We start from the raw sequence: 57,671 nt of genomic DNA on the forward strand, positions 1-57,671 counted from the left end.
AAGGAGGCGATGCAAGTAAGCAAAATGATGCCGAGCAGCAGCATGAAGCGCCAGCTGCGGATATGGTCGGAGATTTCTTTGCGTACTAATACGCCAAAGGGAGAAGCTCCCCTGCGGGCAGTTTCCTTGCCCTGCCCGGATATAGAAGAACCCTTTCCCCCGTCACTGCTCTTCCCAAACGCTGTCAGGCTGCGGGGCCAATCCCGCCAGCTTTGCAGCGTTCGCTGCAAGGCGTTTTTCAGGTCAGACCTGTTGTTTTTCAAACCGGCTGTTTCGTTGCTCACGTCCTTCACCTCCTTCAAAATAGCGATGATAGATTTCGTCGAGTCCATACTGCTTCCGCTCCAGGCTGAACAAGGATACACCGGCCTCGACGAGCGTCCGGGCGATCGTATCGCTGCAATCGGTATCCGATTTGACGGCGATTTTTGTGCGGCCGTTGAACTCGGCGCCAGCTTGCCCGGCTAAGCGGTCTGGTTCATTCCCGCAGGCCGCTGGTGCGGCATGCCTTACGCCGGGGATGGCGCGAATCCGTTCCAGCAGCCCGTCATTAAGCGGCCCGCACTCCACTGAAATTTGCAGCGGATCGTCGGCGAACAGCGTCCGGGACAAGCTAGCTACATCGCCTTCGGCAAGCAGGCGGCCGTGGACGAACAATCCGACCCGGTCGCAGATTTGCTGCACTTGATGCAGCTGATGAGAAGACAGCAGCACGGTCAAGCCTTGCTTCTCGCTTAAACTGCGAATCAAAGTGAGCAGTTCATCCATTCCTTTAGGATCGATTCCGAGCGTTGGTTCATCCAGGATGATGATTTCCGGCGCTTTGATGAGGACATCGGCCAATCCGAGACGCTGCCGCATGCCGCGGGAATAAGCCCCCGTTTTTTTGTGAGCTGCATGCTGCAGTCCTACGCTCTCCAGCAGTTGATAGGCGCGTTCCTTGGCCTCCGCTTCCGGCACTCGGTTTAGCCGCGCCGTCAGCACCAGATTTTCCAGTCCGGTGCGATCCTCATAGAAGCCGACGTCATCCGGCAAATATCCGACCTTGCGTTTGACGGGAATCGGCTCTCTCGTCGGATCGATTCCGAGCACGTTGATGGTGCCTCCGTCAGGCTCGCTTAGTCCGAGCAGCATAAGAATCGTCGTCGATTTGCCGGCCCCGTTTGGCCCGAGCAGGCCGAAGATTTCGCCGCGCTTGATTTGCAGGGACAACTGGTCCACGGCTTTCACGCCATTATAGCTTTTCGTCAACTCCTGAATGTCGATGACCGTCTCTGCCACGGCTATCTCCTCCCATATTTACGAATCAGATAATAAATGCCTCCAAGAATACCCGCGATAACCAGCACTCCGATCCAGCCCCAGAGCATGGAGCCTTTCACAGCGACACGGAATTGCGCCGAGGAGCTGGACTCAGGGGATGACGCCATCATATCGGTGGCGTAGTCTCCGGCAATCGCTTTTTTGCTGGCGGTAATTTTGGCTTCCACGCTCGTGGATTGCCCTGCGGCCAGCTTGTCGATCGTTTTTGGGTTAAAGCTGACCTCCCAATCCACCGGCGCATTCGAACTGAGGCTAATATCGGAGAGATCGGCAGTTCCCGTATTTTTGACCAGCAGGTCGATTGTCTTACTGCCGCCAGCAGTAACATCGGTGCTCAGCAATCCGCTTGACGTTGTCAGCTCCAGCCCGTAGGTGCCGGTAATGACCGCCTCCAGCTTCAGCTCGGAGGAGGTCGCCTGGTTGGAGGCGCTGACGGGAATGCTGTAACTTCCCTCCTTGACCTTCTCCGGCGGCTGAACTTTGACGGAAATCGACTGGCTGGCACCAGGCTCTACCTCTACGGAGGAGACTTGATTGTCCCCTGACGTAAACGTCACGTTCCAGCCCGGTTCCGCCTGGGCATGCAAAGCATAGTTTTGTTTGTCCGCAGTGCGGTTTTGCAGCTTGAGCGAATAAGTGAAGCTGGAATCAGAAGGACCTTGCAAATTGGCCTGATCCGTCTTCAGCTCCGTCTGGTAGATCCCTTTCTCCGTAATTTCCACCGTAAACGGCAAGCGTGCCGTGCCCGCTGTCAGCTCAAAGCGATAGGTTCCTTTGTCTATTTGCAGTGGCACTGTCACATTCAACGTAACGGAGCTGGATTCACCGGGCTTAACGGACACTTCCTTCACGCGCCAGCCGCCGCTGTTCAGCTCGGCCGTCCAGTTCTTGGGCAAATCTTTAAGCTCCAGGGGAACCGTAACGACATCGGATGTGTTATTGATGACTTCCACGTTGTAATTCAAGGCTTCGCCAGGCGGGACGGAAATCGTGGTGTACGCCGAATACAGCGTGACTCCTCCGGCAGCAGATGCTGGAATTCCGCCGAACAGGCTGGCTCCTAGCACGAGCAGGAGCAGCATGCTCATAAATTTCTTTTTCCTTCCCCATGATTGCATCGTTTGAACCCTCCTCTTGAAATTCGTTCATTAAGAGTACGAAAGGATGGGCCGTTTTGGATTTACCGAAAGCTTAAAAATAGTTAAATTTTTGCTTAAAATCAGCTAAAAAGTTAATAGCAAAGCAAAAAAAACTAGGATGTTTGCTACAATATGCGTAAAGAGACGGAGCCTAATCAGGCATTAACACATTCTTTCAAATAATGGCTGGATCAAGGAGGGACGGGGCTATGAAGGAAAGCCCTGCATTATGGCTGGCGGAGATTGCGGAAGGCTCGGCCGCTGCTTTTGGCCGTTTCTACGACGCATATGCGCCGATGGTGTACAGATTGGCCGAACATTGCATGCAGGATGCTAATGAGGCGGAGGACGTGTGCCATGACGTATTCATGGAGATTATGGAAAAGGCGGGCAGCTACGACCCCGCGCGGGGCAGCGTAGAGGCATGGCTGGCGGTGCGCACGCGCAGCCGGGCGATGGATCGCCTGCGCAAGCATCAGCGGCTGTCAGTTGCGGAGGAATGGGAGCTGGATCAAGAAACAGATATTCTTTGGAGCCGGGGAATGGAGTCCGCAGAGCTTGAAGCGCTGCGTAAATGGGAGAAAGAGCAGCTAAAGCAGGCGATGCTTGCTATTCCTCCGCTGCAGCGGATGGCGCTGCACGGAAGCTACGCCGAGGAGCTGTCACATCGCGAGATTGCCGAGCTTATGAAGAGGCCTGTAGGAACGGTCAAGTCGTTAATCCGCTATGGCATTCGCAATTTGCGCCGCAGGCTGGAGGAAGTGAACATGGGCAAGCTGGAAGGGGGAATCGAGTCGCATGGACGAGATGAACTTCAGAAGTAGAGGCAATTTCTCGGAAGGGCTTAAAGCAGGCACAGAGCCGTGCGGCTTAATCACGGAGGAGCAGCTTGTGGATTTTGCCATGGGGCAGATGGCCCCTGAAGATCAGGCGCGCGTTCAGCAGCATCGAAGCCAGTGTCCGGCGTGCGACGCGATGATTTGCGATTGGTCCGAATTACTGGGACAGGCCGCGATCGGGACGGGGCTCGTCGATACAGCGAGCATGAGCGCAAGCCACCCTCAGCAGGAAGCTCATCCAAAGGCACCATCCCTGCCGCAACCGCCACGGCGCCTGCGCCTTCGGCTGATGGTATCGTTTAAACTGCGTTCGCTGCGCAATAAGCTGGCGGCCAATCGGAGCCGTTATATGTACGGAGCCCTTGGCGGGATAACCGTAATTATGCTTGTATGCAGTCTCTTTGCTCTTCGCTCTCACGGCTGGCCGGGAGGAGAGCAAAGCCGTCTTGAACGTGATATTTCACATCAAATCCATCTGATCCAAAGCGCCGATACGGAGCAGTACACGATTACTCCACACCCGCCTTATTATGGGGAAGGCATAGTATGGCTGAAGCGTGAATCGGGTGAAATGCTGATCGTCGTAGACGGGCTGCGTTCTGTGGTGGAGAAAGATTATCAAATTTGGCTGCAGATGGATGACGAGGCGAGCAGTCCGGGGATTCTCCCGGTACGGCATCCCGAAGGGAAGAGTTATTACCATGGCTATGGATTCGGCGAAGCAGAACGGCTTGTCATTAGCCTAGAGCCGAAAGGCGGGAGCAGAGTACAAACTGGGCCCGAGGCGGTATGGGTAGAGATGAGGCAGTGAGAGGACGTGCCAGATCTGACCTAGCACCCCTAGCTCAAAATAAGAGTAAAAAAGCAGCAAGACAGTGGCAAAAGCTCTGTCCTTGCTGCTTTTTTACTTGATTTTTTGACGGGAACATGATTCTATATGAAAAAATGTCTAGTTAATAGATTAAAAGGGGAAGTCATAGTGATGCCTAACTTGAAGAAGCGTTACATGCCGTTTACGTATAAAATGATGATCCCTTATCTGCTCCTGGTGCTGCTGACCGACGTACTTATCGGTTATATTTCCTATACGATGCTGACGGAGTCGCGGACGGAGATGGCGGAGACGAATATCCGCACCGGCATGGAGCAGGCCAGAAACAACATACAGTACCAAATGGATGAAATCCAGCGTATGTCGGATACGCTGTTCGGCAGCGTGGCTTTTCAAAGAGCACTGCAGAAAAAAGGCGAGCCGCTGGACATCTATTTGACGATGATGGACGAGGTCATTCCCCAAATCGTATCGCCGCTGCAGCTGTTTGGCAACAACATCCGCTTTATGCTGTACACGCCCAACAGCGATATGATCATTATTAACGGCGATAATTTGGAAGAACCGATCAAGCAAAGCGACTATTATATCCTTCCTTTGCGGGACATCGAATCAACTGACTGGTATCAGCTGCACAAAAATTCGGAGAGCAACAATCTTTGGGTGCAGATCGATACGGATAAAAAATTGGATCATATTTCGCATATCCGCAAGCTCGTGTCATATAGCGATTACGGGGCGATCATCGGCTTTGTGCGAATTACGGTTCCTCTCGACGCCCTGTTCGGCAATTTAGCCACCTTTCCAGTGGAAGAAGGGATTACTGTCCGGTTAATCCATCAGTCGACGGGCGAACGAGTGTATCAGCGCGGCCCAGCGGGATTGGCCGAACAAGCTGAACCGGGGGAACAGACAGGTGGCCGTGATGCTTTTCTACGTTTTCACGAGCCTATCCCCGGGGCGGACTTTGCCATTGAAACGCTTGTTCCGAAGGCTTATTTGACGAAAGACGCTGGAAAGCTGCAGCAGGTAATTCTCGGGGTGTGCGCGATCAGTTTTATCGGGATGACCTTTATCGGGTTTATGGTAGCTAGGCTCAACGGCCGAAAAATGACCCGGATCGTCATGCTTGTCCGTTCTTTTCAGGAAGGGAATTTCCAGAAACGCATCCGCTTCTCCGGAAATGACGAGTTCGTGCGGATTGCCGAAGCTTTCAACATGATGGCGATGAACATCCAGGAACTGATCGACAGCGTGTATTTGCAAGGGATTCAGAAAAAGCAGGCCGAACTGGAAGCGCTGCAGGCGCAGATCAACCCCCACTTTCTCTACAACACTTTGTCGACGATCAACAGTTTGGCGAACCTTGGGGAAATCGGCAAAGTTACGGAGATGGTTCAGGGCCTCTCCCGCTTTTACCGGTTAACGCTAAATCAAGGAAATGTACATATCCATTTGGGAAGAGAGCTGGAGCAGGTCGAGACGTACCTGGAAATTCAGCGCGTAAAGTACGCCGACGCATTTACTGTGCATGTCGACGTCGAAGCTGAGATAGTGGACTATCAGGTCATTAAGTTGATTTTGCAGCCCTTCGTTGAGAACGTATTCAAGCATGCCTGGTTCGGGGAAACGATCGCGATTCGGATTACGGGCCGGCGCATGAACAATGACATCGAGCTGAAAATCATCGACAACGGCGTGGGCATGCGTCCTGAGCAGGTCAGCCGGCTTATGACGGAGCCCAGTCAAGCCGGGGGATATGGGGTAAGAAATGTGGATGAACGAATCAAGCTCAGGTATGGTGAAGCTTATGGCGTCCATATTGCCAGTATTTATGGCGGAGGCACAACGGTGCGGCTTCTCCTGCCGGTCGATCGCAAGAAGAATGGCGATAAGCCTGAATTGCCGGAGGCACCGTATTTATAATCAGAACATGGAGTGCAGTTAACGTGGAATATCGTTGTAAAAGATTGCTTCATAGAGAGGAGTCGCGGAAGATGAGCGTAAATGTATTGCTCGTAGACGATGAAGCCGTCGATCTGGAGTGGCTGCGGCGCAGAGTGCTGGCGAGCGGTCAGGACATCCGTGTAGCGGGCACGGCCAACAGCGGTTTTCTGGCTCTTAAAGTAATGGAGGAGCAGCGGATCGACCTGATCCTGTCGGACATCAGGATGCCGATTATGTCGGGAACGGAGTTTGCGCGTAAAGCCAAAGTGATCAATCCTGAGGTCAAGGTGGTGTTTATTAGCGGCCACGAGGATTTCAATTACGCCCGGGAAGCAATAGAAATCAATGCCTGCGATTATTTGCTGAAGCCGGTAGAAGACAAAGAGCTGTACGATCTGCTGAACAAGCTTTGCAAGGAAGTGGAGGAAGAGAAGGAACAGGCGCGCTTTTTCTCTGAGACGCTGTCTCTAGTTAGCGAGGAACTGCTGCTCCGGTGGCTGGAACACGACGATCCCGGTTTTCCCGAGCCGCATCTGCAGAGCATACTTCATCCGTTATTGTCGTCCGGCTGCGCCGCCGCGTCTATTGAGATCGATGATTTGGAGTGGAAGCTGCGGGATTTATCCGAGGATGTCCGCCGGGTGGAAACGCGGGCAATTGTCCAATCGATAAAGTCGCTGGCGATGGGTACAGAGCTTGGCAGCCTAATTATAGCTCGGCAGACCAGGCTGATTGTTTTGGCGGCAGTACCCGAGGAACTGTTTATAAAACGGCTGAACGAGCTTATTTATGAAGTCGCTCAGACGACCGCTTACACAATTACGGTTGGCGTAGGGAAATATGCGAACGATGCCCAGGCTTTGCATGAGTCTTTTCAGCAGGCGCAAGCTGCGCTAAGCGCGAAATGGCTGCTCGGCAAAAACCGTCTCCTGCGCGATACGATGGAACCGGCGAGGCAGGGAGCTCCCGGCACGCCGATTGACGGCACCATTTCCGTCATGCTGAATGCCATCATGGACTACGATCTGGTTGTCATCGATGACTGCTTGCTTGATTTGCTCTACAAGGACATGCCGCTGGCCAGCAAGAAGGATGTATATGAGCTCATTATCCGCATCACGTCGAGCCTGCATGCAGAGTTGCTGCAGCGCAGCGAAAATTTGTACGAGCTCTTAGAGTGGGAAACGCATCAGCCCGATGTGCTGTTTCAGTTCGAGACGGTGCATGACGTTGTATCCTGGCTGAGACGGAGGTTCTTCGAACTATCGGAGAAGCTGTATGTAAAGCGGCAGCGGCAGAAGCGCAAGCTGATCGATGAAATCATGGGCTACGTCGAGGAACATTTGGAGAAGAAAATCACTTTGAAGGAAGTAGCGGCGCAATTTGATTTCACGCCGAACTACCTTGGTCATTTGTTTAAGGAAGAGACGGGGATGCTGTTTAGCGAATATTTGAACGAATGCAAGATGAACCGCGTCTGCCAGCTTTTGCGCGATCCGACCCTCAAGGTGTACGAAGTGGCCGAATTTATGGGCTACAAAAACATTATTTATTTCAACCGGCAATTTAAAGCGAGCATGGGAATGACGCCTGGGGAATACAGAAAAAAGAACAAGATCTAGCTTGGGAAGAAAGCGAAAGCATGATCTTAAGAAGGAAGCTGATCTTTAAGAAGAAAGCTGTTCCGGAAAGAAAGCTGAATAGAGGAATGCAAGCTGCCCTCGGCAATTGGCCGGGGGTTTTTTTATGATGACAGAATTACCTAATTTCCGTTGAATCGGTGAATTAGTATTAGTTTTTGTTGTTTGCCTGAATCCTCACACGGGAAGTGCTTCTCTATAATGGAAGTTAAGGACACTAAAGAGAATAAAGAGATTTCGAGAGGGGAGTAGAAATGAAAAATCAGGGCTTTTTCAGCGATCTAAAGAAATATAGAGCATTGCTGCTGATGCTCACCCCCGCTGTATTGTTTTTCCTGCTGTTTGCCTATATACCTATGGCCGGCATCGTGCTTGCTTTCAAGCAGTTCAATTATCAAGGGGGCATATTTGGAAGCCCGTGGAACGGCTTGGAGAACTTTCGCTTTTTCCTGGAATCGGGAGACGCCTGGCGCGTAACCCGCAATACGGCACTATATAATATCGCGTTCATCATTATTAACAATCTGCTGCAGATCGTTACGGCGATCCTACTGTTCGAGGTAGCGGGCAAATGGTTCCGCAAGGTGACTCAGACGGTATTGTTCCTGCCGTACTTTATTTCCTGGGTTGTCGTCGGGGCGATCGCTTATAACCTGTTCAACTACGACGTCGGTACCCTGAACGTCATGTTGAAATCGATCGGTCTTGGTCCTATCGATATCTATAACACGGCTGCCTACTGGCCGCTGATCCTCATTGTGGTATCGGCGTGGAAAGCGCTGGGATACGGCTCAATCATGTATCTGGCAGCGATCACAAGCATCGACACGGAAATGTATGAAGCGGCGGAAATCGACGGCGCGAACATTTTTCAGCGAATCATTAAAATTACGATACCGAATCTTATGCCTACCGTCATCATTTTGTTCCTGCTAGCGATTGGCAATATCTTCCGCGGAGACTTCGGCATGTTCTATAACATGGTGGGCAATAACGGACTTCTCTTCTCGTCCACGGACGTCATTGATACTTATGTGTTCCGTTCGTTAACGGCCTCCAATGAGATCGGCATGTCTGCAGCGGCAGGGTTCTATCAATCCATCCTAGGATTCGCGACGATTCTGTTAGCCAACTATGCGGTGCGCAAATACGACAAGGATCGCGCCTTGTTCTAGAAAGGGAGGCTTGAGGTTATGAGTGCGACAACAGCAAATCCCGGCCGTTTCGGCCCGGAATTCCAGACTCGGCGAAGCAAGGGGAAATCTTCGGACCGTCTTCTGCTCGCGATTATCGGGTATACATTGCTAACGATTTTAGCGCTATTTTGCATCTTTCCATTCATACTGGTTATTTCATCCTCGCTGACCGAGGAGAGCCAAATTATTGAGCATGGCTTCCAAATCATCCCGACCCAATTTTCGCTGGAAGCCTACAGCATTTTATTCAAATATCCCGCGGATATGCTGAAAGCTTATGGGGTGACGATCAGTGTGACGTTGATCGGTACGGCGGCCGGACTATTTCTGACCTCGATGACGGCTTATGTGCTGTCCAGAAAGGACTTCAAGTGGCGCAACCAATTTTCCTTCTTCTTCTTCTTTACGACCTTGTTCAGCGGCGGGCTCGTTCCGTGGTACTTGATGATCGTCAACTATCTGCAGTTGAAGGACACATTGGTCGTGCTGATCGTGCCGATGCTGATGAACGTGTTCTATATCATCGTCATGAAGTCATTCATGAGCAGCATTCCGGAAGCGATCACGGAATCGGCAAAAATCGACGGGGCCAGCGATTTCTTGATTTTCCTGAAGCTGATCATTCCGCTTTCGAAGCCAGCGCTGGCGACGATCGGCCTATTCATCGCTCTGGCCTATTGGAACGACTGGTATCATGCCCTGCTCTTTATTTCGAAATCCGATCTGATGCCGCTTCAGTACTATCTCTACAGGCTGTTAGGCAATATGGACGGCATGCGGAAGGCGATGATGGAATCCGGGGCGGCAATCAATCTTGAAATCCCGACAGAGAGCTTGAAGATGGCAATGACCATCGTGGCGACCGGGCCAATTCTGATCGCTTACCCGTTCATTCAGCGCTTCTTCGTGCAAGGGCTGACGATCGGTGCCGTCAAAGGATGACCTCAGGGAAACCTGGTTATCAATAAATAGCTGTACTCTTGATTACATTAATTGATTGGGGGAAAACATGCCATGATACAGACTAAAAAAATTGTAACGCTTCTGCTGACTGTTTTTCTGATGCTGGCAACGCTGCTGAGCGCTTGCGGCGGAGGGAAAAATGCGGCCGAAAATGAAGACGCCGCGAACGCAGGACAAGGAAACAACGGAGCAAACAGCACGGAATCTACGGATACGATCGATATATCAAAGGAAGTTAAACTGAAAATGCTTCTGGTCGGCGGCAAGCCGGTGGACTACGAAGAGGTTTTTGGCGAGCTGAACAAGCTGTTGAAGGAGAAAATCAACGCTACGGTGGAAGCGGAATTCCTCGACTGGTCCGACTGGACGCAGAAATATCCGCTGAAGTTCGCGGCGAACGAGGACTTCGACATCGCCTATACGGCAAACTGGGCATTTTACAATGATCAGGCGATCCGCGGCGGCTTTCTGGAGCTGACGGAGGATATGCTTGCGAAATACACGCCGAAAACGTGGGAGGCGCTGCCAGCAGCGGCGTGGGAGCAGGCAAAAGTATCCGGCAAAGTATACATGGTACCGCAAAACAGTAATGAAGTGGTAGATAAAGTGGTACTGATCCGCGAGGATTTGCGCGAGAAATACAATCTTGAGCCGGTAAACAGCCCGGAGACGTATGCAGCCTATCTTAAAACGATTGCAGCCAACGAGAAAGGAATGAATGCGTTCGGAGCCAAACCGGGCGACGGCTGGAAATGGCATGAGCTTGACGAGGTGTTGCTGGAGCAGCAAAACAACTGGAAGGTCGTTGATCCGAACGTGCCGTTTGCGTTCAAAATGGACGATCCGTCCGGAAAAGTGTTTAACGTCTATGATACGCCTGAATTTACGGAATTGCTGAAATATTATAAAGATCTCGTGGATAATGGGGTATGGTCGAAAAACGTCATCAGCTATAAAAATGACGTATGGCAGGACATGAAAGCTGGCAAATTCGCATCCCGTGCACAGAACCTGGGCACGCTTGCATTCAACGTGGCAGAACAGCGCCGGGATAAACCGGAATATAATATGGCGGTTGTCGACTTGACGCCGGATAAAATGAAGTCCGCTGCGGTTTCCACTCAAAACGGAATGGCGATTCATGCCACCTCCAAAAATCCAGAGCGTGCGCTGATGTTGATCGATCTGCTGCAAAATGACAAAGAAATTCACGATCTAACGATGTATGGCATCGTTGGCAAGCATTATGAGTCGGTGGGCGAAGACCAATTTACGCCTGGTCCGAGCTCTACGAACTACACTGGCTTCTCGAACTGGGGATGGAACTCCCTGCTGAACCGTACAGATACGACGTATCCGGAGGAAGCCGACGAAATGCTCAATCAGTGGCAGGAGCATGTATACCATTACTCTCTCGAGACCTACGTTTTTGACGACAGTAAGGTGAAAAACGAAGTATCGAACCTAGGGAATGTTATGCTGCGCTATGCGATTCCATTGGAATACGGCTTGATTCAGGATATCGAAAAGGGCCAGGCAGATTTGATCAAGCAGCTGCAAGCGGCAGGCATTGATAAAGTAGGCGCCGAGATGCAAAGTCAAGTTGATGCATTCTTGGCAGCGCAGTAATAAAACAAAGGTTCGAGCTGTCCCTAACGCTCTGTTTGGGGCAGCTTTTTAAATGAAATTAGGATTGGTCTTTGTATTTTTTTGGTGTCAGGCCGTAAGTGCGTTTGAACATGCGGATAAAATAGCTCGTCTCCATGCCGAGCTTCTCCGCCACGCTCTCCACCGTTATGTCGGGATTCTCTTGAAGGAGCTGGGTCGCCCGGCGCATCCGCAGCTGCAAAATGTACTGCTGGGGCGTCATGCCGTAGCTGGTCACAAATAAACGGTGAAAGTGTTGGGGGGAATAGCCAGCGGCCCTGGCTACGTTCGTCAGAAGCAGCCTTTCGTTGTAGTGGTCGTGGATGAGCTTTACTGCAGCTTGTAGAGCAGGCTGTGGGCTGCTTGAAGCGGCAACGCCCTTCAAGGACTTCTTGTCGCTAGTCTGCCCTTCAAGCAAGGAGATGGCCATGCCATAAATACGCTTGGAGGCTTCCCAGTATGATTGCTCCCCGTTCAGGCTGATGAGATGCCATAGCGATTCCAGTTGACTCCAAAGCAGCTCGAAGTTGGGCACCTGCAGGGCGGTCAGCATCAATTCGTGCATCTGATTCAGCAGCGGATTGGCTGCATGGCCGTCGAAGGCAACGAAGCCTAGATCCCAATTGTCTGTAGATTCCAGTGGGGAATAGGCGTGCGGGAGATTAGCCGGCAGGAGCAGCGCCGTACCGGGAGTCAACAAAAGATCGTCATGGCCTGGGATGCGGAAAATCCCTTGACCGCTGCGGGACAGGAACAGCTGATGAGCTGGGTAGCCTTCGGGCCGCTCGAGATGTTTTTGTTCATGGCTTCCGACGCAGTAAACGTAGAGCGGGAGGATTTTCTCCAAATTGGTGAACTCCGCAAGCAGGAAAGGCATCATCGTGAATGCGACCTCCATAATCAGAAAATAGGCATAATGCTCATCAGGTTAATGCAGAGGAAATGACTCAATGTTAAGATTGGACGATTTTTAGATGTGTATGTTCTATGAGTATAAACGGTTTTTGGTCTATTATCAAAGGTATATAAGTGAATATGACGATTTTACAAGGAGAGATACAACAATGGCGAAGAAATTTCCCCCGATCAGTGACAGGCTTCCCGTATTGATGCACGGAGCGGACTATAACCCGGATCAATGGCTGCATGATCCTAAAGTGCTAGAGGAAGACATCCGCATGATGAAGCTGGCCAAATGCAACGCGATGTCGCTTGGCATCTTCTCCTGGGCTGCCCTTGAGCCTGAGGAAGGGGTATTTACGTTTGAATGGCTGGATCGGGTACTCGAATCGTTTGCGCAGAACGGTATTTATGCCTGGCTGTCCACGCCAAGCGGTGCGCGCCCGGCCTGGATGTCGGCGAAATATACCGAAGTGCTGCGGGTAGAGAAGAACCGCGTCCGGAATTTGCATGGCATGAGACATAATCACTGCTATACATCCCCGGTTTACCGGGAGAAGACAGCGATCATTAACGGCAAGCTGGCGGAGCGCTACGGAAACCATCCTGCCGTCATCGGTTGGCACATTTCGAACGAGCTGGGCGGGGACTGCCATTGCGACTATTGCCAGGATGCGTTCCGGACATGGCTGAAGGAGAAATACGGCACGCTGGAGAAGCTTAATTTTGCCTGGTGGACATCCTTCTGGGCCCATACGTATACCGATTGGAGTCAGATCGAGTCCCCTGCTCCTCACGGGGAAAATATGGTTCACGGACAGAACCTGGATTGGCGCCGTTTCGTGACCGATCAAATGACGGATTTCTGCGACCACGAAATCAAGTCCGTGAAGAAGGCGAATCCAGCCTTGCCGGCAACGACGAATATGCATATGACGGAAGGGCTGGACTACCGGAAACTGGCCAAAATTCTTGACGTCATTTCCTGGGATGTATATCCGACCTGGCATGATTATAAAAATGACATCGAGCTGGGTGCCTCGGTCTCGTTCTGGCATGATCTGTATCGTTCGCTGCAGCAGAAGCCATTCCTGCTGATGGAGAGTACGCCGAGCCTGACAAACTGGCAGCCGATCAGCAAGCTGAAGCAGCCGGGCATGCATAAGCTGTCCTCCCTGCAGGCGGTCGCTCACGGCTCGGATTCTGTGCAATATTTTCAGTGGCGCAAGAGCAGGGGCTCCAGCGAGAAATTCCACGGGGCGGTCGTGGATCACGTTGGGCATGAGCATACAAGAGTGTTCAAGGATGTCGCCGATTTGGGACGTACGCTCGCCGATATTTCGGAGATTGCCGGCACGCCGACTCCGGCGAAGACAGCGATTCTCTTCGATTGGGATAATCGCTGGGCTGTACAGGATGCGCAAGGACCGCGCAATTCAGGCATCCGTTACGAGGAGACGGTTATCGCGCATCACCGGGCGATTTGGGAGCAGGGCGTACCGACGGATATCATCGGCTCGGAGGATGAATTTAGCGGATATAAGCTGATCGTTGCTCCGATGCTGTACCTGTGCCGTGAGGAGACGGGCCGCAAGCTGGAGAAATTCGTCGAGAATGGCGGAACTCTGGTTACGACCTATTGGTCCGGTATCGTTGATGAGCATGATCTGTGCCATCTTGGCGGCTTCCCGGGGCCGCTGCGCAAGACACTTGGCATCTGGGCGGAGGAAATTGAAGGATTGTACGATCATGACCGGAATGGCGTAGCGATGGCCGAGGGCAATGAACTGGGCTTCACGGGCAGCTTCGAGTCCCATGAAATTTGCGAGCTGATTCATACAGAGGGCGCTGAGGTACTGGGAACCTATACGGACAGCTTCTATGCGGGCCGACCGGCACTGACGGTGAACCGCTTCGGACAAGGCCGCGCTTACCATATGGCGACGCGCCTGAAGGACGATTTCCTGGGCGAGTTCTACAAACAGATCGTTGATGTCGCAGGCGTTGAACGGGTTATTCACACAGAACTGCCTGCCGGCGTAACCGCTCAGGTTCGGACCGATGGAGAATCCGATTATGTGTTCGTGATGAACTTCAGCGGACAGGAGCAGCGCGTAAAACTGGATGATCGTCAATATGTGAGTATGGAAACGGGCGAAGCGTTGAGCGGAGAACTCACCCTGCCTGTTCATGAAGTAGTCGTACTGAAACGTCCGGCTTAAGCCGCAAGTCTGCCAATAATACTTGAAATTTGCATGTTAGCCTAACAACAAGCCGGAGCGAATGCCCGGCTTGTCTTCTTGTAAATTAATTTGCCCAAATTGCCCATTGAGAGGAGTTTGACGATGCAATATTCCATTCAAGCCAATATTATGCCTAAAAAAATAACCCCTTCAACCTTGAGGTTGGGTGGACGAAATCCGGCTGGAGACGAAATCGGCTTTACGAACTACTATATGGAGCTCAATGGAAGGCCATATTTTGCCATCTGCGGTGAATTTCACTACTCTCGCTACCCGGAAGCGAATTGGGAAGCAGAAATCAACAAGATGAAAGCATCGGGCATAAACATTCTCGCGACTTATATTTTCTGGAATCACCACGAGGAAATCGAAGGGCTGTACGACTGGCGGGGGAACCGCAACTTGCGGAAGTTCATCGAGCTGTGCCAGCGCAGCGGTCTTTACGTCATTTTGCGCATCGGGCCGTTCTGTCATGGGGAGGTACGCAACGGCGGATTGCCGGACTGGCTGTTTGGCCGAACGTTCGATGTGCGCTCGAATGATGAGGGTTATCTGCATTATGTCCGGCGCTTATACGCGGAGATCGGCCGTGAGGCGTCCGGGCTTATGTTTAAGGACGGCGGACCCGTTGTTGGCATTCAATTAGAGAACGAGCTTAACGCCGCCGCGGCGTTATGGGAGATGACGGCAAAGCAGGGAGACGAGTATTTAAGCGGAGGCAGCCGGGGCAGTGAAGGGGTGAAGCATATGCGGCACCTGAAGGAGCTGGCGATCGGGGCCGGGCTTGAAGCGCCGATTTATACGAGCACGGGCTGGGGCGGGGCCCCGGTGCTGGAGGATGAGGTGCTGCCGCTTTATGGAGGTTATGCCTATACGCCCTGGAGCATTAGCGCGCAAAATCCGCTGCAGCAGCCGACGCGCGAGTATATATACGACAGCTATCATGACGACGGGGTAGCCGGAGAATTTGCGCCGCCGTACCCGAAGGAGAAATATCCGTTTGCCTGCTGTGAAATGGGCGGGGGCATGCAGACCTGGTATTTGTCCCGCTTTCAGGTGGAGCCGGAGAGCGTATCGGCCATGAGCCTGATGAAAATTGCGGGGGGCTGCAACTTTATCGGGTATTACATGTTTCATGGCGGAACAAATCCTGTAGGACAGAACGGTTATTTGAACGAGAGCACGACTCCGCGGATTACTTATGATTTCCAGGCCCCGATTGGGGAATTCGGCCAAATCCGGGAATCGAACCATCGGCTTCGTCTGCTGCATTATTTCTTGAGAGCCTTCGGGGAGCGATTGGCTCCAACTTCGACAGTTCTGCCGGAAGGGGCGGCAGGGATTGCGCCGGACAATACGGAGACGCTTCGGTATGCCGTGCGTACCGATGGAAGCTCGGGATTCGTTTTTGTGAACAATTACCAGGACCATGTCGAAATGAAGGAGCATCGAGACGTTCAATTTGACATTCAGCTGCGGGAGGGAAGTATTCGCTTGCCGCAGATTAATACGTTGACGATTCACAAAAACGCTTCGTTCATACTGCCGTTCCAGTTCGACTTATCCGGCCTGCTTCTCCGTTATGCTACAGCACAGCCTGTAACGGTGATGAGTACCGGGAAGCTAAACACTTATTTCTTCGCCATGCCCGAAGGGGTAGATGGAGAATTCATGCTGGCGGCGGACGGGATAACGAGTGCCGAGACCGATGCGGGAACGGTTCGGCGGGAAGAAGACGGAAGCTATTGTATCGTCGTGCCTCATCATGTATCGGCTATGATTCGCATTTATCGTACGGACGGCAGCGAGACCCGCATTTATGCGATGTCATCCAAGGAGGCTTCTATGCTGTGGGAAGTGGAAACGGGTACGGGAGGAGTCGAAGATGAATCGGTCACAGCCGTGGCCTCGACAGCAGGTAGAGGCAGAAGACGCATACTGTTCTCGGATACCCCGCTTGCCGGAACCGCGTACGGATTAGAGTTTTTCAGTTATGGTGCGAATGAATTTTCATTCCGGGAATATACGGATGAAAGGAACAAGCAGGAATGGCTGGCCGATGGAGAGGGCTGCCGGATTGCGGCCGAACGGGATGGCTGGTTTGAAAACTGTCATATACAGATCCCGGCCAAACCCATTACAATGGAAGTGAAGCGCATTCATGATCATAAGCTACTGATTTCCCTGGACCAACGTATCCTGGTGGATGCCCAGGATGTTCTTCTTAAGATCGATTATACGGGAAATGTCGGCTATGCCTTTTCGGAGGGCAGGCTGTTCCACGACCATTTCTATAATGGCACCCCGTGGGAGATTGGCTTGTCACGATTCAATGAAGCTATTCGAGGCGGGGAAATCGTATTGGAAACGACGCCGCTGCGCAAAGGCGTCATCAATGTAGCACAAGGCGCGGCCATGGCGGTCGAGCAGTTGTTCGAGGGTGAGCAGACGGCGGAATTTCACCAGGTAACAGCCGAGCCGGTGTATCGCGTCGCGGTTAGGATCAGCATGGATGAGTTGTAGTGAGTCGGGTGAATGAGTTGTAGGCATTCAGCGAATGAGGTAGAGATTGAGGTAGAGAGTCGGATGAAAGAGTTGTAAGAGTTGTAAGAGACAGGAGGAATTCAATATGCACAATGTTGAGCAGACGATGAAAAAATTGCAGACCAGCAAGGGCAAAGCATTACTAACTAAAATGTACGGTGAAGGACAGTTGGCGGATCAGATTGCCCGTTACAGCGGTTTGGTACAATCCTATAAGAAGAATTTCGGAGACGGCGAGCTGGCCTTGTTCAGCGCGCCTGGCCGTTGCGAAATCGGCGGGAATCATACAGATCATAATCATGGAAAGGTGCTGGCGGGCAGCATTAATCTCGACACGATTGCCGCGGCCGTAAAGGTGGACGAGCCGGTTATTACGTTCATTTCGGAAGGTTATGATGGGAAGTTCGAAGTTGATTTGACGCAACAGGAACCAGTTGCGGACGAGGCCTCAACCTTGTCATTGGTTCGTGGTATGGTAGCAGGCTTCAAGGAGATGGGCTGTGAGGTCGGCGGCTTTAAAGCCTATATTTCAACAACGGTCATTCCCGCATCCGGGCTCAGTTCCTCGGCCTCGTTCGAAATGCTGATCGGCAGTATTCTGAATACGTTCTATAACGAATCTAAATTGGATGCCGTAGCTCTGTCCAAAATCGGCAAATACGCCGAGAACAAGTACTGGAACAAGCCTTCTGGATTGCTCGATCAAATGGCTTGCGCTTACGGCGGACTCATTACGATCGATTTCGCCGATCCAGAGCAGCCTGTCGTTCAGCCTGTAAACTATGATTTCCAACACAGCGGCTACTCTCTGGTTATCGTCAACACTGGCGGCAACCATGCCGATTTGACGGAGGATTACGCCGCGGTGCCAAATGAGATGCGGGCCGTAGCCAAGGCGCTTGGCGCCGAGGTCTGCCGTGATTTGACACCGGAGGACATTTACCGCAATCTAAACTCCCTCCGCGAACAATGCGGGGATCGGGCGGTGCTGCGGGCGCTGCACTTTTTTGCGGAGAATGACCGGGTAGATGCCCAGGTTGAAGCCTTGCAGGCCGGACAATTGGACAGATTTCTGGAGCTGATCACGGATTCCGGAAACTCCTCATGGAAATGGCTGCAGAACTGCTACCAGGAGACAGACGTCCGCCATCAAGGCATTACGGTGACGCTGGCGCTGACGGAATCCTATTTGAAGTCGATCGGCAAAGGAGCCTGCCGGGTCCATGGCGGCGGGTTCGCCGGGGTAATCCTGGCGATTCTTCCAAATGAAGAGGCGGCCAAGTACGCCGAGTTCATCAAGGACACGATCGGCACCTCGACATTTATTATCAATGTCCGGGAGCAAGGGGCCATCTGTTTGGATTTGGAAGGCTAGCAGACGAGAAAACAATAGAGGCGGCAGTCATACGAAAAATGATCGTTGATCAATATGGCCAATGATGATTATACGGTTAAAAGCATCTTGAGGTACCAGCCAGGCTTGATGAGCCTGGCTTCTTTATTTTACTAAGCTGACTAAGCAAGAATAAGAGCTTGTAACTGCAGATGAAATATTCGGTAATTTTTGCTTTAATTAGGACTAATCTCTTGAATGGTATAGGCTGGGCCGTTATCCTGGGACCTTATTATGGGTCAAGTTATCTATGGAACAAATCCCTTCCGTGTAGTAATATAGTTGTGCAGTAAAATATACCCATGTGTATTTATGGGTATTTTTTTGTAAATTTTTTGGAAGAGGTGTAGTTTGTGCGACGCTTGTTGATAGTTTTCTTTGCAATGATGTTAGTATTAACAGGGTGCTTCGGAGGTGCTGGAACCGATGCGACATCGAAAACGGATGGAGCAGCTCAAAATAGCCCGAAGCTGGTTAATGCAGCCAGCTTGACCGTTCTCGATATTAAGAAGAAATATGGAGCAGAAACGGACAAGTCCTTAATGCCAATGTACAACGTGGAGAGGGACGAGGTTTTTACATTCAAATTCAAGAGCAAGTTTGAAGATCAGCTCCCGTCGGAAATTATTTCAGTACATACGGATGTCAAAGCGCTTGAACAAAGCAAAATTTTAGCATCGATTAATTTTACGAGCTTTTCTGAAGCGGATACGCTTGAGGTAAAGTCCTTGGACAGCATTCTAACCTCCTATGATACAGCGGGAGGGTTGCGTGCGGGATGGGGAAATGCGCCGATTTATTATATTAGAATTAACTATGATTTGGACGCATCTACGCCAACTAAATTGGAGAAGCCGATTATTGTTCCATTCACGATTAAATCCGAGCTTCCAGTTCCTACTTTACGATCCGAGCTTATGACTAACGGTGATTTCAAGCTTGTATGGGATGAGGTAGAAGGGGCAACCTCTTATCGCATTTATAACCGGAACACGATAGGAGATCTATTGACCATCGAAAATTTACCTGTGAACGGACCGGAAGAGGGATATGCGGGAGGTTACCCGAACCTTACGAGAGAGGTCGAAGAGACCGAACTGACGTATTTTATGACCTATCTTGAACCAGATAAACCTGATCCGGAGTATCAAACCGTACAAAACTCAGGAGTAAACGGAGAATATTATGTAACTGCAGTAAGCGGGGATAAGGAATCAAATTTTAGCAACGTTGCAACCACTTATGAATTCAGTTCCAGGCTGCCTTCAAAATGGACGGGGAATTTTTCCTTTGAAGATTTTAACGATATTTCAGAATTGCCGATCACAACAGAGGTAACATATATCGACGGGTCAACAGGCATGCGAAACATTATTTATGACAGTGATATCGAGATTTCCGAGTATGGGACCAGGGTCGGCTTTTCAATAGAAGGAACGATTTTCAGAGGATACGTATTTGTTCGCAATATGACGGAAGCGGATATTGCCAAGTTAAATGAAGGCAAAGGGGCAGAAGCGAGCTCGGGTTTCATCGAACCTAAAAATACAACGGATTATGTCCCATCCCCTGATGTACCGACAATTATCGAGGAAGCGGACCCAGAGACCAAGCAAGCAGAGCCCGGCAGTATAACGGATAATCAAATCAATAATACCGAGAAAAAGGTGGAAGAAGGCAACAAGAAGACAGTAAATGCTCCGGAATTGGTTAAAGATGTGGAGATCAACGCCGATTCTGCCGTTGAGGAATATTTGGCTTTGAGCATGATGAATGCGGAAGAGGAAATCTCTTTAATGGCTTTTCCTGAAGTGCAGAACTTTGAGGTGTTATCCGATGTATTGAAAAAAGCCATGTACCAAAATCCTCTTGTGCTGGGGGTAGACAGCTTTGGTTATGATTACAGCACACTTACCTTGAAAGTTCGTTATGAGGATAGCGCCGAATCTATTAAGAAAAAGCAAGAAGAGATTATTGCTGAAGCCAAGAAGATCGTTTCTTCTACGATTCAGGCGGATATGTCGGTCGAACAGAAGCATAAGGCCATTTATGATTATTTAAATGATCATACGAAATACGACGATGACGCCTTAGCGAATGCCGAAGCGAATGAATTCAAGGAAGTGGATCCCAAGTATTACGACTCTTTCACCACTTACGGCATCATGGTCAAGAAGGTAGGCGTATGCGCCTCCTATGCTTCCGTCTACAAGCTGCTGAGCGACATGGCAGGAATGGAAAGCGTAGTCGTTACGGGGGACATGAGAGGCATACCGCATGCCTGGAACAAAGTGAAGCTTGATAACGGCTGGGTACACGTAGACGCTACAAATAATGAGACGAACAGCGGCATACCTTATCTCCTGTTCAACACCAGCGATGAGACGGCAAGATCGCTGCAGTTTACGGTAAATAAGGACTTTTGGCTCGATAGTGAAATTTCACAATTCGTGGCGAAGGATGACTCTAAAGATTACTATAAAGCAAATGGTTTAGAGGTAACGTCTGCCAGTGAATTCGGAACCAAATTGTCGGAGGCGGTAAAGGGAGGCGAATCATTTATCGCGCTTCGGCTAGCGGGGCGAGTGGATGAGGACACCCTTATGGATGAAGCTGTAAATGCTCTAAAAGATTTACCACAGGATAAATTAGAGAATGCTATAATGGGCAGCTTAAGCAATTATATTTATGTTCAATATTAGAGCGTGATAGCGATATGAAAAGAAAAGGGCTTTCTCAACCATCGGAATCGGCGGAGAGAAAGCCCTCTTTGTTGTAACGGCTCAGCTTGGACCAAGAGTATATGGACCTAAAATTCGTGTACACTCGCTCAACGATGAAGCATCGGGCTGTTCAGCACTTTATATTCCTTGGCGCTGACTCCGCATAATTTGCTGAAATAGGCGGAGAAATACTTGTAATCCTTGTACCCTACGAGTTCGGCGATTTCATAATATTTCAGATCGCTGTCTAGAATAAGTTCCTTCGCTTTTTCGATGCGAATACGGTTCACCCATTCTTTGAAGGAATAGCCGGTTTCGCTTTTGAAGATTCTGCTTAAGTAGCCGGTGGAAATGTAAACGGCCTTGGCGACATCGGTTAGTTTGAGATCCTTGTTATAATTCTGGCTGATATAATCCAGTGCGGCCGCAAACTGCACATTTTTATAATCCGTCTCGATGTTTGGCTTGGCCAGGCTCAGCATCAGCTCAATAATTTCCTCCGGTGTTTCTGTTTCAGCAACAATTTCTGCCGTTTTGCGGGCGTCATTTTGCCTTTCCATTACCGCCTCCATCAATACGATAATCCGGTTTACCGATTCCAGAAAACGCGACCTCGAAACGGTATTTTGGCGCATAAACTCGGCGTATTCTTGGATAGCGCTTTCAATATGGGCAGCATTTTTGGACAATACCGCAGCGATGACCTTGGACTCGCTATTACGCACTTCACTTAGCCCAACATTCGGAAATACATCTTTTGGCGCAACCTCCATATATTCCTGCTCCGTGTTCCAGAAGCAAGCATCCAGTGCACTGTCTAGCAGCGCATAGGAGCCAGAGAGCTTGTCCAGCGACTTGATGCGGTTCATTAACACCATACTGTTGCCGAAAATATAAGGCTTGAGATTGGCGAGCGCCTTGTCCATAACTTCCTCCGAAACACCCTGTGCATCGACATTCAGCACCGTCACAAGCTTGTCATCGTCCATGAAGAATACGAAGGGTTCGAGCTCCTGAAAGGCCTGCACAAAATGGTTGCACACCAGCCAGTCGTCGTTAGCAACGCAGCGGGCGAGCAATATGGAATAGCAGGGGCCTGACAGCGGCAGATCCAGTTTTTCGGCCTTTTTCTGAAAAGTGTTCAGCGGGGTTTCGTTTTTTAAAAATTTCGCAAACAAGGCGGACTTAATCAAATGCTGATTTTCCTTATAAATCGTCTGCATCAGCGCCTGGCGTCCAAACGCTGCATTTTCTTCCGAAATTGCATCCTTTGCCCGGAGTGCAGCCTCCAATATTTTGCCGGAATCGGCATTTTTCAAGACGAAGGAGCTTACCTTCACTTCAATCGCCCGGGTAAAATTCTCCGTATTGCCATACGCAGAGAGGATAATCACCTTCGTGCGCGGCAAATACTCATTTAATTTTCTGGCCAGCTCAATTCCGCTCATGATCGGCATCTGGATGTCTGCAAAAACGATATCGGGGGAGAGCTGAATAGCCAGCTTCAAGCCGTCTTCTCCGTTAGCCGCTTCTCCGACAATTTCCATCCCATGCTCCTCCCACGGAATCGTATAGCGAATTCCCTGACGGATAAATGCCTCGTCGTCAACGAGCAGGATTTTTATCATGTCTTCAGCCCCTTTGTTTTTCATTGTTGTAGTCCGAAAGCGTAATTTCATGGGCATCGGCATCTTCATCCCTCAGCTTTTGCGTAATTTGGAAGACGCTGAATCCGTTACGCAAAAAACAATCAAGATGAAAGCCCCTTCCGTTCTTCAGAGCGATTCGCTCCTTAATGTTTCGTAAAGCAAATCCTCGCATGCCGCTGCCCTCTTCCTCCAGCAGGCGGTTAATTTCGGCGACGTCCACTGGAGTGCCATTATTCATGACCTCGTATACGAGCGTATTATCGTTTTGGTAAATTCGAACCTTTACGATGCCATGGGTGCTGTTCTTCAGACCGTGGAGCAGTGCATTTTCGACCAGCGGCTGCAGTAAAAGGCGCAGGACGTAATAAGACTTTAAGTGCTCCGGACAATCGATTTCGAACACGAACTGGTCGCCGTAACGAATCCGTTGGATATGGATGTAGCAGCTTAGATGCTCTAGTTCTTCCGCCAGTGTCACCATGTCACCGTTGTTGGGGGAGAGCGTCATGCGCATCATTTTTGACATATTCGAAACCATGGAGCTGACATTTTTGGTGTCGCCCATCTCAGACATCCAGTAGATCGTGTCGAGCGTGTTATATAAAAAATGGGGGTTGATCTGCGTTTGCAGGGCGCTTAGCTGCGCTTGCTGTAATTTCAAATTCCCCATGTAGACTTCCTTATACAGAAAGTCCAGCCGCTGTGCCATACGGTTGAAATTGTTGGCTAGCACCGCGATTTCATCATTTCTCTTCACGTCGATGCGCACGGAGAAATCCTCATTGGAGATCGACTTCATGCGCTTGCCTAGCTTGACGAGCGGGGCCGTAATAATCTGGGAAAAAGTGAAGGACAATAGCAGCGTAAACAGGAGCACTAGCACCACCGTAAGCGACAAGCCCTTAAGAAGCGTTTCCTTAATAATGGTTAGAATATTCGGTTTTACAATGCTGTATAAAACGAATGGGGTTCGTTCTATTTTATGGGCGGAAATGAAGTATTGCCCGTTGATCTGCGTATTAGCCGAGCTGGAGGCCAGCTTGAGAAGATGCTGGTAGGAAATAACCTCTTTCAGATTGGCGTAGCTTTGACCGGAACTTGTATCCACAAGGAGTTTGTTATTTTCATCAATTATAAAATAGGAAACATCGTGGTTGATCCGATCCGACATCAGGGTATCGATAAGCTGCTTCCGGCTCATAGCGATTTTGATAAAGCCAATCTCCTCAGATAAATTGCTCGGATTTCTCAGCAAACGTGTTAAAGTAATATGGCTGTAAGATTCCTTCGGTGAATCCTTCAGACTGGAAACGTCGCGGTAATCCCAATAAGGCCTTGATTCTCCAGTACGCGCAGCTTCCAGCTCTTCCTTCGATATTTTTAAAGTAATGCCTACATTAATGGAGGCTTGATCTCGCGAAAGGAGAGAAATGCCACGAATGCCGTTGGAAAAACCGTAGGGCATGGAGAGCAAAATGCTATTGGCATTGCTGGTCAGCGTGAAATAGTTCTCATCATCCTTCGGCTTACTTAAGAAGGCTTTCAGATTCGTTTCCATTAATGGATAGGTTGTAAGATCCATCGCATCGGTAAAAAATTGATCCGCGCTTTTCCCGATTCCATGGATATGGTTCGAAAAAAGCGCTTGCAAATCTTTTTTTGTGCTCTCATAAAAGATGTTGATGGCTACGGAATAAATCGTAAGAATCGGGATCATCACGAGGCAGATGAAGAACAGCATAAGCTTTTTACGCATGGTCACAGGGCGCACACTCCCCCCTTGATGTTATGAATTTATTCTGTCATTGCAATGGACAGGTGTCAATTGTCCTATGCTAATTTAATGAGATGGTCATTTTTTACGATAAATATCAAATTTTAAGGATATTGTTCGCAACAAGGGAAAGGTTGATTCGATTTTTCTTTCGATGAAGACAAAATACGAGGATAATGAAGACAAGAAAGCGGATACAAAATGAATCTCACGTCTTCTATAGTTAGGTTATGAAATCAAATAACATTTGGAGGGGCAATATGAAAAAGAAAAAGATCATTCAAATCATCTCATTTCTGGCAGTTCTCTCGCTGATCCTTTCTGCCTGCGGCAGCGGTGGAAGCGGCAATGGCTCGACCCCCGGAAATTCTAGCGCAGGCGGGGCAAAGGGAGAACAGATTCAATTGACCTTCTCGCACTATTATTTGGAGGAGGAACGTCCCACAAGCGCAGAAATGGACAGCTATATGACACTGGTTGAAGAGTGGGAAGCGAATAATCCGAATGTCAATTTGGTTCAGTCGGTGATGTCGCAGGCGGATTATTCGACAAAAATCCAGGCGCAGGCCGCCGTTAACGAAATCCCGGACATCTTCTTCTTAAAAGGTTCTTGGGTAAGCAACTTTGCAAACAACGACATGCTGATGCCGATCAACGACTACTTGGACAAATATGAACACAAGGACAAGTTCCGCAAAGGCGTGTTTGATGCGGCTACGCGGGATGGCAAGATTTACGGTATTCCGAATCAGCTATCGATCACCTCGGTTGTTTTTTATAACGAACAAATGTGGAAAGAAATCGGCTATGACCGTTTTCCAGACAATTGGGAAGACATTTATAAGGCCGCTGAGAAATTTAATGAAAAGGGAATCTCCGCTATCGCACTTGGCAACAAGGACAAATGGCCGGCCGAATCCAGCATCCTTTCGACTATGGGCGACCGTTTCACAGGCACCGATTGGACGAATTCGATTATAGCACGCGACGGCAGCGCGAAGTTTACCGACCCTGAGTTTGTAAGCGCACTTGATCAGATGCAGAATATTGCCACCAACAAAGTATTTAACCCTGACTTCAATATCATCTCCAATGCACAAGCCGAGGAATATTACGCACAGGGCAAGGCGGCTGCTACCATTGACGGCCATTGGGCGCTTAGCTACCTGCTGTCCAATGCCTCGGAGGAAGTGCTAAGCCAGACCAAGGTTGCGATCCTGCCGCCAGTTGATGGTGGAAAGGGCGATAATAATACGATTTCCGGCGGTGCGGGCTGGTATGTTGCCCTCAACAAAAATCTGGAGGGCGCGAAGCTTGATGCAGCTATGGACTTTTTGTTCAGCACGGCGGGTTATGACTTTTCCAGAGTTTATGCCGAAAAATACGGCATGACCGGTCCAAGCCTAATTGATGGCACCGATTTGACGGAGTTCCCGCAGTTGACGCAGGATTTTGCCGCATTGACCGGCTCCCTGACGTTTACGCCGATCTACGACATGCTGATGGAAGGCGCAATTATCGAAAGCATGAATACAGGTCTGCAGGAAGTGCTGAACGGTACGAAAAAGGGCCAAGAGCTGGCCGCGCAGCTTCAGTCCGGGCAGGACAGCCTGTAACCGCAGCGATGGATCAAGCTGCTGGCATCACTGGCGTGCTGGCAGCTTGCATCCATGCGCTAATTAAGGAGGAAGCAGCTATATGAACCAAGCAATTCGTCCTTCAAGGAAGGCTTTCATATTGTACATGCTGCCGGGCTTTATCCTATACACCTTTATCGTATTTGTTCCGATCGTTCTGGCCTTTTATTACGGGTTCTTTAACTGGTCGGGCGGGACGAAGATGACTTACATCGGTTTGGATAATTTTATAGCACTGGCTAAGGACGACATTTTCATCCAATCTTTTGTCAACAACATCTATCTTACGGTGCTGTGCATTGTCGGACAGATCGGCTTCGCCTTCTTGTTCGCTATACTGCTGAATACAAGAGGCGTCAGATTCAAGGCCTTTCACAGAACGATGTCTTACTTTCCGTCGGTATTATCGGCGGTCGTGATCGGCTTTATTTGGACGATGCTCTATGACTACAACTACGGTCTGATCAATATTTTTCTCAAGCAAATCGGAAAGGCAGACTGGATTCAGCCCTGGTTGAACAACGAGAGCCTTGCGTTGACACTGGTTGCGATTCCCCTGATTTGGCAATATATCGGCTATTACATGATCATCATCCTCTCCGCTCTAGCTTCCATTGACCCGCAGGTACTTGAAATGGCGGAAATCGACGGGGCGAACGGCTGGAAGAAGGCGATCCATATCACGCTACCGCTCGTAAAGAACACGCTGATCGTCTGCGTAACGCTCTGTATCGCGGGGACGATGAAGGTCTTTGACCACATCTATGTGATGACCGGCGGAGGGCCGGGAACCTCAAGCAATGTGATGGCGCTAAACGCTTATAAGACGTCCTTCCTTAGCTATAAGATGGGTTACGGCAGCGCGATGTCGATCGGCATTCTGATTCTGAGCCTGGTATTTATCGCCGGAACGAGATGGCTGCTGCTGAGCTTTACGAAGGACAAGGAGGTGTGAGTGATGGGGGAGAGCAGTAAACGCCGTTTTTTATCCGGGCTAGTCTCAAATCTGGTTTTGGCCGTTTTCTCCATTACCTGCATATTTCCAGCGATATGGCTATTCTATTCATCGCTTAAAGGGAAGGCCGAGTTTTACGCCAACCCGATATCTTTGCCGCACAGCCCGAACTTTCAGCAGTACATTGCGATTCTAACCAAAAGCAAAATTTTGCTGTGGATGGGCAACACCATCCGGAATAGTGTGCTGTCGCTGGCGATTATCCTGATTCTTGGCTTTATTATCGGATACTTTCTTTCCCGCTTCCGGTTTAAAGGGAAAAATGCGCTTTACAATTACTACCTGCTCGGGATGCTTGTTCCGATTCATGCTCTAATGGTTCCGATGTACGTGCTGTTTACGAAAACCGGGATGGGCGATCAATGGTACACGCTGATTTTGCCGTATGCGGCCTTCGGTTTGCCGATTGCGATTTTCCTGGTAGAGAGCTATGTGCGAAGCATTCCTATTGAAGTGGAGGAAGCCGCCAACATTGATGGCTGCAGCTTCCATCGCACTCTGTTCAGCATCGTGCTTCCGATGTGCCAGCCGATTCTCGTTACCGTCGGCATCATTCAATTTTTTATCGTATGGAATGAATTTACGTTTGCGCTGATCTTGATCAGCAAGGAGACCCTGATGACCGTGCCTGTCGGCATTACGCTGTTTAAAGGACAGTTCGTTACCGATTATCCGAAAATGATGGCCTCGATGCTGATCGCTATTTTTCCCGCTATGGCTTTATATTTCGCGTTTTCCAAGCAGATCATCAAGGGCATGGTCGCCGGTTCGGTCAAGGGTTGATTCACATCAATGAAATAGGAAATACAACAATTACACATCAAGGATGGGGAGACTTATGAAAAGATTTGACTTAAACGACGCATGGCTTCTTCATGAGGCACCACTACACTGGGGCAGAGACAGCCTGGCGGCTGTGAAGGCTTTCAAGGAAGGCTGGTATTCCTGCTCGCTTCCGACGGATGTTCGTATTCCTCTCATCGAGCATGGCATTATTCAGGAGCCGCTTGAGTCCGATCATGCGCTCGCCAGCGAATGGATCGAACAGCGTTCCTGGTGGTACACCAAGGAATTCGACGGGGCGGGTATTGACTTTGACAGTGACATTATCGAGCTCGTCATCGAAACGATTGACACGAACAGCGATATTTTCGTAAACGATCAATATGTCGGAAGCCATCGCAACGTGCATTATCCTTTCGTTCGCAATATAAAGGACATTCTGACCACCGGGAAAAACACGCTTACGGTGCGCGTCACTACCGGGCTGGAGGACGTTACTGACAATGATCTGTCGGAGCTCAACTGGGCGACCTGCCGGGAATACGATAACGGCGGCAAAGACCGCGGCGACTATCGCCGTTCCTACGTAAGACGTCCGCAATATACAGTGGGCTGGGACTGGGGACCGCGCGTCGTTACCTGCGGACTTGGCGGAAATGCATACCTGCGCTGCGAGAAAGAGATCGCGGTTCGTGAGGTGAAGCTTGTTACCGTTAGCGCTGCCCAGACAGCCAAGCTTAAAGCGACCGTTAACATCGAAAACCTGGACATCATCGGGACGATTAACTGCGATCTGCAGATCGACATTTCTTATGACGGGCAATCCTGTGTGACGAAAAAGCTAGAGAATGTGCTTCTGACCTCTGGCACGAACTATTTTGACGTGGATCTCGAGGTGGAGAATGCCCGGCTGTGGTGGCCTGCGGGGCATGGCGATCACCCACTGTACGATGTGAAGGTATCTGCGGTGAGCGCGAACGCAAAAACTGAATATCCGGCATTCCAATTCGGCATCCGGACGGTTGAGCTGGATACGTCAATCCTGCGCGGCGAAGAGCGCAATTTCCGGCTGATCGTCAATGGCGTTCCTATTTTCAGCAAGGGGGGCAACTGGGTTCCAGCCGACTTCATCCACGCGCGTGTTACCGATGAGAAGTACGAGACCTTGATCCGCGAGGCGGTGGAAGCGAATTTCAACATGCTGCGCGTTTGGGGCGGCGGACTGTTTGAGCGGGATATATTCTACGATCTTTGCGACCGGAACGGCCTGTTGGTCTGGCAGGATTTCATGATGGCATGCTCCACATATCCTGATCACAAACGGGAGTTCCGCGACGAGATGCGAGCCGAGATGGATTATCAGACCAAGCGCTTGCGCAACCGGGCGTCCATTGCCTTGTTCTGCGGAACCAACGAGGTGCACTGGATCTTTAACAAATTTGACAACCCGAGATGGCAGATTGAGTTCAAGCATGAGAAGCAGTATGGCATGTATATCGCGAACATTCTCGCCAAAGAGATCATGTACAACAATTGCTCTCATATTCCTTACTGGAACAGCTCGCCATACGGCGGGGCGCTTCCGAACGACGATTCGGTCGGCGATGTCCATCGCTGGCATAACGCCTTCATGAGCCTCAATATGGACGAGCGGATCGAGCCGATGGACTTCGATACGGTGAACTCCAAATTCGTGAGTGAGTACGGCTTCGTCGGCCCTTGTTCTCTGGAGAGCACGAAGAAATATTTGGGCGGGGAAGAGATCGATTTCGACAGCGAAGTATGGCAAATGCACTGCAATGTGTTTGAAAAAGGCACAGTCGTCACGGGCATCGCTAAAAACTACCTTGACCGCACCGACAATTTGTCCATCGAGGACTATCTATTATACGGCGGTATGGTGCACTCGCTCATGCTTGAGTATTCGCTGGAAGCGATCCGATTCAAGGAGGATTGCGGCGGCGCGTTGTTCTGGATGTACAATGATGCCTGGGGCGAGGTCGGTTGGACGATCATTGATTATTATCTGAGCCGCAAAATCCCGTATTATGGCGTAAAACGCGCTTTGGCCCATACGAAGCTGTCGATGCGCGTGGTGGACGGAAACGTCGTTGTTCAGGGGATGAACGATACGGCAGAAAAGGTGAGTTTCCAGGCGGAATACGGTTATATTTCGTTCGACGGAACGGTTCGGCAGACGAGAACGCTGGAGATTTCTCTTGAGCCGCACAGCAGGGTTTACCTGCTTACGGAGAAGCTGCCGGATCAGGACTACACCAAAGGCAGCATGATGCTGATTCCTGATTCCGATACGGTGAGCTCGATATCCCTGCGGACAGGCGATATGAAAACGATGGTATTCGACTCGTCTCCGCTTGAAATCGTCAGCGATGAGCAAGTCGGAACGGATCGCAAAATTACGCTGACCAGCAAGGGCTATGCACACGGCGTATACGTTGCGGGCGGTTATGACTGCTCCGACCTCTACTTCGATCTGCTGCCGGGTGAGGTCAAGACGATTACTGTCTATTCTGCGGGCAGCGAATCACTTAAATTTGCTTCGGTCAGATAAATAGGAAACGAGGAGGGTGCGGCCGCTATGAAAAAATCAGTCTATCAGCATTTTAAGCCCATGATTCTGGATTATTACGACAAGGCCCATATCGTGCTGACCGAACAGGAAAAGGACAATTTGGAGATCGCCGACTTCGGGCTGGATCAATTCGCGCAGGTGGGGCTTTCCATCGTCACCTTGATCAATACCGACCGCTGCTGTGCGAAGGAGATGGTGCTTTTGCCTAGACAGACCTGTCCCGAGCATAGACACCCGGCGATTCCCGAGCTGAATTATCCGGGCAAAGAAGAGACCTTCCGCTGCCGCTACGGCACGGTGTACCTGTATGTGGAGGGAGAGCCCAGCTCGCATATTCGCGGTGTTCTGCCGGAGAGCGGCAAAGAGCATTACTCCGTATTCCATGAAATCGTGCTGAAAGAGGGCGAGCAATATACGATTTATCCGAATACGAAGCACTGGTTCCAGGCAGGCCCGGCAGGTGCGGTCGTATCTGAATTCAGCACCAGGAGCCTTGACGAATATGACATTTTTGCCGATCCCCGTATTGACCGGATTCCTCACATTGAGGACTGATGAATTGTAATAATAACGCAAGATGGAGGCGTTTCTGTTGAATAATCGTGCAGCATTTATGACCGGCCTGAAGCAAATGGAAATCCGTGAAATTCCGGTGCCCGAGCCGAAAGAGAAGGAGGTGCTCGTCAAGCTTGAATACGTCGGCATTTGCGGATCGGACGTGCATTATTACGAACATGGCAAAATCGGCGACTTCATTGTTAACGGCGATTTTATCCTCGGGCACGAGTGCGCGGGCACGGTCGTCGCTATCGGTAAGGGCGTCAAGCAGCTGCAGGTAGGAGACCGCGTAGCTCTGGAGCCGGGCGTGACCTGCGGGCAATGCGAATTTTGCAAAAGCGGGCGCTACAATCTTTGCCCCGACGTTGAATTTCTCGCTACGCCGCCCTTTCATGGCTGCTTTGAAAACTACATTGCATTTCCGGAGAACATGGCGTTTAAGCTTCCTAGTCCTATTACGACTAGAGAGGGTGCGCTCGTCGAGCCCCTTTCAGTTGGCATGCACGCTGCCAAGCAGGGCGGCGTCACGCTCGGCAGCTCCGTGGTCATTCTTGGCGCAGGCTGCATCGGCCTGACGACATTGCTGGCTTCCAAAGCTTTTGGCGCTATCGACATTACTGTTGTGGACGTCATTCAGAAGCGGCTGGATAAAGCGATGGAGCTTGGAGCAACGCGAGTCATCAATGCGGCCGAGATAGATGCGGTCAAGCTGATTTACGAGTTGACGGACGGCGTCGGCGTGGATATTGTGATGGAGACTGCAGGAGCGGTAAAAACAGTACAGCAGACGGCATACATGGTCAAGCGGGGCGGGACAGTCGTCCTGGTCGGCATGGCGCCGCAGGATATTATTGAATACAACTTCGCCAAGCTGCTGGGTAAAGAGGCTGAGATCAAAACCGTGTTCCGCTACCGGAACATCTATCCGCAGGCGATCAAGGCCATGGCCGAAGGGATTATCGACGTGTCCGGCATTGTGACCCACGAGTACAGCTTCGATGAAATTGCCGAGGCGTTTGACGTCAATATCAACCGGAAAAACGACGTCGTAAAAATCGTTATCAAAATCGATTAATTTAGTAAGGTAGATGTAAGGGGTTGTCCCGAAGGTAGTTTTTTCCACCAGGCGGTGCTTCGCTGCATGACGGCGGTCGGTCGACCAAAGCAGGAACAGATGAAACGGGCAACACGATTTCACTATTACGATAAAAGCGCAAGTTCTCGGGCTATATCAGGCCCGGAATTTGCGCTTTTTGCTTCATGGTGGCCCATTTGAGCATATTATCGATTTGCAAGTGAAAGCCTCCCGACCTCTAGGTTTACTTTGGGCAGGCCGCATAGCAGGAAGCGCCGAAATCCTCGATTTATAACTTTATAATGGCGAAGCTCTTTACATCGTATTCGCTTATGCTTACTTCTTACTGCTTACTACTTACTACTTACTGCCTTTTAACGCTTTTAATAGTTCAACCCTTGTCTAAATGGATTTATAGTAGTTAGTTTCTGCGGTCAAGAAGGAAATGTAAGTTTAAATGGATTTCATGTCGTTAAAATAAGGAAAATTGCCAATCATGGAATGGATTCTTAATATAGCTACATTAAATCCATCTAATCCCCTTAAGTATTCGTTTTGAGCATAATTAGATACATGAAATCCATTCCCTCGTATTTTAGGGATTATCTCACGAATGCTCAATCATTCGCAGGATTTTAACTTTCAAAAGTCAGGCAAAGCGAGTTAGGTTGGGACAGACGTCCGTCAGCGACATTTTCGGGCATGCGGGAACAGAAGTCGCACCAAACGACCTTCGTATGAGTGCTCTACTGCACGCTCCACATTAACCTTGGAGGTTCACCCTCCCATGTCTCAACGGGTCTGCGCCCTTACATTCCTTCGTTTTACCTGACCAAGGTGTGGAGACCGATTGCGTTTAGGTGACGGGTCTAGGCCCTTTTGGATTTCACACTCGGTTCTCTGTACGTTCTTTGCTTTGAAAATCCTGCAAATGAATCAACCCTCGTAAAATCGGGTAGTGTTCGGTTCATGACTGTAATACTCGGCAAACCCTATGCGGCCATGAGACTATGGGCTTCGGATCGGTACGTTTCTCCGCGTTGAGCCATACCGATCAATATACGGGACAGCTTACCGATCAGCTTGAAGATGGATGCATACTTCTTCATCCCCTTTTTCTGGTTATCCTCATGCCATCGCTTGAAGTCTGGATTTTGCCGTACAAGAGTAAGTACGCCTAAGAAAAAGTATTTTCGCAACATGCCGTCTCTGCGTTTGGAGAGCTTGATCTGTCCCTTAAACTTGCCGGAGGTACACTCAGCCAGGTTGAGGCCAGCACGTCGCAGGAGCTGGCGTCCAGCAGGAGCTGGCGTCCATGGTCATAATATCGAAGATCCCCGGCGCAGCCCAGTAAAGCCGCAATGGTGATAGTTCCGAGCCCTTCCATACTCCGTAGTTGCTTTGCCAATGGGATACTGTTAAGCAGAGCCTCCACTTCCTGCTGTATCTCACCCAGCAGACGTATCGTCTGTTCGTAGGCATCCAGCAACCGTTGTAAGTCACGGCGGGCTTCTTCTAGCACTCGCGTTTCGCCGATACTGCGCGTGGCTGCCTGAAGTAGTTGAACGGCTGTCGCTTTTCCGCTGACTCCGCCTGGACGCTTCATGCCTTGCTTGCGCCAACACTCAATGACGTCATCGGCACTCAAATTCCACAGGTCGGATGGCAGAGGGAACGCGCGAAGTGACGCCAGTGAGCGTAAAACCGTCCAATTCGGGAATACCTGTCTGAATTCGGGGAAGTACAGATCAACCCAGCGGATAATGCGATTTCCTAGGCTGGTGGATAATTTGACCCAGTATTCTCGATCGCTCATCGTTGTCTTAATTCGTTCGAAGATAGCCTCTTGCGGCGCGTAATCGGTGTAGAAGCCACGGCTGACGACATCAGCAATCGTCAGCGCGGCTTTCGGATCGTTCTTGGACGGACTATTGTCGCGATTTTCCTTGTTGCGATGCGTGGTGACCGGATTCACAAGTACGACCTCGATCCCCTGATGAAGTAGCCAATTCGCCAAGTTAAACCAGTAGTGCCCGGTCGGTTCCAGACCAATGATGAGAGACGGTAATTGGTGTTTACCTGAGCGTCTTGAATCCAGCGCAAAAGACGTTCGAAACCTTCGACGATATTCGGAAAGGAAAGATGGCGATAAGTGAGTACGCGTCCACGGAAATCGGTCATTTGTGCAGCGTGGGTATCTTTTGCAATGTCGATCCCCACCACCGCATGGTGATTAGTAATTCGTTCAATACGTTGATTCGTTACGTGATTTCTAGTAAACTTCATGGTAAGCGCCTCCTTGATGGGTTTTTAGGGCATTGACCCGTGACACCCCCATCATACGAGGCGTCCCTTTTTTTGTCGAACGCTAATTCTTAGCATCTACAGGAATGTTTATTGTATGACCTGTACGACAGGTTAGTATATCCAACAGTTTATATAAGGGGATTTAAAGAATAGGATGCAGGTAAAGGGGAAAATGGATTCCGAAGAAACAGAAAGCTTTTTGAAAGAAGGGGGCCTCAGCCATCTATGATCACTTTCGGGACAGCCCCTTACTTCCTTCCTGCCTCCCTGGAAAAGAATAACGAATCGCAGGAGTTCACGTCCGCCTTTGGAAGCCATTTGTCACATCAAAGTCTAATCCATAACAAATGGCGGACAACAGCGGCCCGCAGATCGTAATTCTTTTCCACTCATTTTGAAAAAACGATATCGGAAGCATCCTTGGTGCTGAAGGATTTATTTCTTCCTGCCCAGGAAAAGAATAACGAATCGCAGGAGTTAACGTCCGCCTTTGGGAGCCATTTATCACATCAAAGTCTAATCCATAACAAATGGCGGATAACAGCGGCCCGTAGATCGTTATTATTTTCCCCTCATTAAGAGGTTGTCAAAAAGTCAATTTTTGATCACGAAGTAAAACAGGGAGTGTACTCGACATCGAATCTTGAATTCAGCTGAGACTTCCAGTGCTCACGTAGGTTTCTCCTACGCTCCGCTCCTCAGCCTCTAGCTTCATCCAACCTTCTCGGTGCTGAAAGACTTACTTTTTGAACACTTATTCTATATAAACGGATTGTCGCGATAATGCCGCTCGGCATCGACCACCCGGCGGTCGGGGTGATTGAGCTTGCGATAGCCCTGTGGGGAAAGGCCTGTCCAGCGTTTAAACTGCTTACTGAAATGGGAGGCGTCCCGGTAGCCGAGCCGTAGGGCGATTTTCTCTACGGACAGGCTATAATTTAGCAGCAGCAGCTTGGCCTGGCGGATAATCAGCCCCGACAGATACTGCCGCGGAGATTTGCCGTACACCTGCCGAAATACGCGGTTGCAGTGAGCGGGACTATATCCTAATTCGGCAGCTATGTCCTCGATGCCGGGTCTCCGTTCACTGGCAGCTGTCGACGCTGATACTAACCGGGCGAGGTGCCCCTCAATGACATTAGCGAGTAGAACCGCGTTCTCGGGTGGGCTTGGCTCATACGAAGACGGGGCAACGTTCATTTCCGATAAGACCCAGCCGCTGAGAGCGGTGAGCAGCCGGAGCGAAGCACGAAGCGCATTTAAGCGCTGGCGATGCGTGTCCGGTTCACCGGAAATCGTGGAGCGGATGAAATCGTCCAGCGCCTCCCGAATTGCTAATACTTCCGTTGTCTCTCCGGTAATAATGACTGAATCCACCATCATCAGGGAGCGGCGAAGGGAAGAATCATCGATATCGAAATTAAGGGCGTAATACGTCATCCCTTCCGGTCCCCCTGAACCTTGGCTGGAATGCTCTACGCCAGGGCGGATGAACAGGATGTCTCCGGCTAGCTGAAGGAAGGGATGGCCGGCGACGGTCATATGCTGCTCACCCTCCAGCACGATGTTGATTTCAAACGCTCGATGCTGATGTGCGGGATAGCGCCATTCCGCGTTTACTTTACGCCAATGGGTGGCATAAATTTGGAATGCTGCTTGAATATCCGGTGACATAATACTGTCCATGGTGTTAGATAAACCTGTATAATCCATCACGATCGGAACCTCTTCTGCATGAAAGTAATAGCCATATTATATCATAGGGCAATCCGGGCGGCGGACGTCCGTTTTGCCCATTTTGTCGTATGATTTGACCCTGTTCCTCCCGGAATGAAAGCCTTAACATAGATTTTGAACGAATGCTTTAAGGAGATATTATGATAAAAGGAGTGTCGAAGCATGACGCCGGACAATCAGTTTTTTAATGCCCATCACTCGCCGATTGGGGCTTTTTCCAGCTTTACTTTAGGTTTTCCCGAGGCGGGAGGCGGATTTGATTTAGAGCTTGGCCAATCACCTAAGCAGAACGTTTATATCGGGCTCGAACGAGAGGATGGCAGCGGTTATGATTCCTTTCCATTTCATGAAATGACAGGGGAAGATGACCGCAAGCGTTATGACGTGGAGAAGGAAGACGACCCAGCCGTAAAAAAGAAGCGGAGAATCATCCATCATTTCCCCCGGGAAGTGATCAAGCGGGATTTCCGGCTGACGACCGACAGCTGGAGTGCAGGTGACCTGACTTTCCGCATTATCTCGCAGGTGCGGCCTGTTCCCGATCCAAAGATCGCAGCGGAAGAGGAATTGAAGGATGTGCTCGTTCCGGCTGTTCTGGTAGAAATTGAAGTGGATAATACGGCATGTCACCGGTCAAGACGAGCCTTCTTTGGCTTTCGAAAAGTCGATCCGGCCGGCTCTATGCGCAGACTGGACGATGTGTCGGATCGGCTGGCTGGAATCGGACAGGGGCGATTTATCGCGATCGCGGCCGAGCGGGGCACGGCGCAATCCGGCCTTTTTTTCAATATAGAAGAGATAGTTAGACCGGTGCACGAAGAGAACTGGGGTTTCGGGCTTGGCTCGTCCGGGGCCATGCTAATGGACGTTCCGGCGGGAACGAAGCAAACCTATCGTTTTGCCGTATGCTTCCACAGGGCCGGATATGTAACGACTGGTATAGATGCGGGCTATTACTATAACCGCTTTTTCCCGAATATCGAGTCGGTCGCTGAATATGCCTTGTCCAGGTTTGATGCCATTAAGGCGGAGGCGGAGCGGGCGAACGCTTGGCTTGACAAAGCTTCTCTTAACGAGAATCAGGCCTTCATGCTGGCCCATGCTATTCGCAGCTATTACGGCTCTACGCAGCTGCTGGACTATAACGGCGATCCCTTCTGGATTGTCAATGAGGGCGAATACCGGATGATGAACACCTTCGATTTGACGGTGGATCAGCTGTACTATGAGCTGCGGATGAACCCGTGGACAGTGCGCAATGAGCTGGACATGTTCGTGGAGCGCTACAGCTATGAGGATACCGTAACCTTCCCGGGCGATCGTACCGAGTATCCTGGGGGAATCAGCTTTACGCATGACATGGGCGTCAACAACTCCATATCCCGCCCAGGTCATTCCTCTTATGAGATCTACGGACTGGACGGCTGCTTTTCGCATATGACCCATGAGCAACTGGTAAACTGGATACTTTGCGCGGCGGCGTATTACGACAAGACGAAGGACTCCGCGTGGATAACGAAAAATATCGGCATAATGGAGCGCTGTTTGGACAGCATGTTGAACCGGGATCATCCCGATCCGGCGCAGCGAAACGGCATTATGGGTCTCGACAGCACCCGCACGAAAGGCGGCGCGGAGATTACCACGTATGATAGTCTGGATGTCTCCTTGGGCCAAGCGCGCAGCAATATTTATTTGGCGGGCAAATGCTGGGCGGCTTATGTGGCGATGGAGAAGCTGTTTGCCGAGTTTGGGAAGGCAGAAAGAGCTCAGACCGCAGGGGAGCAGGCTGAAAAATGCGCAGCAACGCTCGTGGCCAGCGTCACCGATCAAGGATATATTCCGGCCGTCATCGGGGAAGGCAATGATTCCAAAATTATTCCGGCCATTGAAGGCCTCATCTTTCCTTACGTGACGGGCTGCCGGGATGCACTGGAACGCAGCGGACGTTTTGAAAAATATATTAAGGTCCTGGATCAACATCTGCGCAGCGTGCTGCAGGTCGGCATCTGCCTGTTTGAAGACGGAGGCTGGAAGCTGTCCTCGACGAGCAACAACAGCTGGCTGAGCAAAATTTATCTCTGTCAATTCATCGCCCGGCAAATATTAGGCCTCAGTTGGGATGAGCAGGGCCGCAAAGCCGACAGAGCCCATGTGGAGTGGCTGACGCATCCAGAACTCTCTATCTGGAGCTGGAGCGATCAAATTCTCTCGGGGCAAATTATCGGCAGTAAATATTATCCGCGGGGCGTAACGGCTATATTGTGGCTGGAGGAGAACGCAGCAGAGAAATAGGGCGAACATTAAGCCGCAGACGGACAAGTACAAGTACAGTGAAAGTACAAATGCATACGTGCAAATGCAAGTACAAGTACAGTGAAAGTACAAATGCATACGTGCAAATGCATGTGTAAGTACAGTGAAAGTACAAATGCAAAGATGTACAAGTGCTCTGTACTGCAGATACAAAAGCAATTACAAATGAGCTAGTGTATGCAAGAGCAACTACGAGTGCGAGCGTCTGCAGCGGCGGCAAAAGTAATCGGCCTTCGATAGAGGACAAGCTTTAAGCCTTTAGAGAAGGCTCTTTTCTATATTTGGGGGAGGGAGTGGTGAACCTGAATCATCCATGGAAAAAAAATGTGCTCAAAAGATTGATCCTCTCGTTTATATGCATTTTGCTCCCGCTTTATATTCTTAGCATGATCATTTACAACTGGGGAGTCCGCACCTTGAAGGACGAAATCTCCAAGTCGATGATTTCACAAGTATCGCAGTATTACAGCGGCCTGGAGGAGGAGTTCAAAAGAATTCAAACGCTGCAGTATGATGTCTTGAGCGATGATAATCTGAACGCGCTTGGCGCCATTCCGGAATCGTTGAATGATATCGAGAAAATGCAGAGCATTCTGCGCTTGCAGCAGCGGCTTAACGCTATACGGAACAGCAGCGCCTATATCGTCGATGTGTATGCCCATATTCCGGCGATCCAAAAAAACGTATCGGCATTAACGATATCTACATTCGATCAGGAGGAGTTCAGTGAACTCAAGAACATACCATTGTCCCTGGATGCGAAGCTCATTAATATCAACGGCAAAACCTACTTGACCGCCTCGTATCCTTTCGTTACGCCGGAGAGTAAGAAATGGCCGCTTTTTATCGTCGTTATCGAAATTTCCCAAGAAAAGCTGAAGGAAAATTTGAAAATGATGGTCAATTCTCCGGATGAGGGATTGATATTTAAAAGCTCGCAGTTTGAAATCACGACGAGTCATGACGCTTACTTCGATTTGGGGACCGCTTCGCAAATGTTAAGCGGCATCGACACCAATACGGCACAGACCGTCGCTATAAAGGATAAGCAATACTTGGCCGTCTACAGCTATTCGCATTTTTTCGGGGCGGTGCTCAGCAAATATGTTCCAGTTAAAGCGGTGTTCCAGCCGCTCGAAAAGTACCGCAGCTGGTTTGTTCTGCTGCTGCTCGTGTCCTTTGCCATTATCGTCGTATATTCCCTTTATGTCTATAAGTACATCCACAAGCCGCTGTACAAGCTGGTCAAGGCATTCCGCAAAGTGGAACATGGCGATTTCAACGAACAGATCGAGCATGATTTTAACGATGAGTTTCAGTATATTTATACCCGATTTAACGCGATGCTGGATAATTTGAAATCCTTGATTGATCAGGTGTACAAGCAGCAGTTATTAACGCATAAGGCCGAGCTGAAGCAGCTTCAATCCCAGATTAATCCGCATTTCCTGTACAACAGCTTATTCATTCTCAACACGATGACGCGCTTGGGCGATTACGATAATTTGGAGCGATTCACGAATCAGCTCGGGGAATATTTCCAATTTATTACGCGGGGCGATTCCGATGAGGTGCTGCTGGGGAAAGAAGTCAATCATGCGAAGGTGTACTCCGAAATCCAGGCGATGCGCTTTGCCAATCGCAACAGGGTCGAGTTCGGCGATTTGCCGGATCAGGTCGGACATATTATGGTGCCAAGGCTTATTGTACAGCCGATCATAGAGAACGCATTTAAATATGCGCTGGAGAATAGAAGTGCGAACGGCATTTTAAGAGTACAAATTGTCCGTGTTCATAACTATTTGCATTTGATCGTAGAGGATAACGGCGAGGAACTGGATGATAGGCGGATCCGCTCCCTGAACGAGTGCTTGTCCTGTCCGGATGAGGCGGAGACGACGGGCCTATTGAATATACACCAGAGAATCCGTTTGAAATTCGGGCAGGACAGCGGATTATATTTGGAGCGAAGTGAATTGGGCGGCTTGAAGGCGACGATTCGCATCATGATTACGGATGGAGGCATGTAGTATGTACAGACTTTTAGTCGTCGATGACGAAATGATTATCGCGGATGGATTATATGAGGTGCTGTCGAATCTGCCTCAGCTGGAGCTGGATGTATACAAAGCTTATTCCGGAGACGAGGCGGTGCGGCTGTTCGATCGGACACGCTTCGATATCGTGTTGACGGATATCCGGATGCCCGGCCTGGACGGCCTGCAGCTGCTCGATAAAATCAGGGAGAGATGGCCGAGCTGCAGAGTGATTTTCCTGACAGGACATAATGAATTCTCTTATATTTACTCGGCATTTCAGTACGAGAGTGTCAGCTATTTATTGAAAACCGAAGGCTACGAAAAAGTGATCCAGATGGTCGAGCAGGCGGTCATGGATATCGAAACGGAGCTGAGGGCGGAGGCGTTGCTCCAAAAGGCGAAGGAGCAGCTGCACACGACTAGGGAATTGCTGCAAAAAGATTATATTAAAGGCATTTTGAACGAGCAGCTCGGTGTGGAGGAGATTCATCAGAAGCAATTCGATGAACTCGCGATTCCGCTGCGCGCGGATAGCCCGGTTCTCATTATGCTGGGCAGAGTCAACAGCTTCGCCAGCGGGCTCACCTATGCAACGAAGTCCAGGCAGCTCTATAGAATCAGGCTCATTGCCAATCAATATTTGTCCGCCCGCGTCGCCTTCGTTGACGTCGTCAATGAGAGCAAGGACCCGGTCTGGCTGATTCAGCCTTTCCAAAATAGCTCTGAAGAGGATGCCTGGGGGAGAACATTGACGTTCATGAAGGGCAATCTGGAGCTGATCCAGTCGGCCTGCCGCGAATCTCTCGGCGAAGTGCTGTCGTTTGTGCTCGATGATAGCCCGGTAATGTGGGCGGCTGCGGCGGAGCGCTTCTCCACACTGAATATGCTGATGAATTACCGGATCGGCCAAGGCTGCGGCATGCTGCTTCTCGATAAGCACATGATCGAGCAGGAGCTCCAGGCGTCAGGCGAGGGACACCGCGAGAAGTCGCTCGTTCGCCATGCCAAGCTGGGCCTGCTTGCTGATCAATTGGAACACGGGCAGCGGACGGAATTCCGAACAACACTACTCGATTGCGCGGCGACGCTTGCTGATGTCGATAGTATGCACCATGTTCCTGCTCAGGAGCTGTACTATTCCATCGGGCTTGTATTTCTGTCCTATATGAACCGCTGGCACTTGGTAGAGACGGTAGCGACTCAGATTGGCCTCCACAAACTAATGCAGCCGGGAGAGCATGAATCCTGGCAGATCGCTTTTGATTATTTTCTCCATGTCGGGGATATGCTGTTTAACCTTCAGAGCCAGGAGGAGGAGAGAAGGGCAAGGAATGTCATTACCGTCATTCAGAAGCATGTTCAGGATCATTTGCACGATCCGGACGAGATTTCGCTGATCAGATTGGCGGAGCTGGTCTACTTTAACCCGTCCTATCTTTCCCGGCTGTTCAAGCAGGTGACCGGCACGAATTTATCGGAATACATCTCGGCCTGCCGAATGACGAGGGCTAAGCGGCTGCTGGAAAACCCCGACGTAAAGATCCAGGACGTGGCTGAGCTTGTCGGATACGGGACGGCTACTAATTTTACACGTTCTTTCCGCAAGGCGACGCATATGACGCCCCAGGAATATCGAGCCACCATATTCAACAGGTAAACAGCTGATTCAAATGTCAAGAGATGAATATTGAATGAGAACGGTTTCAATTTTAACATTATAGATACAAGGGCCCTAACAACTTAAAGCTTATCAGGGAGGTTCATATGAAAAAAAGAAGAACAATGAAGAAATCGGCAATTGTATGCTTGGCAGGCTTCATGCTGCTCACAGCTTGCGGAGGCGCAAAGGAAGCGAACTCGCCCGCAGCCGCTCCAGATCCGGCCAAGACGGATGTAGATTTGATGGCAAAATATGATCCGCCCGTGGACATTACGGCATGGCGCTATACGGAATCAACGTACAAATACGAAAACAACGATACGATCGAGGATAACATTTATACCCGCACTTATTTAAGCGATCTCGGCGTCAATTTGAAGTATGTCTGGACAGTTCCTGTCGAGCAGTTCGATCAGAAGATGAACGTGTCGATCGCCTCCGGGGACTTGCCCGATATTATGTGGCTGAAGAACAAGCAGTTGACCGATTTGGCGGAGAACGACATGCTGTACGATTTAACGGATCTGTTCGAAAAGTATGCCTCGCCGATCACGAAGGAAATCATGCTGCAGGACGAAGCCAGCTTCAATACGGCGAAGATCGGCGGAAGGCTGATGGCTATTCCGCATACTTCTTCCGCGGTAGACGGACTGCCGATATTGTATGTCCGTACCGACTGGCTGGAGAAGCTCGGACTGCCTGAGCCGCAGACGATGCAGGATGTGCTCGCTATTGCGGAAGCGTTTACGAAAAATGACCCGGATGGCAACGGCAAGGATGATACATTCGGGCTGGCCTTTACCAAAACATTTTTGACGGATGCTCATTTCGGTACGTCGGGATACTTCTCCGGTTACCACGTGAATCCGGGCAAATGGGTGAAGGATGATTCCGGTCAGCTCGTGTACGGCAGCATTCAGCCCGGTGTGAAGGACGCGCTCCAGCAGCTTCAGAATTTGTACGCCAAAGGCATACTGGACCGGGAGTTTGGCGTGAAGGACCGCGCCAAGGTGACCGAATCGGTGGCAGGCGGCAAGGTAGGCATGTTCTACGGCTCTATGTCCGCGCCGCTGTCTATCATCCAGCAAAATATCGACAATGACCCGAACGCCGAGTGGAAAGCTGTACCGCTTGTATCCGTGGACGATAAGAAGGCTACCCCAATTGGTAAAATACCGATTACGAGATACTATGGGGTGAGCAAGGACAGCAAGCATCCGGAAGCGATCATCAAGCTGCTGAACTTCAGCATGCAGGGCTATGATCCGGAAGTTGCGCAAGAGAACAGCAAATTCGGGATTACCGAGACGAACATTCCGGTCTATCTATACAGCTTAATCAGCGCCGACCCGGCCAAGAAAAACCTGAACGCACATTTGAATACGATGAATGCTCTGGAAACGAATGACCCGTCCCAGCTGTCTGTGGAGGAAAAGGGCTATTACGATAGAATCGTCGACTACCGGGGCGGCAACAAAGCCAACTGGGGGACGGAGCGCGTATTCGGTTCACCAAGCAGCTTCGATGTGATCGATCATTACGTGCAGGAGGACAACTATATTTTCGATGCCTTCTACGGGGCGCCAACGCCAACGATGGTCGAGAAGCTTGCCACACTGGAGAAGATGGAGGAAGAAGTATTCACCAAGATCATCATGGGGCAGTCGCTCGACAACTTCGACAAGTTCGTGGAGGACTGGAAGAAGCTTGGCGGAGAGCAGATTTCGAAGGAAATCAACGAATGGGCTGAGAAAAACAAATAGAAGTCAGGCACGGATTGGATAAGAGGACGATGAAAAGGGAAGAAAGGGGCAACTCTATTTTCCCTTTTTATTGTCAGCATGGCTATGAATGGAGGAGCCGCGATGGGAATAAAGAAGAAACTGCAGGAAATTCCCCTGCATCTGATGATATTACCCGGTATTATTTTAACTGTAATTTTTAGCTATGTCCCGATTATGGGGACGGTGATCGCTTTTCAGAAGTTCGTTCCCTCTAAAGGGATCTTTAACTCGAAATGGATTGGCTTGGACAACTTCCGTTACATGCTGGACATGCCGAACTTTACGAGCGTACTGTGGAATACTATATTTATCGCCATTTTGAAAATTATTGCGGGACTGATTGTTCCGATTATATTTGCGCTGCTGCTCAATGAGCTGGCGGGAGCTTTTTTCAAACGTACGATCCAAACGATTATTTATTTTCCTTACTTCTTGTCCTGGGTTATCCTGGGCGGGATTCTGATCGATATATTGTCTCCTTCGAGCGGGATCGTGAATGAATTCCTGGGCGTGTTTGGCGTCAAGCCGATCTTTTTCCTGGGGGATGATAAGTGGTTCCCTTATACGCTCGTCCTGACGGATACCTGGAAAACCTTCGGCTACGGCACGATCGTATATTTGGCCGCCTTGACAGGGATCGATCAGAGCCTGTATGAAGCGGCTACTATGGACGGCGCGAACCGCTGGAAGCAGACGATCCACATCACGCTGCCCGGCATGCTGCCGATCATTACGCTGATGACCGTGCTCAGCTTGGGGAATGTGCTTAATGCGGGCTTCGAGCAGGTGTTCAACCTGTACAGCCCTATGGTCTACAGCACGGGGGACATCATCGATACGCTAGTGTACCGGATCGGTCTCGTGGACGCGCAATACGGCGTGGCGACAGCGGTTGGCTTGTTCAAATCGCTTATCTCCTTCGTTTTGATCGTCCTGTCTAACAAACTGGCGAACAAGTACGCCGGATACAGGGTTTTCTAGGAGGGAGAAGGCATGCACAAATCATCAATCAGCCGAAAAATGTTTCTGACGTTCAACTATATTCTGCTAACCGTTACGGCCATTGTATGCATCCTGCCGTTAATCAACGTGCTCGCCATTTCTTTCAGTTCCAGCAGTGCCGCCGCTGCCGGATACGTTAAACTGTGGCCCGTCGATTTTACGGTCGCCTCATATAAATATGCGCTGACCAAAAGTGAATTTCTAACCGGTTTTTTCGTTTCAGGCAAACGAGTGCTGCTTGGCTACATCGTCAACATGCTCATTACCATTTCGATCGCCTATCCGCTCTCTAAGGAGAAAAAGGCGCTCGGCATGCGGAACGTATATGCCTGGTTCTTCATCATTACGATGCTGTTCCACGGCGGGCTGATTCCGACCTATATGACGATCAAGTCCTTGGGGCTGCTGGATACGATCTGGGCGCTTGTACTGCCGGGGGCAGTACCTGTATTCAATGTTATCCTGCTGATGAATTTCTTCCGCAACCTGCCCAAAGAAATCGAGGAAGCGGCTTATATCGACGGAGCCGGACATTGGCGCGTATTGTGGAGCATCTATTGCCCGCTCTCGAAGCCGGCTTTGGCGACGATTTCGCTGTTTGTTCTCGTAGGGCACTGGAACTCCTGGTTTGATGGCTTGATCTATATGAACTCGCCTGCCAATTACCCGCTGCAGAGTTATTTGCAAACAATCATCATCGAGGCGGATCCGAGCATCGTCAGCTCGAACGAACTGCTCGATATGTCGGCAATTTCGAACCGGACGTTTAAATCGGCTCAGGTATTTTTGGCCGCCTTCCCGGTCCTGATCATTTATCCGTTCCTGCAGAAATATTTCATGAAGGGGCTCGTGTTTGGAAGCGTGAAGGGGTAAATGCTGAGATGATCATTTTGCTGAGATAACATAATCTTACCGTTGAGATGATTGTAGTTACTGAAAGGATCATATTTAAGGAGTGGAGATTAAGTGGATATGAACCGAACGATGACAATGCCTGCATGGGGAGATCTTGGCAACGGCTATTATCGCAATCCTGTGCTGAATGCGGATTTCTCCGACCCGGACGTCATCCGCGTGGGCGATGATTTCTATATGGTGTGCTCGGATTTTCATTTCATGGGCATGCCGGTGCTGCATTCGAAGGATCTGGTCAACTGGTCGATCATCGGCAAAGTATACGAACGGCTGGATATCGATCCGGCGTATGACGAGATGCAGGCTTATGCCAAAGGGAGCTGGGCGCCTGCGCTCCGCTATCATGACGGGCTGTTCTATGTATACTTCTGCACGCCGGATGAAGGGCTGTACATGAGCACAGCTCAGGATCCGGCCGGTCCCTGGAGTCCGCTTCATGAAGTGAAGCGCGTCGCTGGCTGGGAAGATCCCTGCCCATTCTGGGACGACGACGGCAACGCCTATCTGGGTCACAGCACCGTTGGCGCTGGCCCGATCATCATTCACCGCATGAGCGCAGACGGCAGAACGCTGCTCGATGACGGCGTGATCGTCTACGTAGGCAAAATTGCCGAAGGCACGAAAATATATAAGCGAAACGGGTATTCTTATTTGGTTATTCCCGAGGGTGGCGTTGAGACGGGCTGGCAAACCGTGCTTCGTTCGAGGAATATCTACGGACCGTATGAACGCCGGGTTGTCCTCCAGAAGGGAGCAACCGACATCAACGGTCCGCACCAGGGAGCACTAGTGGAGCTGGATAGCGGGGAGTCGTGGTTCATGCACTTCCAAAGTGCTGGGGCAATCGGGAGGGTATGCCACCTGCAGCCAGTAGAGTGGGTGGACGATTGGCCTGTCATCGGTGCGGCTGGAGAACCCGTAGCCGTATACGCGAAGCCATCGGTCGCCGGGCATCATCCGGTGCGGCTGCCGCAAACCTCCGATGCATTTGCGGGGCCGGAGCTCGGACTGCAGTGGCAATGGAACCATAATCCGGTCAATGACGGCTGGTCCTTGCGTGAAAGGCCGGGATATTTGCGGCTGAAGGCGATGCGGGCGCTGGAACTGCTGCAAGCGAGGAATACTTTGACTCAAAAGCTGATCGGAAGCAAAGGCAGCGTATGTACCGAACTCAGCATCTCGCAAATGAAGCTGGGGCAAAGGGCGGGATTGGCGTTCCTTTGCGCCAGGGAGGAGAACTGGATCGGCGTCGTGACGGAGGACGGGGGCAGCTTCCTCCGGGCCGTTACGGCCGGCACGGTATACCATGGCCCGAAGCTTGCAGGGGAAACAGTTTGGCTGAAGAGTCATATCGATTTATCGGGCGAGACCAGTTTCTACTTCAGCCTGGATGGGATCACGTTTATGCCGTTAGGCGGCGAGTGCCGTATGAGTGCAGGGTTCTGGAAGGGAGCGAGAGTTGGACTGTTTAGTTATACGACCAGAGAGGCAGGCGGCAGCGCCGACTTTCAAAACTTCCGCTATGAGTATGACGGCCCACGTGAGTAATTAGGTAAAGGAAAATGTGAGCGCGTGGGCAAGTAAGCAGATGGTGTCCAGCCTGCATGCTTGATTCGATGACTACATTATAAAGAGGCTGATGAGATTGAAAGAGAGCTTATTGACAAGATTGCTGGATGTGGACGCGGCGACGCTGATTGGGAAGGAGAAACAAAATTCGCACGGGTCAGTGCTTGAGGAATGGCAGCGCTCAGGCGTCAAGTTCGTGTCCTCCTCGGAACGCTTCGAGGGCGTCTATTACTCCGCGGCCCGCAAGCTGCTAGACTGCATCTTCGCGTCCCGCGGGGGTGCTCCCGTCTTGTATGAAGGCGGAGCCTATCCGGGCACTTGGCTGGAGAGTACGGGAACGATTAATGCCGAACTGCTGTCGCGGTTCGTGCCTGGCGTGGCTGAAGCTACGTTCCGTTTGTTCGCCGAGCATCAAAGGGACAACGGCCAGATGCCGTATAAAGTGACGGAGCAGGGACCGGCCTACAGGCAAATCCAGATGGTGACGCCGCTTGCCCGAAGCGTGTGGAATCATTGTATGCTGAACGGAAGCGATACAGGCGATAAAGCATTCCTACGGACAATGTACACCGCAATGGCCCGGTTTGACGAATGGTTATCGCTGTACCGAAACACCAGAGGTACGGGCTGCGTAGAAGCGTTCTGCACGTTTGATACCGGGCATGATCTGTCGCCGCGCTTCTGGCATGTACCCGATTCCGCCCACTTGGACGATGCCCGGCAGTACGATCCGGCTTCGCCTATACTTCCGTTCCTCGCGCCTGATTTGACGGCTAACGTATATTGTCAGCGCAAATATTTAGCCAGGATGGCTCGGGAATTAGGGGCTGACGCAGAGGCGGCGGCATGGGAGGCGAAGGCCAAACAGAGCGAACAGAGCCTGTTCAAGCACTGCTTCGACGAAGTAGATGAATTTTTCTATGATGTGGATCGGAACGGGGAGTTCGTCCGCGTGCAGTCAGATGTATTGCTGAGGGTATTGGCCTGCGAGACAGGAGACCGTGTACTTTTCGACAAGGCGCTGAGACGTTACTTGTTGAATACGAGCAAGTTTTTCGCTAAATATCCTTTGACCTCGGTGGCGATGGATGATCCCCGGTTTGATCCGTCCTCCGCTTATAACAGCTGGGCCGGAACGACAAATTTCCTGACGCTGATTCGTACGCCGCATGCGTTCGAATACCACGAGCGATATGTGGAATTGACTTGGCTGATGCAGCCGATTATGTCGGCGATGGCAAGAATGACCCGGTTCCCGCAAACGTTAAGCCCATGGACGGGCGCGGAGGGCTATACAGATACTTACTCTCCGTCGATTTTATGCGTGCTTGATTTCGTGGAGCGCATGTGCGGGATTATGCCTACGCCTGGGGGAGAGCTGTGGTTTACAGGGCTGCTGCCGTATCCGATGGATCACGGAGAAGAGGTGGCCGGAGAAACAGCGTATTCCCGCTTTGTCGACGGCGTGCAGTATGAATTGATGAATACCCGAGCGGGTGCCACGGTATACCGGAATGGCGAGGTTTATATGCGTTTTCCTTACGGCACCAGGGCAGTAACGGACCGCTATGGACAACTTCGGGAAATGGTCGGGATGACGTATGCGCCGGTACAAGGCGAGGTAGAGCTCGAAGGCCGGGTTTACACGTTTGACATTAAAGGGAATGAACGTAAGACATGGACAGGGGATACATTTGTAACCTGTGCCGACATCGGTATGGTAGTGCCTGCATATCGCTAGTGTGGAGATATTTGAAAAGGGAAATAAAGAAAAGGTGCCTTGCCGCATTCACGGCAAGGCTCTTTTGGATGAAGAGGACTACTTCTTGAACCCGGCATTAACGATTCCGAAGTAGAGCTTATCTTTGTAATCCATGTCGGAGTCGGTGTTGGTAATGACTATTCTTAGTTTGCTGATATTTGTTACGTTAACAACGAAATCAATCGGAAGCACGCCCTTCTCCAGTTTGTCAGATGTATAGAGGAGTTGATCGTCTCCGTAAACTTTAAGCGTAGCGTGGGCCTCTTCCGATGAACGGCTGTCGTAGTGGAGGACGAAGTTGCCGCTAAAGGATTTGTACTTCTGGTTCAGCAGGTATTCTCTCTCAATAGCGAGACCATGCGTGGCACCTGTGCCGGAGCCGACAAGCTCGAATTTCAGGCCGTCACTATAATTCGTCCCGGCGTTATCCTTATCGTCTTCCGGGCTCCAAACTATTACTTTGTTGCCGCTGTAGCTCTTCCAATCCAAATGTCCCCATTTGATGCTTTGACTTTCGCTAAGGAAGTCGAGTGAAGATAGGGAAACATCGTAATCGGTTGCATTGACTTTGCCTATATAAATGCTGTTTCCTGGAGCGTCCCATGTTACTTTGCTGTTGAAGGCTTCTCCTACTGCCCGGACGGGAAGATACGTGGTTCCTTCATAGACGAGCGGTTCGATTCTGTTACCCTTGGCATCGGTTGATTGGACGAGCTTGCCGTCGACGTAAATTTTCGTGCCGTTAAAGAAGGCGGTAATTTGTTTTTGGAGCGGGGCCGCCCATGCAGAGGTAGTTGTTGTCAGTACGGCAGCAGCCACGAAGCCTGTACTAAAGATAGCGAGTTTTTGTTTGAAGTTTTGTTTGTTCATGATGTTATCCCTCTCTCTTCAGATGTAGAAATGTTTACTACCTTTATATATCGGATATATTAGTCTAATTTTAATATTTGAATTAGCGATTTTACCGGTCGCTGGGGACTCAAGGTCTAGCAAACCGTCTGCCGTATTTATTAAGCTAAACATAGAAGAACCTGTGCAGTTGCTTGTGCAGTTGCACAGGTTCTTCTATGTTATATTGCTGCAAAGGGCATGAGCAGAATCCATCGGACGTAATCAGGATCAAATCTATGAACTCAAGGTGCAGAAGGATGAGCTGTTGATAGGTGCGGACACGCTCTTCATTACGGTTACTGACAGGGGACAAACAAGGGCAACAGGGGCAAATAAACATTATATCCAAACGATTGCCATTGCTCTAACGTTCACTACAAATCCACCAAAATTGGAGAAAACAGTATATATGAGCCCGCGAGAACAAGTTACAATGATCGTAGCGGGGCTGACCCGCATTCCGGCGATAGAGATATCGTCCGAGGCCGATATCTTTGAATCCAGACCCAGACTGCTGACCTTCTCGGAGGTTGCTGAGCTCCAGTTTAAATATGGAATTTAATTATATTATTTAGCCTAGTGTTGACAACTTTTAAAATTGCCCGAGGAACTGATTCCCGAGAACTTCGCAAGCATCCGGACGATTAATGGCCTTGCCGACGGCAAGCTGGCGGAGACAGTTTAAAGGGGATCGCCTTCTGTTTTCACCCGGGCTTATGAGGTGAGTTCATTGTTCAAGATCATGATTGTGGAAGATGATATCAAAATCCGTACCTTGATGACGGACATTTTGCAAAAATACGGCTATGAGGTGGTCGAGGTGGTGGATTTCCTCCAGGTGGAGAAAATCTTCGAGCAAGAAGCGCCCCAACTGGTGCTGCTCGATCTCAATTTACCCTATTACGACGGCTTCTACTATTGCCGGGTATTCCGGCGGAAGACGATGGTGCCGATCATGATCATTTCCGGCCGGGATGAGGAGTCCAGCCAGGTGCTGAGCATGGAGCTTGGCGCGGATGACTATATCGTCAAGCCCTTGAACATCCAGGTGCTGCTGGCCAAAATCATGGCGACCTTGCGGAGGGCTTACGGGGAATATTCCGGCAAGCCGGAGCCGGAGAAGGAGGCGCTCCCCATCTATCTGGACGACCGCAATTTCAGCATTTCCCATAACGGAATGGTGGAAGAACTGAGCAAAAATGAATACAAGCTGCTAAAAAAGCTGATGGAGAAGAAGGATACGATCGTAACCCGGGAGGAACTGCTGGAAGAACTGTGGGATGACGTGCATTTCGTGGTGGACAATACGCTGACTGTCAATGTGACACGGGTGAAAGGCAAGCTGGCGAATCTCGGCTTTCGGGATGTTATTAAAGTGAAGCGAGGCGTCGGCTATATTTTTGAACTGGGTCAGGCGGAAGGGAGACGTTCATGAGCATGAAGCTGTTCCGGGGATTTCTGCGCGATCATCTGTCCATTACGGCGGTTTATTTTCTCAGCCATATTCTGATTAGTATCTACTGCAAATTCTATATCAGCAATAGCATCCAGCTACTGTATATGTTCAGCATCTACTTCTATTTGTTCGTCATCTTCATGGGCTTCCGGCTGGTGCGCTACGTGTCGACCCACCGGGAAATCCAGCGTCTGGGGGATAACGTGGAAGTGGAGGAAAAAGGCTTCACCTGTGGGCAGCAGGCGGCCATAGCGCTGATCTACCAGATTCATCGGACGTATCAGGATCAAATCTATGAAATCAAGGCACGGACGGACAACAACCATAAAATCATTTCCCAGTGGATACATAATTTAAAGACGCCGCTGTCCGTCATCGACCTTATTTTGCAAAACCATAAAATGAACGGCACGCCAAGCGGCCAGGCGCTACAGCGTATCGAGGGGGAGAAGGATCTGATCTTGAACATGCTCAGTCAGATGCTCAAATTTTTCCGGCTAGAGCACTTCACCCGCGATTATACGCCCGAGCCAGTGAACCTGCTGGAGTCGCTGCGCAGCGTCATCAACAGCAAACGGAACCAATACATCTACAATAACGTTTACCCCATGGTGGAAACAGGAGATGAGAACATCATAGTCATGACGGACAGCAAATGGAATGCGGTCATGCTAGAGCAAATCATTACCAACGCGGTTAAATATTCCGCTTCCAAGGAAGAGACGAAATACATCCATTTCCGGATTGAACAAAACGGCGACCAGGTGATGCTGTCCATTCGGGATGAGGGCATCGGCATTGATAAAACGGATTTGCAGCGCGTGTTTCAGCCTTTTTTCACGGGGAAGAACGGAAGAACCCACCGCCAGGCTACAGGCATCGGTCTTTATGTCACCTCGGAAATCGCCAGAAAACTAGGTCATGGCTTGAAGATCACATCCACAGTCAACGTCGGCACCGAGGTGAAGATTTCGTACCTTTCAAAAATGAAAGAAAGCGTCACGTAAATGAATGGAAGCCAGCTGCAGCAATAAATAAAATAGAGCTGACCAGAACATAACCGGGGCTTGGGCATTTGGAAACGCCTGGTGCGCCCGTCCCGTCATGAGGGAGATGAAACCGTGAGCGTATTGGAAGCTAGGGAAGTTAAAAAGGTATACGGCGTACAGAACGGGGACAACACGACAGTCGCACTGGATTCAATCAGCTTTAATGTCGAAGAGGGGGATTTCATCGGCATCATGGGTCCATCCGGCAGCGGAAAGACCACCCTGCTCAATATATTGAGCGGCATCGGCAAGCCGAGCTATGGTGAGGTGTATATTGCGGGCAAAAACATCACCTCCCTTGATAAAAATGAAATGGCGCTCTTCCGCAGGAAGCATCTGGGCTTCGTGTTCCAGGAATTCAATTTGATGGACAGCCTGACCCTCAAGGAAAACGTTATGCTGCCAATGATCCTCGACAAGCGGGATAAGGAAGAAATGGAAGCAAAAAGCGAGGAATTGATGCGTCTTCTGGATATCAGCCATATCGGAAACAAATATCCTTTCAATGTATCGGGCGGCCAGCAGCAGCGGGTGGCGGTCAGCCGGGCGCTGGTCAATGATCCGGACATTATTTTTGCCGATGAGCCGACGGGAAACCTCGATTCCAAGTCCTCTAATGCCGTCATGAAATGTATCGAGAAAATGAACCGGGAGCGCAACAGTACCATTCTGATGGTTACCCATGATGCCTTCGCCGCCAGCTTCTGCAAGAAAATCATTTTCATCAAAGACGGTGCGATCTGTATGGAGATTTTGAGCAATGGGGTGCGCAAGGAATTTTTCGATCAAATCCTTGACTGCCTGGCTGTCATCGGAGGGGAACGCAATGACGTTTAGAGACGTTACGATCAAAAACTTTAAGCGCAATATCCGCAACTTTTTCTCCTATTTTATTTGCAGTACCTTTGCGATTACGATCTTTTTCCTGTATGCGGCTCTACTGTTCAATACCAGCGTACGCGAAGCGGCGACGGAAGATGTGATCATGATCGTACTGATGCTGAGTTTGGCCGCATTGACGCTGTTCTCGGTATTCTTCATCAATTATGCGCACTCTTCGTTCATCAAGTCCAGAAGCAAGGAATTCGCCATCTTTATGTCACTTGGGATGCACAAGAACGATCTCCAGAAGATCATTCTGCTGGAGAATCTGATTATCAGCGTGTCTTCAATGATTATAGGCATTTTGACCGGATCGATTTTTTCCAGGCTGTTTCAGCATGTGGCCATTGATTTACTTGATCTGGAGGGGGTCTCCTACTCCCTGAGCGCGGCGAGCTTCATCGTTACCGCGCTTGTCTTTACAATCATCTTCGTCATCTCCCACATGATCTCCAGCGTGAAGGTTGGTAAGCTGGATATTGCCGATTTAATGAAGGACTCCCGCAAGAACGACAACAAAGCGAAGCATCATGGAGGATGGCCGGGCCTTGTGGGCGTGGGACTTGTATTGGCCTCGATTGTCCTGCTGGTGGTCATTTCGAATCATGAGAAACTGAATACGAATCCGTTTATGATCATCACCTACATTTTAATAAGCTTCATCGGTATTTATATGGTCATTTCGCATCTCGGCAACGCGTTGATTGGATTTCTGAAGAACAAGCAGTTCTACTACGACCACATCCTGCCGATTACTGAAATCAACCATAAATTCAACCAAAACAAACGCATCATGTTCATCCTGAGCATCCTCAGCGGCATGACCATCTTTCTGGTAGCTTCACCGTTCTCGCTGCTGCAATTGTCGGAAAGTATCGCCGAACGCAACAAGCACGACATTGAGTTCGTATCGGTGGCGGGCGTGCACGCCATTCCGGCAAACGAGTTAGAGGGACTGCTGAACCAGGCTTCCAACCCGCTCAAGAATATTAAAGAAACGCCATTCCTATACCTGAGAATGAATCTGGAAGGCGACAAGTACGATGTGCTGAGGACCAAGCCGATTGTCTCGCAAAATATGTATAACGCGCTGACCGGAGAGAACGTACAGGTCGGCGCGGGCGAAGCACTGAACATCATTACGGCGTGGGAGCCGGGCTCGCACGGTATTGAACAAGGCGCGGACATTCAGTTTACCGACGGGAAGCAGACTTTCAATTTCAAAATTTCATCCTCCTACCACGGCGACTGGATTACCAGCGCCGGCTCGTATCCGACTAGTTCCGGCATTGTTATAAGCAACGAGGACTATGCGGATATGCAGGCCAAGGTGAATCCCGCGGCGGTTGGCACTCACTACGGAATTGATTTCGAATCATGGAAAGGCACGGAAGCTGTGGTGTTGAAGCTAAAGGATACACTGAAGGCCATGGATAAAGACGGAAGCGGCCAGTTGTTCCAGGTCGTATCCAAAGTAGATGCCTTCAAGGAATTGAAAAAAAATTACTCGCTGTTTGTTTTTGTAACCATGTTGATCGGTGTACTTTTCTTCGTTGCCGGCGGTATGGTGCTGTACTTCAAGCAATATACCGAGATGGACAATGCCAGCGTCTTTTTCCGTAAGTTGTACAAGATCGGCATCAGTGACAAGGAGATTCGCAGCGCTGTGACTGCAGAACTGCTGATCACCTTCTTTGTTCCGCTGCTGCTGGGCAGCGTACTCGGCTACTGCTTCATCTATCTGATGACCCATGTCATGAGCGGCTCTGATATTATCGGCGAGTTTATGCTCAACGCAACGATTGTGGTGGCAATTTATTTTGCCTTCCAGCTCAGCTTCTGCCTCATGACCAAGCGCAAATACAGCCAGGAAGTGGTTCGCAAATTGACCAGTGCGGCATGATGGCAATGCGGTACAGGATTGCGCGGCGCAGCCAATCGACCGCAGCCAGGGCAGCCTTGATCGCAGCAAAGTCGACTTAGGGATCAGGCAAGCAAGCTTACAGCTACAAGCAGTTATCCTTTGAACACAGACTCCACAGGCTGACGGCCAGTTTAAGCTGGCCGTATTACAGCAGGAAATTGAAAAAAGTTGGTGGGACGTCAGGAGACGGAAGCTGTATTGGCTTGCGGGTCCTGCGTTCGATTGTATTTGCCTAATAAAAATCCGGCCAGTGAAGCCAGCATTTGCTGAAAAACCATGCCCAGCACGACCGGAACGGCAACCGGAGCGGGGAAGTAGGTTACGGCCAGCACGGCTCCGGCGCTAATGTTGCGCATACCGCCATTGAAGATGAGGGCAACTTTGTCCGCATAATTCCAGCCCATCAGTCTGCAGAAGCCATAGCCGAGTAAATAACCGATGGAGGCAATGATGACGATTATGACCGCCAGCCCCGCCAACCGAAGGCTAATATCCATAAGATAAGGGGCAACGACCGAGCCGTTAATGGCAACAATTGTGGCCATCGTAAGTTTGGAGACCGGGTTCAGCCTGGGTCCCCATACGGGAGCGATTGCTCCTTTGGTCCATTCATTTAAAATCATGCCAATGAGCGAAGGAACGACAATCATCCAGAAAAGGCTGATCATCATTGCGGCCGCGTCCAGCTGCACGTCTGCGCCGATGAGCAAGGATAGAACGCCGGGAACGATAAACGGAGCCAGCAGCGTATCGATGAGGATAATCGACAAGGTCAAGGCAATATTTCCTTTGTATATGCTGACCCAGACAAAACTGGTAACCCCGGTCGGAATGCTGGCAGCAAGTACAAGACCAGTGATCATGTGAATGTCCCCGGAATAGAAAGCATAACCGAAACCCAACGCAATCATAGGCATCGCCAGATGTAAAATGAACAGACATACGATTAAAGGCAGCGGCCTTTTAAGCACATTCATGAAGTCTTTGAAACCTAGGCTGATGCTCCCGGCGAACGTCATGAAGGCGAACAGCCACGGGGAAAGATAAGTAAATGAAGCGAGTCGGCTGCCGCAAATGATGCCAATGAGAATGCTCGCCGGGGTAATTAAAGGCATCATTCGGTTCAGCCAGCGATTTATGATGTGCAGCATGTTGTATAACTTCCTTTTTTTCAACTATAGGTTATGACATACTCCTATATTAATAGAAGAAACAAGATGTTCAAGTAAAAAATCCCGCCCTGAATGACGATGCCGTTACAATTTTCAAAAAATTGGATAAAGGTACAACTAGCGCTTAACATTAGCAGTCCAATTGACGCTCTGTGGTAAAAGTGTAAGAAACATAAATAAAAAGCCAACCTACCCGCGTGATAATTAGGGCAATTGGCTTTTTGAATTTTTGCGGTGCCCGTCGGCTTAAATTACAAGCTCCCATAAGCCGCTGCGCGGATACGCAGGTGATGATACTCCTCCATGTTAGGGAATAATTGATGCATGTACACTACCGAGAAGCCTTCGCTTGGATCGATGGAAGCCCAGGTGCCTGCGGCGCCGGTCCAGCCGAATTCACCAATGGAGCTGTTGGAATGGCCGGCCGCCGGATCCATCATCGTTCTGACGCCAAGCCCGTAGCCGTAACCAGCAAGGTAGGAATTGTGGAAGTCAGCTAGCTGTTTGTCGTTCAAGTGATTGGTTCGCATCAAGTCTATCGTCTTCCGGCCGATAATTCTCTCCCCGTTCCAAACCCCGCCGTTGGCCAGCATTTGCGTGAAGGCCAGATAATCTTTCAAGGTGGAATAGAGTCCGACACCACCGCCTTCATATATTGAGTCCACCTGATGATGCTCATCAAGCCAGCCGGGAACCTCCTGCAGAGATCCATCTGCGGCAGGGCTATAACAGGAAGCCATCCGCTCCTCGATATTATCGCGATAACGGTATCCTGTGCTGGTCATTCCCAGCG

General features: G+C 50.2%; 40 protein-coding genes and 2 pseudogenes (2 of these 42 cut by a window edge). 30 read left to right on the forward strand and 12 right to left on the reverse strand.

The genetic code is table 11. The features are described from left to right. The 3 genes in view from G358_RS0108710 to G358_RS0108720 are tightly spaced (at most 2 nt apart) and all read right to left on the reverse strand, a layout consistent with a single transcriptional unit that may run on beyond the window. A protein-coding gene (locus tag G358_RS0108710) for an ABC transporter permease (RefSeq protein WP_019636827.1) crosses the window boundary here: on the reverse strand, nucleotides 1-284 show its start. The gene continues 844 nt to the left of window position 1, outside the view; 284 of the gene's 1,128 nt are visible here — the first part of the coding sequence; its start codon is at nucleotides 282-284; its stop codon lies beyond the left edge, outside the window. Continuing rightward, entirely contained in the window at nucleotides 244-1,281 is a 1,038-nt protein-coding gene (locus G358_RS0108715) for an ABC transporter ATP-binding protein (RefSeq protein ID WP_019636828.1), read from the reverse strand. Before G358_RS0108715 ends, G358_RS0108710 begins: the two co-directional genes overlap by 41 nt. Before the next feature lie 2 nt (nucleotides 1,282-1,283). Next, on the reverse strand, nucleotides 1,284-2,441 hold the full coding sequence (locus tag G358_RS0108720) for a COG1470 family protein (protein WP_019636829.1): 1,158 nt from the start codon (nucleotides 2,439-2,441) through the stop codon (nucleotides 1,284-1,286). 230 nt (nucleotides 2,442-2,671) lie between these two features. Between G358_RS0108720 and G358_RS0108725 the strand changes: the two genes are divergently transcribed. From G358_RS0108725 to G358_RS0108760, 7 genes are all read left to right on the forward strand, one after another. Next, nucleotides 2,672-3,286, forward strand: a complete 615-nt coding sequence (locus G358_RS0108725) for an RNA polymerase sigma factor (protein ID WP_019636830.1) — start codon at nucleotides 2,672-2,674, stop codon at nucleotides 3,284-3,286. After that, a complete protein-coding gene (locus G358_RS0108730; protein WP_157274305.1) occupies nucleotides 3,261-4,112 on the forward strand; it encodes an anti-sigma factor domain-containing protein in 852 nt (283 codons plus the stop codon). Before G358_RS0108725 ends, G358_RS0108730 begins: the two co-directional genes overlap by 26 nt. A 171-nt stretch (nucleotides 4,113-4,283) precedes the next feature. Beyond that, the gene (locus G358_RS29710) at nucleotides 4,284-6,059 is read left to right on the forward strand and encodes a sensor histidine kinase (protein ID WP_019636832.1); all 1,776 of its coding nucleotides are present in this window, start codon (nucleotides 4,284-4,286) and stop codon (nucleotides 6,057-6,059) included. A gap of 71 nt (nucleotides 6,060-6,130) precedes the next feature. Beyond that, nucleotides 6,131-7,702, forward strand: coding sequence for a response regulator (locus tag G358_RS0108740; RefSeq protein ID WP_019636833.1), 1,572 nt, complete (start codon nucleotides 6,131-6,133; stop codon nucleotides 7,700-7,702). 272 nt (nucleotides 7,703-7,974) lie between these two features. Beyond that, nucleotides 7,975-8,895: an ABC transporter permease gene (locus tag G358_RS0108750; protein ID WP_019636835.1), complete on the forward strand. Its 921-nt coding sequence runs from the start codon at nucleotides 7,975-7,977 to the stop codon at nucleotides 8,893-8,895. Nucleotides 8,896-8,913: 18 nt separating this feature from the next. Continuing rightward, complete coding sequence (locus G358_RS0108755) at nucleotides 8,914-9,858, forward strand: carbohydrate ABC transporter permease (protein ID WP_019636836.1); 945 nt, start codon at nucleotides 8,914-8,916, stop codon at nucleotides 9,856-9,858. Between the two features lie 72 nt (nucleotides 9,859-9,930). Next, a complete protein-coding gene (locus tag G358_RS0108760; RefSeq protein ID WP_019636837.1) occupies nucleotides 9,931-11,508 on the forward strand; it encodes an ABC transporter substrate-binding protein in 1,578 nt (525 codons plus the stop codon). Between the two features lie 58 nt (nucleotides 11,509-11,566). Here the strand turns inward: G358_RS0108760 and G358_RS0108765 are convergent, their stop codons facing one another. Then, complete coding sequence (locus G358_RS0108765; protein ID WP_019636838.1) at nucleotides 11,567-12,406, reverse strand: AraC family transcriptional regulator; 840 nt, start codon at nucleotides 12,404-12,406, stop codon at nucleotides 11,567-11,569. A 184-nt stretch (nucleotides 12,407-12,590) separates the two neighbouring features. Between G358_RS0108765 and G358_RS0108770 the strand changes: the two genes are divergently transcribed. From G358_RS0108770 to G358_RS0108785, 4 genes are all read left to right on the forward strand, one after another. Beyond that, the gene (locus G358_RS0108770; RefSeq protein ID WP_019636839.1) at nucleotides 12,591-14,648 is read left to right on the forward strand and encodes a beta-galactosidase; all 2,058 of its coding nucleotides are present in this window, start codon (nucleotides 12,591-12,593) and stop codon (nucleotides 14,646-14,648) included. 123 nt (nucleotides 14,649-14,771) lie between these two features. Further along, nucleotides 14,772-17,192: a beta-galactosidase gene (locus G358_RS0108775; protein WP_019636840.1), complete on the forward strand. Its 2,421-nt coding sequence runs from the start codon at nucleotides 14,772-14,774 to the stop codon at nucleotides 17,190-17,192. A 106-nt stretch (nucleotides 17,193-17,298) separates the two neighbouring features. Further along, nucleotides 17,299-18,588, forward strand: a complete 1,290-nt coding sequence (locus tag G358_RS0108780) for a galactokinase (protein WP_019636841.1) — start codon at nucleotides 17,299-17,301, stop codon at nucleotides 18,586-18,588. A 371-nt stretch (nucleotides 18,589-18,959) separates the two neighbouring features. Then, nucleotides 18,960-21,308 carry a transglutaminase domain-containing protein gene (locus G358_RS0108785; RefSeq protein ID WP_019636842.1) on the forward strand — a complete coding sequence of 783 codons (2,349 nt, stop codon included), beginning with the start codon at nucleotides 18,960-18,962 and terminating at the stop codon, nucleotides 21,306-21,308. 128 nt (nucleotides 21,309-21,436) lie between these two features. Here the strand turns inward: G358_RS0108785 and G358_RS0108790 are convergent, their stop codons facing one another. Continuing rightward, nucleotides 21,437-22,957 (reverse strand): response regulator transcription factor, encoded by a 1,521-nt coding sequence (locus tag G358_RS0108790; protein ID WP_019636843.1) that lies wholly within the window; start codon nucleotides 22,955-22,957, stop codon nucleotides 21,437-21,439. A 4-nt stretch (nucleotides 22,958-22,961) separates the two neighbouring features. Continuing rightward, nucleotides 22,962-24,734, reverse strand: coding sequence for a sensor histidine kinase (locus G358_RS0108795; protein ID WP_240479993.1), 1,773 nt, complete (start codon nucleotides 24,732-24,734; stop codon nucleotides 22,962-22,964). Nucleotides 24,735-25,012: 278 nt separating this feature from the next. Between G358_RS0108795 and G358_RS0108800 the strand changes: the two genes are divergently transcribed. The 6 genes from G358_RS0108800 (at nucleotide 25,013) to G358_RS0108825 (ending at nucleotide 32,413) form a co-directional block, all read left to right on the forward strand. Continuing rightward, on the forward strand, nucleotides 25,013-26,368 hold the full coding sequence (locus G358_RS0108800; protein ID WP_019636845.1) for an ABC transporter substrate-binding protein: 1,356 nt from the start codon (nucleotides 25,013-25,015) through the stop codon (nucleotides 26,366-26,368). An 82-nt stretch (nucleotides 26,369-26,450) separates the two neighbouring features. Next, entirely contained in the window at nucleotides 26,451-27,344 is an 894-nt protein-coding gene (locus tag G358_RS0108805) for a carbohydrate ABC transporter permease (RefSeq protein WP_019636846.1), read from the forward strand. 3 nt (nucleotides 27,345-27,347) lie between these two features. Next, the gene (locus G358_RS0108810) at nucleotides 27,348-28,187 is read left to right on the forward strand and encodes a carbohydrate ABC transporter permease (RefSeq protein WP_019636847.1); all 840 of its coding nucleotides are present in this window, start codon (nucleotides 27,348-27,350) and stop codon (nucleotides 28,185-28,187) included. Between the two features lie 55 nt (nucleotides 28,188-28,242). Continuing rightward, the gene (locus tag G358_RS0108815; RefSeq protein ID WP_019636848.1) at nucleotides 28,243-30,759 is read left to right on the forward strand and encodes a glycoside hydrolase family 2 protein; all 2,517 of its coding nucleotides are present in this window, start codon (nucleotides 28,243-28,245) and stop codon (nucleotides 30,757-30,759) included. Between the two features lie 27 nt (nucleotides 30,760-30,786). Further along, nucleotides 30,787-31,335, forward strand: a complete 549-nt coding sequence (locus tag G358_RS0108820; protein ID WP_019636849.1) for a D-lyxose/D-mannose family sugar isomerase — start codon at nucleotides 30,787-30,789, stop codon at nucleotides 31,333-31,335. A 37-nt stretch (nucleotides 31,336-31,372) separates the two neighbouring features. Continuing rightward, nucleotides 31,373-32,413, forward strand: a complete 1,041-nt coding sequence (locus G358_RS0108825; RefSeq protein ID WP_019636850.1) for an NAD(P)-dependent alcohol dehydrogenase — start codon at nucleotides 31,373-31,375, stop codon at nucleotides 32,411-32,413. A gap of 206 nt (nucleotides 32,414-32,619) precedes the next feature. Here the strand turns inward: G358_RS0108825 and G358_RS34515 are convergent. The 3 genes and pseudogenes from G358_RS34515 to G358_RS29720 form a co-directional block, all read right to left on the reverse strand. After that, a pseudogene (locus G358_RS34515) lies at nucleotides 32,620-32,703 on the reverse strand (transposase); the annotation flags it as partial. A 702-nt stretch (nucleotides 32,704-33,405) separates the two neighbouring features. Beyond that, a pseudogene (locus tag G358_RS34700) lies at nucleotides 33,406-34,699 on the reverse strand (IS110 family RNA-guided transposase). 780 nt (nucleotides 34,700-35,479) lie between these two features. After that, nucleotides 35,480-36,433, reverse strand: a complete 954-nt coding sequence (locus G358_RS29720) for a helix-turn-helix domain-containing protein (RefSeq protein WP_019636852.1) — start codon at nucleotides 36,431-36,433, stop codon at nucleotides 35,480-35,482. A 186-nt stretch (nucleotides 36,434-36,619) separates the two neighbouring features. On the opposite strand from G358_RS29720, the gene G358_RS0108845 reads away from it, so the two are divergent. From G358_RS0108845 to G358_RS0108880, 8 genes are all read left to right on the forward strand, one after another. After that, the gene (locus G358_RS0108845; RefSeq protein ID WP_019636853.1) at nucleotides 36,620-38,752 is read left to right on the forward strand and encodes a glycoside hydrolase family 52 protein; all 2,133 of its coding nucleotides are present in this window, start codon (nucleotides 36,620-36,622) and stop codon (nucleotides 38,750-38,752) included. Nucleotides 38,753-39,069: 317 nt separating this feature from the next. Continuing rightward, nucleotides 39,070-40,803, forward strand: coding sequence for a sensor histidine kinase (locus G358_RS0108850; protein ID WP_019636854.1), 1,734 nt, complete (start codon nucleotides 39,070-39,072; stop codon nucleotides 40,801-40,803). Nucleotide 40,804: 1 nt separating this feature from the next. Next, nucleotides 40,805-42,469 (forward strand): response regulator, encoded by a 1,665-nt coding sequence (locus tag G358_RS0108855; RefSeq protein ID WP_019636855.1) that lies wholly within the window; start codon nucleotides 40,805-40,807, stop codon nucleotides 42,467-42,469. A 107-nt stretch (nucleotides 42,470-42,576) separates the two neighbouring features. Continuing rightward, a complete protein-coding gene (locus G358_RS0108860) occupies nucleotides 42,577-44,235 on the forward strand; it encodes an extracellular solute-binding protein (RefSeq protein ID WP_019636856.1) in 1,659 nt (552 codons plus the stop codon). A 102-nt stretch (nucleotides 44,236-44,337) separates the two neighbouring features. Next, on the forward strand, nucleotides 44,338-45,237 hold the full coding sequence (locus G358_RS0108865; protein WP_019636857.1) for an ABC transporter permease: 900 nt from the start codon (nucleotides 44,338-44,340) through the stop codon (nucleotides 45,235-45,237). A 12-nt stretch (nucleotides 45,238-45,249) separates the two neighbouring features. Continuing rightward, nucleotides 45,250-46,131, forward strand: coding sequence for a carbohydrate ABC transporter permease (locus G358_RS0108870; protein WP_019636858.1), 882 nt, complete (start codon nucleotides 45,250-45,252; stop codon nucleotides 46,129-46,131). Between the two features lie 99 nt (nucleotides 46,132-46,230). Further along, nucleotides 46,231-47,721: a glycoside hydrolase family 43 protein gene (locus G358_RS0108875; protein WP_033403900.1), complete on the forward strand. Its 1,491-nt coding sequence runs from the start codon at nucleotides 46,231-46,233 to the stop codon at nucleotides 47,719-47,721. Between the two features lie 91 nt (nucleotides 47,722-47,812). Beyond that, complete coding sequence (locus G358_RS0108880; protein ID WP_026342155.1) at nucleotides 47,813-49,483, forward strand: MGH1-like glycoside hydrolase domain-containing protein; 1,671 nt, start codon at nucleotides 47,813-47,815, stop codon at nucleotides 49,481-49,483. 78 nt (nucleotides 49,484-49,561) lie between these two features. On the opposite strand, the gene G358_RS0108885 is transcribed toward G358_RS0108880, so the two are convergent. After that, nucleotides 49,562-50,374, reverse strand: a complete 813-nt coding sequence (locus tag G358_RS0108885) for a stalk domain-containing protein (RefSeq protein WP_019636861.1) — start codon at nucleotides 50,372-50,374, stop codon at nucleotides 49,562-49,564. A gap of 286 nt (nucleotides 50,375-50,660) precedes the next feature. Between G358_RS0108885 and G358_RS33425 the strand changes: the two genes are divergently transcribed. From G358_RS33425 to G358_RS0108910, 5 genes are all read left to right on the forward strand, one after another. Continuing rightward, nucleotides 50,661-50,957 carry a hypothetical protein gene (locus G358_RS33425; RefSeq protein ID WP_019636862.1) on the forward strand — a complete coding sequence of 99 codons (297 nt, stop codon included), beginning with the start codon at nucleotides 50,661-50,663 and terminating at the stop codon, nucleotides 50,955-50,957. A 159-nt stretch (nucleotides 50,958-51,116) separates the two neighbouring features. Next, the gene (locus G358_RS29725; protein ID WP_420836052.1) at nucleotides 51,117-51,830 is read left to right on the forward strand and encodes a response regulator transcription factor; all 714 of its coding nucleotides are present in this window, start codon (nucleotides 51,117-51,119) and stop codon (nucleotides 51,828-51,830) included. Then, complete coding sequence (locus G358_RS0108900) at nucleotides 51,827-52,858, forward strand: sensor histidine kinase (RefSeq protein ID WP_019636864.1); 1,032 nt, start codon at nucleotides 51,827-51,829, stop codon at nucleotides 52,856-52,858. Before G358_RS29725 ends, G358_RS0108900 begins: the two co-directional genes overlap by 4 nt. Nucleotides 52,859-52,972: 114 nt before the next feature. Beyond that, nucleotides 52,973-53,737 (forward strand): ABC transporter ATP-binding protein, encoded by a 765-nt coding sequence (locus tag G358_RS0108905; RefSeq protein ID WP_019636865.1) that lies wholly within the window; start codon nucleotides 52,973-52,975, stop codon nucleotides 53,735-53,737. Continuing rightward, a complete protein-coding gene (locus tag G358_RS0108910; RefSeq protein WP_019636866.1) occupies nucleotides 53,727-55,685 on the forward strand; it encodes an ABC transporter permease in 1,959 nt (652 codons plus the stop codon). The genes G358_RS0108905 and G358_RS0108910 overlap by 11 nt, the downstream gene beginning before the upstream one ends. 200 nt (nucleotides 55,686-55,885) lie before the next feature. Here the strand turns inward: G358_RS0108910 and G358_RS0108915 are convergent, their stop codons facing one another. Both G358_RS0108915 and G358_RS0108920 read right to left on the reverse strand, forming a co-directional pair. Next, a complete protein-coding gene (locus G358_RS0108915; RefSeq protein WP_019636867.1) occupies nucleotides 55,886-56,857 on the reverse strand; it encodes a bile acid:sodium symporter family protein in 972 nt (323 codons plus the stop codon). Nucleotides 56,858-57,129: 272 nt separating this feature from the next. Then, nucleotides 57,130-57,671, reverse strand: partial view of a serine hydrolase domain-containing protein gene (locus G358_RS0108920; protein ID WP_019636868.1) — the final stretch only. 619 nt of this gene lie beyond the right edge of the window; the window shows 542 of its 1,161 coding nt (coding positions 620-1,161); the start codon falls outside the window, past its right edge; the stop codon is at nucleotides 57,130-57,132.

The sequence above is a fragment of the Paenibacillus fonticola DSM 21315 genome (assembly GCF_000381905.1).
Classification (GTDB): Bacteria; Bacillota; Bacilli; order Paenibacillales; family Paenibacillaceae; genus Fontibacillus; species Fontibacillus fonticola.

Bases quoted from the DNA above. Each gene is read 5' to 3' on its own strand.
- G358_RS0108885 (WP_019636861.1), bottom strand. From the start codon at position 50,374: ATGAACAAACAAAACTTCAAACAAAAACTCGCTATCTTTAGTACAGGC.
- G358_RS0108915 (WP_019636867.1), bottom strand. From the start codon at position 56,857: ATGCTGCACATCATAAATCGCTGGCTGAACCGAATGATGCCTTTAATT.
- G358_RS0108765 (WP_019636838.1), bottom strand. From the start codon at position 12,406: ATGATGCCTTTCCTGCTTGCGGAGTTCACCAATTTGGAGAAAATCCTC.
- G358_RS0108900 (WP_019636864.1), top strand. From the start codon at position 51,827: ATGAGCATGAAGCTGTTCCGGGGATTTCTGCGCGATCATCTGTCCATT.
- G358_RS0108805 (WP_019636846.1), top strand. From the start codon at position 26,451: ATGAACCAAGCAATTCGTCCTTCAAGGAAGGCTTTCATATTGTACATG.
- G358_RS0108910 (WP_019636866.1), top strand. From the start codon at position 53,727: ATGACGTTTAGAGACGTTACGATCAAAAACTTTAAGCGCAATATCCGC.
- G358_RS0108780 (WP_019636841.1), top strand. From the start codon at position 17,299: ATGCACAATGTTGAGCAGACGATGAAAAAATTGCAGACCAGCAAGGGC.
- G358_RS0108730 (WP_157274305.1), top strand. From the start codon at position 3,261: ATGGACGAGATGAACTTCAGAAGTAGAGGCAATTTCTCGGAAGGGCTT.
- G358_RS0108800 (WP_019636845.1), top strand. From the start codon at position 25,013: ATGAAAAAGAAAAAGATCATTCAAATCATCTCATTTCTGGCAGTTCTC.
- G358_RS0108870 (WP_019636858.1), top strand. From the start codon at position 45,250: ATGCACAAATCATCAATCAGCCGAAAAATGTTTCTGACGTTCAACTAT.
- G358_RS0108865 (WP_019636857.1), top strand. From the start codon at position 44,338: ATGGGAATAAAGAAGAAACTGCAGGAAATTCCCCTGCATCTGATGATA.
- G358_RS0108775 (WP_019636840.1), top strand. From the start codon at position 14,772: ATGCAATATTCCATTCAAGCCAATATTATGCCTAAAAAAATAACCCCT.
- G358_RS0108760 (WP_019636837.1), top strand. From the start codon at position 9,931: ATGATACAGACTAAAAAAATTGTAACGCTTCTGCTGACTGTTTTTCTG.
- G358_RS0108880 (WP_026342155.1), top strand. From the start codon at position 47,813: ATGAGATTGAAAGAGAGCTTATTGACAAGATTGCTGGATGTGGACGCG.
- G358_RS0108740 (WP_019636833.1), top strand. From the start codon at position 6,131: ATGAGCGTAAATGTATTGCTCGTAGACGATGAAGCCGTCGATCTGGAG.
- G358_RS0108790 (WP_019636843.1), bottom strand. From the start codon at position 22,957: ATGATAAAAATCCTGCTCGTTGACGACGAGGCATTTATCCGTCAGGGA.
- G358_RS0108820 (WP_019636849.1), top strand. From the start codon at position 30,787: ATGAAAAAATCAGTCTATCAGCATTTTAAGCCCATGATTCTGGATTAT.
- G358_RS0108845 (WP_019636853.1), top strand. From the start codon at position 36,620: ATGACGCCGGACAATCAGTTTTTTAATGCCCATCACTCGCCGATTGGG.
- G358_RS0108750 (WP_019636835.1), top strand. From the start codon at position 7,975: ATGAAAAATCAGGGCTTTTTCAGCGATCTAAAGAAATATAGAGCATTG.
- G358_RS0108720 (WP_019636829.1), bottom strand. From the start codon at position 2,441: ATGCAATCATGGGGAAGGAAAAAGAAATTTATGAGCATGCTGCTCCTG.
- G358_RS0108770 (WP_019636839.1), top strand. From the start codon at position 12,591: ATGGCGAAGAAATTTCCCCCGATCAGTGACAGGCTTCCCGTATTGATG.
- G358_RS29710 (WP_019636832.1), top strand. From the start codon at position 4,284: ATGCCTAACTTGAAGAAGCGTTACATGCCGTTTACGTATAAAATGATG.
- G358_RS29720 (WP_019636852.1), bottom strand. From the start codon at position 36,433: ATGGATTATACAGGTTTATCTAACACCATGGACAGTATTATGTCACCG.
- G358_RS0108815 (WP_019636848.1), top strand. From the start codon at position 28,243: ATGAAAAGATTTGACTTAAACGACGCATGGCTTCTTCATGAGGCACCA.
- G358_RS0108755 (WP_019636836.1), top strand. From the start codon at position 8,914: ATGAGTGCGACAACAGCAAATCCCGGCCGTTTCGGCCCGGAATTCCAG.
- G358_RS0108875 (WP_033403900.1), top strand. From the start codon at position 46,231: ATGAACCGAACGATGACAATGCCTGCATGGGGAGATCTTGGCAACGGC.
- G358_RS0108860 (WP_019636856.1), top strand. From the start codon at position 42,577: ATGAAAAAAAGAAGAACAATGAAGAAATCGGCAATTGTATGCTTGGCA.
- G358_RS0108810 (WP_019636847.1), top strand. From the start codon at position 27,348: ATGGGGGAGAGCAGTAAACGCCGTTTTTTATCCGGGCTAGTCTCAAAT.
- G358_RS0108855 (WP_019636855.1), top strand. From the start codon at position 40,805: ATGTACAGACTTTTAGTCGTCGATGACGAAATGATTATCGCGGATGGA.
- G358_RS0108795 (WP_240479993.1), bottom strand. From the start codon at position 24,734: ATGCGTAAAAAGCTTATGCTGTTCTTCATCTGCCTCGTGATGATCCCG.
- G358_RS0108725 (WP_019636830.1), top strand. From the start codon at position 2,672: ATGAAGGAAAGCCCTGCATTATGGCTGGCGGAGATTGCGGAAGGCTCG.